We start from the raw sequence: 57005 nt of genomic DNA on the forward strand, positions 1-57005 counted from the left end.
GGAAACCCGGGATGGCCGACGTGAGCTGGTGGCGGGCGGTTACGTGCTGGGCCGCAATAGGGACGTGAGCCTGCGCATCGGCCGCTACGATCCGCGCCGGCCGCTGGTGATCGACCCGACGCTGGATGCCTCCGCCGTGCTGGGGGGGAGCGGTATAGAACGGCCCGATTTCAGCAGTTTCGCGCTGGCGCCTTCTGGTGATATCTGGACTACGGGGGTTGCCACGTCGGCAGATTTTCCGGTTGTCGGCGGGCAGCAGGCGATCCGCCGCGGATTCTCGGATGCCTTCCTGGCCCGCTTCGCGGCCAATGACCTGACGCTGGCCTTTTCCACCTATTTCGGCGGCAGCAATAGCGACAGCGGTTCCGGCCTGGCTCCATTACCCGACGGCGGCACCTTCCTTGTTGGCAGCGTCAGCTCAAGCGACCTGCCGGTCTCACCCGATGCCGCACAGGCCAATCCTGGAAGTTATGATGATGCCTTTGTCGCCCGCTTCGATGCAGCCGGCTTGCCAACCTACGTCACCTACCTGGGCGGCAATGACCTGGAGAATGGCCGCACGGCGGCGATCCGCGGCAACAGCCTGTTCGTGGCTGGTGAGACTTTTTCGACCAATTTTGCCATGACGCCGCTGGTGTCGGGCCTGCCCCCGCTCAATGTCAGCCGCACGGATAACACCAATCCCGACAGCTATGTGGCGAAGCTGAACATCGTCACTGGGGCTTTGGATTTCGCCCACTATATGGGCGGCAGCCAGAATGACGCGATCCTGTCCCTCGTGGTCGACAATACCGGCAGCCTGCTGGGCGCGGGCCTGACAGGGTCGCCCGACCTGCCGGTGCGACCGTCCGGCAGCCAGCCCCACCGCGGCGACAGCGATGCCTTCCTGTTCAAGCTTGGCAGCGACGATGCCAGCCTGGCCTATCTGCAATATATCGGCGGCAGCAGTTCGGATAATGCGTACAGCCTCACCGTCGACACCGCCAACCGCGCCCATGTCGCCGGGGGCACGGGGTCGACCGACCTGCCGCAGATCAACTCGATCTTCGGCGGCACACCATCCCCAAGCTATGGCTTCTATGCCGCCTTCTCACCGACCGGCCAGCGCGAGCAGGTCACTTATGTCGGCCCGCGCCCGACGTCGGTGCAAAGCATCGCGGTTGCACCAAACGACCGCATCTGGATCACCGGCCGTGGCAGCGAAGTGCCACCAGCCCCTATCATTTCGGAAAATGTGCCAAACGGCAGTTCGGATGCCTTGATCGCCGCGCTGGACGCGCAGGGCCCGTGGCGTTTCATCGGCGGCGGCAACTCCGAGATGGGATATTTCGTCGCCGCCCCTTCCGAAACGACACTGATCATCGCGGGACGAACGGCATCGGCCGATTTCCCCGCTACCAACAACTATCGCAACGGGATGGTGGGCAGCGAGGATATTTTCGTCGCGCGCCTGTCGCTGCCGCAGCCGGGACCCGATCTGCGCCTGGCCTTCACCGACAGCGCCGATCCGGTCGCGCCGGGGCAGAGCTTCAGCTACCAGATCACCGCGATCAACAACGGTGACGGTGTCGCCACCGGCGTCAGCGTCAGTGTCGACATCCCCGCTGGCTGTGCTCCAGCCTTTCCGCTGCCGGTCGGCTGGAGTTCCAGCGGCGCGACGCTCAGCCATGCCCTGAATGACCTGGCGCCGGGCATGGCATCAGCAGCCCTGACCCTACCGCTATCCTGCAGCCAGGGCGGTATGGTCATCGCCGAGGCGCGCGTGCAGGCCACGCAGGCCGATGCCGATCTCTCGAACAACACCGCCAGCCAGACCACGACCATCGGCACGGCCGACCTGCTGGTGCTGAAAACCGCATTGGCCAATCCGGTGCCGGCCGGGCAGGCCGCCGAATTCCTGATCGAGCTGCGCAATACTGGCCTGCTGCCGGCCAGCGGCGCGCGCCTGACCGATACCTTGCCGGCCGGATGCCAACCGCTGATGCCGCCCAACCCGCCCTGCAGCCTGAACGGCCAGACAGTGACCTGCATGCTTGGCAATCCCATCCCGGCCGGTGGCCTGTGGGCCGGGCTGCTGCGCGGCACCTGCATGCCGGGCGTTCATGCCAACACGGTGGAGGCCACGGCAGAGAATGAACCGGCCAATCTGCGCGGCGACAACAGCGCCACCGAGGTCTTCATCGTTGAAGCGCCACCCGCGCCGATGCCGGGCCTTACCGTGGCGCTCGACATCGATCCCGCTGAGATCCAGCTTGGCCACCGCTTCGGTTACAAGATCAACCTGCGCAACAGCGGCAATACGGCACTAAGCGATGTGCGGCTGCAGGCCGGCTTCCGCCTCGACAAGGTGGTGCGGAATATCCGGCTGGATAATGCCAGCGACGGCCAATGCCAGCCGCTGGCGATCACGCCCCTGGAGGCGCGACTGGACTGTCGTTTTACCGCCCTTCCGCTGGAACAGAGCCGCTCGGTGTTGCTATCGGCGGAGGCCTTCGGGCTCGGTACCGTGTTGGCCTCGGCCAGCGGTGAGGCCGCCGGCCTGCCGGCGCCAATGATGCAGACGGCAACCCGCCTGGTGCAGGCGCCGCCGGCCGATCTGGAGGTGGTGATCAATGTTCAGGGCGAGGCGGGGGTGAATGGCCGCCTGACGCATTACATCAACCTGCGCAATCGCGGCCCCGAGACGGCCCACAGCCTGCGCGCCACCATCACCCTGCCGCGCGATGCCGGCATCGACTATATGCCGAACACGCCGCAGGCCGGGCAATGCGTGGAAATTCCGCTGCTCTCGCCCACGCGCCGGCAGGTGGAATGCAATCTGGCCAGCCTCGCCGCCGGGCAGCAGATACCGATTGTGCTGGTGCTGCGGCCTGGCAGTGCGGGAGATTTCCGGGTGACGGCCGCGGTGGAGAGTGGCAGCATCCTCGATCCCCATGCCGGCAACAACCAGGCGACGCTGACCACGGCCATCGTGCCCTGAGACTTTGTGGTCTTACCGCCGGCCGAACAGTTTCTCGATATCGGCCAGCTTGAGTTCCACGTAGGTCGGGCGGCCGTGGTTGCATTGGCCGGAATGCGGCGTGGCCTCCATCTGGCGCAGCAGCGCGTTCATCTCGTCCAGCGTGAGCCGGCGGCCGGCGCGCACGCTGCCATGGCAGGCCATGGTGCCGCAGACCTCTTCCAGCTTTTCCTTCAGCGGCAGCACGGAATCGTATTCGGCGATGGCATCGGCCAGGTCGTGCACCAGGGCCTGCACGGCCACGTCGCCCAGCAGAGCCGGCACTTCACGCACCACCACGGCGCCGGCGCCGAAGCCTTCCAGCACGAGGCCGAGTTCGGCCAGTTCGTCGGCCCGTGTGCTGAGGCGCGTGGCCTCGGCTTCGCTGAGTTCCACCACCTCGGGCAGCAGCAGCACCTGGCGCGGCACGCGGCCGGCTTCCAGGTTCACCTTCATGCGCTCATAGACCAGGCGCTCATGGGCAGCATGTTGATCGACGATCACGATGCCGTCGGCCGTCTGCGCCACGATGTAGGTTTCATGCAACTGCCCGCGCGCCGCGCCCAGCGGATAGCTTTGCAGCGGAACAGGAGCAACACCCGCATCCTCGTTGCGCGCTGCCGGCGCGAGGCCTTCGCCTGTTGCGGTCGTTTCACCCGAGAAATCTCCCGAGAAATCTCCTTGGGGCGCGTTGTAGAGCGCCGCCGCCTCGGCCAGGCCGGGCACTGAACTGGGCCGCAGGTTGTCGTAGCCGCGCCAGCGCGACGGCCCGCCGAAAGTGGACTGAAAGGGCAATGGCATGGTGGGCGAAGCCTGTGGCTTCAGGGCACCCAGCGCCGACTGCGCCACGGTGGTGGAGGCGCGATGGCCGGCCTCGGCCAGGGCATGGCGCAACGCGCCGACGATCAGGCCACGCACCAGGCCGGAATCGCGGAAGCGTACCTCCGCCTTGGCCGGATGCACGTTCACATCCACCTGTTCGGCCGGCAGGTCGAGGAACAGGGCCACGACCGGATGGCGGTCGTGGCTGAGAAAATCGGCATAGGCGCCACGCAGCGCGCCGACGAACAGCTTATCGCGCACCGGGCGGCCGTTGACGAACAGATACTGGTGCTGGGCATTGCCGCGATTATAGGTCGGCAGGCCGGCATGGCCGGTGAGCCGGATGCCCTCGCGCTCGGCCCTGATCGGCACGGCATTGTCTGCGAAGTCGCGGCCGAGGATCTGTTCCAGCCGGCCGAGCTGCTGCAGGTCCTGCCCATCGTCCATCAGGCTGGCCGGCACTGCATCGGCACGGAAGCTGACCCGGCCATCCTGCTGCAGCGTGAAGGCGATGCCGGGATGCGCCATGGCCAGGCGGCGCATGATCTCCTGCACGGCCAAGTCCTCGGCGCGGTCGGATTTGAGGAATTTCAGCCGCGCCGGCACGGCATAGAACAGGTCGCGCACCTCGATCCGCGTGCCCTTGCCGGCTGCCGCCGGCTTCACGCTTCCGACCTTGCCGCCTTCCACCTCGATGGCCCAGGCGGAGTCGTCATTCTCCTGTCGGCTGACGATACTCATGCGGCTGACCGCGCCGATAGAAGGGAGCGCCTCGCCGCGAAAACCGAGCCAGCGGATATCGAGCAGGTCGTCGCTGGGTAGCTTGGAGGTAGCGTGGCGTTCGACGGCGACCGGCAGGTCGTCGCGCGCCATGCCCCTGCCGTCGTCGCTGACGCTGATCAGGCTACGCCCACCATTGGCGATGGCGACGTCGATGCGACGCGCGCCGGCATCGATGGCATTCTCCACCAGTTCCTTCACGGCTGAAGCCGGCCGCTCCACCACCTCGCCGGCGGCGATGCGGTTGACCAGCGTTTCGGGCAGACGACGGATAGCCATGATCCTGCGGCCCCGCTCAGCCGCCGAGGCCGGCAGGCTGGCCGACCACTACTACCAGATATTCGTCGCGAGCGAACAGGCGCTGAGCCACGCGGCGGATATCCTCCTGGCTCACGACATTGATCAGGCCGGGATAGGCTTCGATGTAATCGGGAGAAAGGCCCGTATTGCGCATCGCCACCAGCATGCCGGCAATGGCGGCATTGGAGGTGAGCCGCAGCGGGAAGGAACCGGTCATATAGGATTTCGCCGCCGCCAGTTCATCGTCGCTTACGCCTTCGCGGGCCAGACGGGCCAGTTCGGTGCGCACCAGCTTCAGGGCATCCGCCACCTGGGCATTGGAGGTGGCGAACGACCCGGCGAACAGCGCCGAGGCCTTGGAGGGAGAGAGCTGCGTACCGACGGAATAGACCAAGCCGCGCTTTTCGCGCACCTCCTCAAACAGGCGCGACGACATGCTGCCGCCGCCGAGAATCTGGTTCAGCACTGTGGCCGCGTACCAGTCAGGATCCTCGCGGGCGATACCAGGCGCACCGAACAGCACCATGCTCTGCGGATTGGGGAACGGAATCACCACCGGCTGGGCAGTCGTCTTCACTTGCACCGGTGGCGGCAGGGCGATGCGCGGTTCGCGCGGTAGCGCCCCGAAGCTGCTGTCGACCAGACGGGCCAAGTCGTCGGGCACGATATCACCCACCACGGCCAGCGAGAGGTTACTATGCGCCATCACGGCGCCGGCAAAATCGGCCAGTTCGGCACGGCCGATGCGCTCCAGGCTTTCGATGCTAGGCGCCGAGCGGCGGCCATACGGGTGGTCGCCATAGGCCAGCGCGGCGAAGCGCTCGCCGGCCAGCGTGTTCGGATTGGCGCGACCCCGTTCGTAAGCCACGCGGGCCTGTGCCTTCACGCGCGCTACCGGTTCGTCGTCGAAACGCGGCGCGGTCATCGCCAGCGTCAGCAGCTCAAAGGCACGGGCGCGATGCTGGCTAAGCGTACGCAGGCCAACCGAGATGTAATCGCGGTCGGCCGAGAAATCGAGCGCGATTGCCTTCTCGCGCAGGGCGTTCTGGAAGGCTTCAGCCTCCAGATCGCCGGCACCCTCGGTGAGCAGGCCCATGGCAAGGCCGGCGCGGCCCTCCAGCCCTGCCGGATCGCTGGAGCTGCCACCGCGCCAGGACGCCTGCACGGCCAGCATGGGTATGGAGGGTTCGCGCACCAGCCACACCTCAATACCAAGCGGCGTAGTGATACGTTCGATCTTCGGTGCGGCGAAAGCCGGCAGCGGCAGCGCAACAGCGCCCAGCAGCGCCAGGGCGCCGGCCATGGCGCCGATCAGGATATCGCGGCGACGCATCAGCTCTGTTCCTTAGGCAACAGGTGGCCGGTGACCGAGCGGCGCAGATCGAAGACATGTCGGGCGGCCGCCTTGACCTGTTCGGCGGTGACGGCGTCGACCAGGCGTGGCCAGACCTCGACATCCTCAACCGTCTGTCCCGAAGTCAACGCCGAACCGAAGATACGCGCGGCATTGGAAAGGCTGTCGCGTGCATAGACGGTTTCAGCCTGCATCACCGTCTTGGCCTGGCGCAGTTCGTCTGCCGTCACACCATCTGCCAGGATGGCAGCGATCATGCGATCCAGTCCTTCTTCCACCTCATCAAGTTTGCGGCCCTGCTTGGGTGAGGCGCCGAAGGAAAAAGTGGTGGGGTCAAGCGAGGTGGAGGAATACCAAGCGCCAGCCGAGGCGGCCGGGCCATCGCCCTTCACCAGCGCATTATGAAGCCGGCCGGTGGGTGCGTTGAGAATTTCGGCCAGCACCGAAAGCGGCACGGCATGCTGCTTTTCGCCGGCCGTGCGGCTCGGTGCGAGATAACTGCGACGCAGGCTGGGCTGGGCCACGCGCGCATCCGCCATACTGAGGCGGCGGGCGGCCAGCTGCGGCGGTTCCTGCGGCCGCACGCGCGGCGGCACTGGGCGCATCGGGATCATGCCGTAATGCTTCTCGGCCAGGCGCTTCAGCTCAGAAGGCGTCACGTCGCCGGCCACGACCAGGATGGCATTGTTGGGTGCATAATGGCTCCGGTAGAAACTCATCGCGTCGTCCAGCGTGAGCTTCGCCACTTCCTGGGGCCAACCGATCACCGGGCGGCCATAGGGATGCGACAGATACTGCGCGGCATCGAACTGTTCGCCGAACAGTGCGGCCGGGCTGTTCTCGACCCGACTGAGCCGCTCCTGCAGCACAACCTGCAGCTCGGGCACGGCATCCTCGGGCCGAGGCTGCAACTGGGTCATGCGTTCGGCTTCCATGCGCATGACCAGTTCCAGCCGGTCACGCGCGATGGTCTGGAAATAGCCAGTGTAATCCGAGGAGGTGAAGGCGTTGTCGCGGCCGCCCTCGCGGGCAACGATACGCGAGAATTCGCCCGGCCCCAGGCTGGGCGTGCCCTTGAACATCAGGTGTTCGAGATAATGCGCCACGCCGGTGACACCGGGCTGCTCGTCGGCGGCGCCGACCTTGTACCAGACCATGTGATGCACGACCGGGGCGCGATGATCCTCGATCAGCACGACCTGCATGCCGTTATCCAGCACGAACTGCGTCGGGCGGAATACCTGCGCATGGCTGTCTACCGCCGGTCCTGCCAGACATGTCGCGATGGCGAGCAGGACAGCGAAGATCAGATGATGCACGGGCCTACCTCCGTCAGAAGATGCCTTCCAGCGGGCCGCGTTCGCGGCGCTTGATGGTCGGCACATCGCCCGCTGTCGCAGGCCGGCCGGTGGCGGCATTCTCGCGCAGACGTTGGGCTTCCTTCGCCGCATCCACAGCAAGACCGGGTTCCTCAGGCCTCTGCCAGAAAATCAACCGGTCGACGAAGCGGCGGTCACGCTCGGCCAGCTGGGTAAATTCATCATTCACCTTGCGTCGGATATCCGGGTCGGCATTGGTGGCCTTAGCCTGCTGCAGCAGGGCGCTTTCGCCGGCGGAACGCTGTGCGGCCGTGGCGTTGGGATCGCGGCTGAGCGGGGTGAGTTGACCGGCCGCGCTGTCGGTACGCCCCGCAAGCGCAGCGGCGGCCCGATCGCGCGCAGGCACTTCCTGCGGGCGGGGCGCTCCGGGTTCGGGCGGGCGCAGACCGAATTCCGGTGGCAGCACCAGCGGCGCCTTGGTGACGACTGCGAATTCGTCGGGCGCCTTCTTATTCAGCCCGAGCGCCTCGCGGGTGGTGTCACAGCCGGCGAGGACGACAGGCAACGTCAGGATGGCGCATGCCACCCACAGGCGTCGGCCGGCAGTATTCGGTCGACTCATGGCGAAAATTTCCCCTGTTGCTTAAGGCGGCGAGATTTTACCCTCCCACGCCCCTCGCGCACAAGGGCGGGGGAAACAGTCATTCTGGCGGAGAACCGCGATTTCAGCTGTCAGCAGCCAGACGACCCGGCAGGCGAATCGTCGCCACTGCGCCATGTTGCGCACCATTGGCCAGGGTCAGGGTTCCGCCATGCAGTTCGATGAATTTGCGGCTGATCGCCAGACCCAGCCCGGTGCCCTCGCTGCGGCGGCGGATATTGGGGTCGCCCTGCCAGAAGGGTTCAAAGATACGCTCCAGATTCTCCGGCCGGATGCCGCTGCCGGTATCGCTGACGGTGATGCCGATCTCGCCATTCTCGTCCCGGCCGCCGGCCAGCGTGACCTCGCCCCCAGCGGGTGTGAACTTGATCGCATTGGATAGCAGGTTGAGCAAAACTTGCTTGATGGCGCGGGCGTCAATGCGCACCGGCGGGAATTCCTCCGGGAAGTCGTTGTTCAAGCCGATATCCGCCTCCTGCGCACGGCCCCGCACGATGGTGAGGCAGTCGCCGATCACGACTGGCAGCGACTGCTCCTCCAGCGTCAATTCGTAGCGTCCGGCCTCGATCTTCGACATGTCAAGGATGTCGTTGATGACATGCAGCAGATGCCGCGCGCTCATCACGATATCTTCGGCATAATCGAAATAGCGCTCGGAATTGGCACCCCACATGCGCAAGGTGATCACCTCGGCAAAACCGATGATGGCATTGAGCGGCGTGCGCAACTCATGACTCATATTGGCGAGGAATTCCGACTTGGCACGATTGGCGGCGATGGCGTGTTCGCGTTCGCGCGCGTAGGAAGACGCCAGCCGCTCTAGGTCCTCGGCCTGGCCGCGCAGCCGAGCATTGGCTTCGTCAAGTGCGCGTTCTGCCAACTTGCGCTCGCTGATGTCGAGCGCAATCGAGATGATGCCGTTGACGCGCCCGTCGGCATCCAGCAGCGGCACCTTGTTTTCCAGCATGGTGAATTGCGGGGAATCGGCCAGGTGATAAGTGCACTCCAAGTTCAGCACCGACTGGCCGCGCGCCGTCATGGTCGCTTCGTTCTCGACATTGAAGCGGATGAATTCCGCGCGATGCTCCGCTGCCAGACCCGGCAGTGCAAGCTGATCCAGGCGGCGACCAACAATCTCCTCCGAAGGCTGGCCGAAAGCCTCGATCACGCGACTGTTGACCAGCAGGTAACGGCCATCCACATCCTTCAGGCTGATCAGTGCGGGGATCGCGTCCAGCACACTGCGCAGCATTTCGCGGCTACGCTCCACTTCGGCCAGATGCTCACCGCTGGCGCCGAGAATGGCATTCACCCGCGCGGCCAGCAGGCCGAATTCATCCGCAGTATGACGCTCCGGCACGCTGATACGCGATTCCTCGGGCCGACGCGGATCGGCGCGCTCGATCTGGGCCACCAGCGACAGCAGTGGCCGCGTCAGCGTGTAGTAGAACAGCACAGCCAAAATCAGCGCGAGCGCGAAATTGCGTACGAATCCCGTACCGATCACCACCCAGGTGCGATTGAGGATGCTTTGCGCCAGTAGGGTGCCATCGACAGCCACCCGCATCTCGCCGACCAGATCGCGGTCGCGCGGGCCATAGAGCGGTCGGGTCAGCATCTCGTCGCCGGTGGGCAGGAGGCGCAGCAATCCGCCCGGTTCCGCCTGCTGCCGCTCGCGTTCCTGCAGCGCCATGCGGCGGCCATAATTGTCGTAAATCTCGGCGCGCCAGATTGGCTTGTATAGCAGCAGGCCACTAACCACGCGGGCGGCGAGTTGCTCGTCGAGAGCATAGGCCGCCTGCGATGCCGCATCGTTCAGCATGTCCATTACCTGCACCACCGTGGTCTGGCGCTGGTTCAGTTCGTTGCGGATATCGAAACCGAGTTGGAACAGGCTGGAAATGAAGCCGAGCAGCAGGGCGGCGATCACCGTGACCTTGACCTGCTTGGCCGAAAGCTGATTCCGGGAAAATTTACGGCGGACCGGAGTCTGCATCATGCGCAGGCCTTCGGGGTACCGCCCGCGGTAACCCCATTGCGCAGCATTCCCCGTCCGGTGTTCCCCCGCCGGTCATGCCGGCTTGGGCCTTTGCACGATGGAAGCATCCTGCCTCTCGTCCGCCCTACCCCGAAATGCTGCCATCATTCCCGGGACGATGCAACGAATGAGCGAGCCCCAATGCGACTGCAGGTAGCGTTTTTTGCCTGCTATCAATCAAATGGCGTCAACCGGCCGGAAGTCGTCAGGCGGAGGGCGGGCGTGGCCGGAACCCGTCCAGCAGCAGCAGGCCGACGCCGACAACTATGGCGCTATCGGCCACGTTGAAGGCCGGCCAATGCCAGCCGAAGGCGTGAAAATCGAGGAAATCGAATACCGCGCCGAAACGGTAACGATCAATGATGTTGCCGATGGCCCCGCCGATGATCATGCCCAGGGCCGTGCCAATCAGCCGCCCCTGGGCCCGCCACAGCCAGACCAGCAGCCAGAGCAGCACGGCAGCGGCCACGCCGATCAGGGTCCAGCTGCGCGTGGCGCTGTCTTCCTGGAACAAGCCGAAGCTGACACCGGTATTCCAAACCAGCACCAGATTGAAGAACGGCGTGATGACAATGCCCTGCGGATTCTGCTGCATCAGGTTGAGCAGCAGATACTTGCTGACCTGATCGGTCACCAGGATCAACGCCGCGACGATCAGGCCCAGGCGCAGGGTCATGCCGCCGTCCCCACTGCGGTGGCACAGCGGCGGCACAGGTCGTCATGGCCATGCACATGCCCCACATCGGGCAGCACCTGCCAGCAGCGCTCGCATTTGCGGCCTTCGGCCAGCTGCGGCACCACGGCCACGCCCTTGGCATCGTCGCTGCGATAGGCTTCGGCCGGTCCTTCGCCCTCGCGCAATGTGATACCCGAGGTGATGCATATCTCGGCGAAATCGAGATCGGCCAGGGCGGCCAGGTCCTCGCCGCCCACATACACCACCGGATGGGCCTGCAGGCCGGCGCCGATGCGCTTTTCGGCGCGCTCGATCTCCAGCGCGCCGGTCACGGCCCGGCGCACACGGCGTACACGCTCCCACTTAGCGCCCAGAGCGGGATCAAGCCACGCTTCGGGCAGAGCCGGCCAGACCTCGCGGTGCACGCTGCCGTCCTCGGAGGGATATCGCGTCAGCCAGGCTTCTTCCGCCGTGTAGCAGATGATCGGCGCCAACCATTTCACCAGGCAATTGAACAGGCGATCCAGCACGGTGCGGGCGGCGCGACGGCGGATGCTGTCCGGCGCGTCGCAATAGAGCGCATCCTTTCGGATATCGAAATAAAAGCCCGACAGATCGACGGCGCAGAAATTATAGAGCGCCACATACATGCGATGGAAATCGTATTCCTCGCAGCTTTCGCGCACCACCTGCCCCAATTCGGCCAGGCGATGCAGCACCCAGCGCTCCAACTCCGGCATCTCGGTGTGTGGCAGGCGCTCGGTCTCCTCGAAACCGGCCAAGTTACCCAGCAGGTAGCGCAGGGTGTTGCGCAGACGGCGATAGGCATCGACCTGGGCCTGGATGATCTTGGGACCCACGCTGAGATCGTCGTTGTAATTGGCCGAGGCCACCCACAGGCGTAGGATATCGGCGCCGGACTGCTTGATCACATCCTGCGGCTCGACCGAGTTGCCGAGCGATTTCGACATCTTCCGTCCCTTCTCGTCGAGCAGGAAGCCATGGGTCAGCACGGCATCGTAAGGCGCGCGGCCGCGGGTGCCGCAGCTTTCCAGCAGCGAGGAATGGAACCAGCCGCGATGCTGGTCGGAACCTTCCAGATACAGCGAGGCCGGCCATTTCAGGTCGGGCCGCTGTTCCAGCACGAAGGCATGGGTCGAGCCGGAATCGAACCAGACATCGAGGATGTCGGTCACCATCTTCCATTCGTCAGCCTTATACTTGCCGCCCAGGAAATCCTCGGGCTTGGCCGTGAACCAGGCATCCGCGCCGCCCTTCAGGCAGGCCTGCACGATGCGTTCGTTCACTTCCGGATCGCGCAGCAGTCCCCCGGTTTCCTTGTTCTCGAACACGGCGATCGGCACGCCCCAGGCGCGCTGGCGGCTGATCACCCAGTCGGGCCGCTGCTCGATCATGGAATACAGCCGGTTGCGGCCCTGCGGCGGATAGAAGGCCGTGGCGTCGATGGCCGCTAGCGCCTTCTTGCGCAGGTCGTTGGTGGTCATCGAGATGAACCATTGCGGCGTGTTGCGGAAGATCAGCGGCGCTTTCGAGCGCCAGGAATGCGGATACTGGTGGCGCAGGCGGCCGCGGCCGACCAGCGCGCCGGCTTCGGTCATCGCCGCGATCACGCGGGCATTGGCATCGCCTTCCTTGCCGGCATCGTCCAGCACGCGGGCCGGATTGTCGCCGCCGAAAACCGGCACATGACGGAAATAGCGGCCATCCGCATCCACCGTATGCGGCACCTCGATGCCGTTGGCCATGCCGAGATTGTAGTCGTCGGCGCCATGGCCCGGCGCGATATGCACAAAGCCGGTGCCGGCATCCATGGTGACGAAATCGCCATGCAGCACCGGCACGTCGAAGGCGAAGCCCTGCGCGCGCAGCGGATGGGCGCAGACGGTGCCGACAATGTCGGCGCCCTTCAGCGTGGCCACGGTGGTCACGGCTTCAAGCGTACAGGCCTTGGCCACCGTCTCGGCCAGGTCCCTGGCCACCACGATCTCATCGCCCGCCTTCGCCAGCGACTTCTCGCCCACCGTGTCCACGCGCAGGCGCACGTATTCTGCATCTTTCGACAGCGCGATGGCGCGGTTGCCCGGCAGGGTCCAGGGCGTGGTGGTCCAGATCACGATGCTGGCGCCGTCCAGCGCCTTCACCGAGGCCTTCACGACGGGGAACTTCACGAAGACGGTATGCGAGGTGTGCTCGTGGTATTCCACTTCCGCCTCGGCCAAAGCGGTGCGTTCGACGATGGACCACATCACCGGCTTGGAGCCCTTGAACAGGCCGCCATTCATCAGGAATTTGTGGATCTCGCGCACGATCTGGGCTTCGGCGCCGAAACTCATCGTGGTGTAGGGATTCTTCCAGTCACCGATCACGCCCAGCCGCTTGAATTCCTCGCGCTGCACGCCGATCCAGTGGTCGGCGAAGTCACGGCATTCCTTGCGGAACTCGTCGATCGGCACGTCGTCCTTGTTCTTGCCGGCGGCGCGATACTTCTCCTCGATCTTCCATTCGATCGGCAGGCCGTGGCAGTCCCAGCCCGGCACGTAGTTCGAGTCATAGCCCATCATCTGCCGCGAGCGGTTAATGGTGTCCTTCAGGATCTTGTTCAGTGCGTGGCCCAGATGCAGGTTGCCGTTGGCATAGGGCGGGCCGTCATGCAGCACGAATTTCTCGCGGCCCTTGCTGTCGGCACGCAGCTTTTCGTACAGGCCGATCTTTTCCCAGCGGGCCAGGATTTCCGGTTCCTTCGCCGGCAGGCCGGCCTTCATCGGGAAGTCGGTGGTGGGCAGGAAGACGGTCGAGCGATAGTCTTTGGTCATCGGTCTACTCGGGGGATGCGGCCGGACCTGCTCTGGCAGGGCGGGCGGCGCGGCATGTCAGGAAAAGTCGAGGAAATCCCGGGCCTTAGAAAAGGACCGGGCCGCTAATTCGGGCCGTGGGGCAGCCCCGGAATATGGCGAAATGCCCAAGCATGGCGATGATTTAGCATTTGCCCCCGGCTCTGTCGAGAATGGGGCCGAGAAGGCGGGTGCAGGCGCCGGAGATCAGGCTTGTGCGGCCAGCGCCCGCTTGGCCTCGGTCACATCCAAGGCGATCTGGCGCTTCAATGCCTCGGGGCCTTCGTATTTCAGTTCCGGCCGCAGGAAGGCGTGGAATTCGACCCGCATGGAACGGCCATAGAGGTCGCCTGAAAAATCGAACAGATAGACTTCCAGCTTCACATCCGTCTGGTCGAAGGTTGGCCGAATCCCTAAGCTGGCGACGCCGTCATACCACCGGCCATCGACCTCGCAGCGCACGGCATAAATGCCGAATTTCGGCACCTGGAAATCGCTGAGCGCCACATTGGCGGTGGGATAACCCAGCTCGCGGCCGCGCTTGTCGCCATGCTCGACGGTGCCGATGATTTCCCATGGCCGCGCCAGCAGACGATTGGCCCCGGCCAGGTCGCCAGCCTCCAGCAGCTTGCGCACACGCGAGGAGGAATAGGCCTCAGAGTCACCCTGCGCCGCAACGACCGTCACGCCGATGCCATGCCGTGCGCCCAACTCGTGCAGCAGATCGGTATTGCCCGACCGCGCCTTGCCGAAGGTGAAATCATAGCCCACCACCACATGGCTTAAGCCCAGATCGCGGGCCAGGATGTGGTCGACGAAGTCCTGCGGCGACTGGGCGGCGAGTTGCGCATCGAAGGGCAAGGCCAGCGTGGCGTTGACGCCCAGGCTTTCCAGGATGCGCGCCTTGGTCTCCAGCGCGTCGAGCCGGAAGGGCGGCGAGGATGGCACGAAGAAGCGGCGCGGATGCGGCTCGAAGGTCATCACCGCCACGGGCTTGCCGCCGCTGCTCTCTGCCTGCGCGCGCGCCGCCGCGATCAGGGCGCGGTGCCCCAGATGCACGCCGTCGAAATTGCCGATGGCAGCCACGGCGCCGCGCAGGGCGGGCGGGAAACTGGCGCTGGACCGCAGCAGCCGCATGATTGGCGTATCCGGATTACTTCGGGCGGCGGCTGACCATCAGGGCGGCTTCGCCCTCGATCACGACCGTATCACCGACGCGGCATTCGCAGGCGAATTTTACCCGGCGCTTGTCTGCCACGATCTCCGTGATGGTGACCGTCGCCACCACGGTATCGCCGATGCGCACCGGCGCCTTGAAACGCAGATCCTGCGAGATGTAAATGCAGCCTGGGCCGGGCAGCTTGGTGCCGAACACGGTGCTAAGCAAGGCTGCGCCAAGCATGCCATGGGCGATGCGGCCCTTGAACGGCGTGGCAGCGGCGAATTCCTCGTTCAGGTGTACCGGGTTGGTATCCCCCGACAGATCGGCAAAGGTCACGATGTCGGCCTCGCTCACCGTCTTGGTGAAGCTTTCCGACATGCCGACCGACAGGTCTTCCAGGTAATAGCCGTGCAAAGCCTGATAGGTCATGCTGGTCGGGTCCCTTGATTTGGCGAGCGGTTGACGGGGTTTGCGGGCGCGGCGACTATACGCGGCCCTGCCGTTGCCGGGCAACACCCCGCCCTTTCGACTTCCGTCCGGACGTTATGCCCGCCATCCAGCCCTTATCCGCCTTTACCGAAGGTCAACGCCGCGCCATCCGTTACGTGCTGACCGATATCGATGACACCCTGACCAGTCATGGCCGGCTGACGGCAGACGCCTATACGGCGCTGGAGCGCCTGCAGTCGGCCGGTTTCCGCGTCATCCCGATCACCGGGCGCCCAGCGGGCTGGTGCGACCTGATCGCACGTTTCTGGCCGGTGGACGGCATCGTGGGCGAGAACGGCGCGCTCTACATGCGCTACGACCGCGACGCCAAGATGATGCGCCGGCGCTTTTCCCAGACCGATGCCGAACGCCGTACTGCGCGGGCCAAACTGACGACACTGGCCGAGACGATCCTGCGCGAGGTACCGGGCTGCGCGCTGGCCTCCGACCAGCAATACCGCGAATGCGACCTGGCCGTGGATTTCTGCGAGGACGTGCCGCCCCTGCCGCGCGAAGCCGTGGATAAAATCGTCGCATTGTTCGAACAGGCCGGAGCGACCGCGAAAGTCAGCTCGATCCATGTGAACGGCTGGTTCGGCCACTGGGACAAGCTGAGCATGACGCGGGTGTTCTTCCGCGACATCTTCGGCGAAGACCTGGCGGCGATCCGCGACAGCGTGGTGTTTGCCGGCGACAGCCCGAACGACGCGCCGATGTTCGGTTATTTCCCGCACAGCGTCGGCGTCGCCAACGTGACGCCGTTCCTCGACCGTATTGCAACACCGCCAGCCTATGTCACGCCCGGCGAAGGTGGCCGCGGTTTTGTCGAACTGGCGGATGCGCTGATCGCGGCGCGCGCTTAAGCCGCCTTGGCAAGCTTGGGCACGCCAAACAGCATGCCCTGGCCAAACGGGAATTCGAGATCGGCCAGCTTCAGCAATTCCTGCTCGCTCTCCACCTTACCCAGCACCGGCACCAGGTTGTGGCGCTGGCAGATCTCGGGCAGGTCGGCCAGATCGATGGGCGATCTGGCAATCGCGCCGGCATCAGAGAACACGGCGGCATCGAATTTCACGAAGCGCACACCGTTCTTTGCCAGCAGGGCGAAATCGACATCGAAGCGATCGATGCCGTCCACCGAGAGGGCAAAGCCCAGCGCGGCCAGCCGGCTGAGCCGATACATACCCGCGCGGTCCAGCCTGGCGATGCCGGCATGGCTGAACTCCAGCACGATATTGGCGGCATGCTCGCGTTCGCGCTGCAGGAAATCGTAGAGCGGGTTGAAGGTCTCGATCCGCGCCAGCATGGCGGGCGAGAGATTGAGGAAGAAGCCGACATCCTTGGCACGCTGCTCCAGCTTGCGCACCAGCTGCACGCTGCGTAGCAGCATCAGCGCATCGAACTCGGCGCGCAGGCCGGCCGAGTCCAAGGCGTCGAGACATTCAGCGGCGCGATAGGTCTGCCCCTCGGCGTCGCGCGGGCGGGCCAGCAACTCGAAAAAGCGGATGCGGCGCTGCGGCAGGCTGACGATGGGCTGGATATGCAACTCCACACGGTTGTTGTTCAGGGCATCGCGCACGGCGTCCAGCAGGCTGCCGTCATCGGCTGGTTCGGGCGGGTCGTTCAGGATCAGGCGCGGTTCGCGCACCGATTCATTGGCGGCAGCAGACGCGGCCGGCATGATCATGGCCGGCGGCGGAATCTCGCCGCGCATCTGCATCAGTTCATCGGTCAGGCCGTCGATCTCGGCGATCAGGCGGGTCTGCAGGCGGCGGCGCATCCAGCGTTCTCGCAGGGCCCAGAACAACAAAAGCAGAGCTAGGGCAACGAGGGCGGCGTTCTGGCCGGCCATGGCCGGCACGAGGCGGGTCAGGCTGACGCCGGCGACCAGCGCGACCAGCGACAGGGCAGCGAAAGTAAGCAATCCGGGCAGGGTGGGCATGGCAGCCTCCATCGGCATCCCGCAGCGCAAGGCTCTGGTCGGGACGCACGGCAACGCTATAGTTAAGCAAACGCCACCTTAACGGAGGGTGAATCCATGGCTGTCCGCGCCAAAGTCCTGCCCGATCAAGGCCCTGTCGCCCGCCGCACCCTGCTGGCCCTGCTGGGCGGCGGCGCCCTGGCGGCCCTGCTGCCCCGCCTCGCCTTCGGACAGACCGGAAAAAATGCCATGACCGCCCATGATTTCAGCTTCACCGCCATCGACGGCCAGCCGCTGCCGATGAGCCAGTTCAAGGGCAAGGCCGTGCTGGTGGTCAACACCGCCTCGCAATGCGGCTACACCCCGCAATATGCCGATCTGCAGAAGCTGTGGGCCGGCTATCGCGAGCGCGGACTGGTGGTTTTGGGTGTGCCGTCCAACGACTTCAACCAGGAGCGCGGCTCGGCCAAGGAGATCAAGGAATTCTGCGAGGTGAATTTCGAGGTCGATTTCCCGCTGGCCGACAAGGCCAAGGTGACCGGCGCCGACGCCCATCCGCTGTATCGCTGGATCGCCGCGCAAAAGGGCGAGGATGCGCTGCCGAAATGGAATTTCCACAAGGTGCTGATCGGGCCGGACGGCATGGTGGCGGCCGTGTTCCCCACCCGGGTACGGCCGACCGCACCGGAAGTGGTGGCCGCAATCGAGACGGCGCTGAAGGCCCCGCGTACGTAGTGGGCGGAGTTAAGCGAAATCGCGCCAGCCGCTGAGCACGCGGCCCACCGCCGTCAGCCAGGCCATCGCGCCGAAAATCCAGGCCAGAACCGGGAACCAGCCGGGCAGCGCCAGGCAGAGCGCGAAGAACAGAATCGTCTCGGTGCCCTCAGTGAGACCGCCGAGATGGTAGAAGCTCTTGCGGCCGCGTTTCTCAGTCACCTGCCCGCGCTTGGCGGCGATGATGGCATAGGCGAGGAAGCTGGACGCCGTGGCCATGAAGGCGGCCAGCAGGAAGGCGGCCGGCAACGCGGCGCTGGCCGGATCGCGCCAGGCGAAGGCGAAGGCCAGCAGGGCATAGACGGAAAAATCCAGCACGATATCCAGCAGGCCGCCACGATCCGTCGGACCGTTAAGCCGCGCCAGCGCGCCATCCAGCCCGTCGGCCAGACGGTTGAGCAGGAACAGGCCAAGCGCGATCAGGCCGTGATCCAGTGCCAGCACGAGGGCGGCAGCCAGCCCAAGGACGAAGCCGCCCAGCGTGACGGCATCGGCATGCCAGCGCAGGCGGTGCGCCAGCCGTTGCAGCGGCGGATCGATCAGCGGCCGGAGGGTGGGATCGAGCATGGCCCATGATATAGTCCGCCGCCATGCAAGGAGTCGACCATGACGATTGACAGCCAGGAACAGCTCGAGCGCCTGATCCGCGTGGGCGGTGTGGTGGCCGCGGTCTGCCGCCTGATGGGCAGCCGGCTGGAACCGGGCATGACCACGAAGGAACTGGACGACATCGGCCGTGCCGCACTGGAACAGGAAGGCTGCCGCTCGGCGCCGCAGCTGATGTACGATTTTCCCGGCGCCACCTGCATCAGCATCAACCATGCCGTGGCTCACGGCATTCCCGACGACACCCGCATCCAGCCCGGCGACATGGTGAATATCGACGTCTCGGCCGAGCGCGAGGGCATGTTCGCCGATACTGGTGCCAGCTTCATCGTGCCACCGGTACGGCCCGAGCAGAAGCATCTGTGCCAGACCACGCGCAAGGCGCTGAACCGCGCCGTGCAGGCGGTGCGCACCGGGCAGAAGCTGAATGCCATCGGCCGCGCCATCGAGCAGACCGCGAACGATCACGGCTATACCGTGATCCGCAATCTGGGCAGCCATGGCGTAGGCCATTCCCTGCATGAAGAACCGGGTTTCATCCCCGGCTTCTACGATCCACGCGACAAGCGCGTGATGCAGGAAGGCATGGTCTTCACCATCGAACCCTTCCTGTCTACCGGTGCCGAGCATGCCGACGACCATGACGACGGCTGGACCCTGATCACCGAACCCGGCATCATGACGGCGCAATACGAGCATACGCTGGTGGTGACCAAGCGCGGGCCCATCGTGGTCACCCTCTGAGTCTTCTGCCTTGAACTACCGCCACGCCTTCCATGCCGGCAATGTCGGCGATGTGCTGAAGCACGTCGTGCTGCTGGAACTGCTGCACGCCCTGCATCGCAAACCCAATCCGGTGCATCTGCTGGATACCCATGCGGGCATCGGCATCTACGATCTGGCCTCGGATGAAGCCCAGCGCGGCGGCGAATACCGGCTGGGCGTGAGCGCCGTGCTGGCCGATCCGGCGGCCGGCCGCGTTCTGCCGCGTTACCTGGCCGCTTTGCAGGCGCTCAATCCCGAACTGGCGCGGGGTGGTGCGGGCCTGCGGCGTTATCCCGGTTCGCCCTGGCTGCTCAAGCAGAGTTTGCGCGAGGGCGACCGGCTGACGCTGTGCGAGTTGCATCCGCAGGATGCCGAGACACTCAAGGCAAATATCGGCCGCGACACGCGCGTGGCCATACATCATCGCGACGGCTTCGCCGCATTGAAGGCCTTGCTGCCACCGATGCCGCGTCGTGGGCTTGCGCTGATCGATCCGGCTTATGAGGCGAAGGACGAATTCACCGTTTTGAGCAAGGCGGTTCTGTCCGGGCTGCAGCGCTGGCCGGTCGGGCAATTCGCCATCTGGTATCCGATCAAAGAGCAGAAAACGGTGGATGGCTGGAAGGCCGATCTGGCGAAACAGGTGCAGGCCGAAACCATCGCCGTGGAACTGACCATCCGCGCCGCGACAGAGGCCCGGCAGATGAATGGCAGCGGCCTGCTGCTGATCAATCCGCCCTGGCAGATCGAACAGACGCTACGACCCATGCTGGATTTCCTGAAAAGCCGACTGGTGCGCGAAGCCGGCGGCGGGGCGCGGGTTCAGACCCTGGTGAAGGCCGGCTAGGGCCGCTCAGTGGATCGTGCCCGAGGGCGGCAGGTCGTCGTCATCGTCCTCGAAATCGTCGTCATCCTCGAGGTCGTCTTCCGGTTCCGGATCGTCGTTGCTGGCCATGCCCTGGGGCGGGGTGGCGACCGGACCGGCCTGGTGATGGCTCAGTTTCCAGCCCTTGCCCTCGCGCACGAAGATATTGGAGGCGATCAGATACTGGTCCTCCACGCGCTCGAAACACATCACCAGGGCCACATCGCCCCACAGCGTGACGCGCGGGCCAGTCATCTGCAGGGCCGGCTGCGACGGGTTGGCCATGATGCGGCGCCAGCCTTCCAGCACTTCGTCGCGCCCCATCAGCGGCGGCCAGCCGGGATGGATGCAGCAGACCGGCGCCGACTTGGCCCACAGCGCCGACATCGCATCGATATCGCGGCTGGCAAAGGCGCGATAGAAGGCGGCATTGGCATCCAGCAGGGCGGTTTCGTCGTCTGGCGGCAGGCTTGGCATGCCATCACTCTAGGGCGGGTCGGGCATTCTGTGTAGCCTCTTGCCCGGCGATATGCGGGATGCTTTATCTGTGCCATGTCCGATATAGTTTCTCCCCGTCCCGCTTTTTCCGTTCTGATGGTCTGCACCGGCAATATCTGCCGTTCGCCCACCGCCGACGGCCTGCTGCGCCACCGCCTGCGCGAGGCCGGGCTGCATGAGCGCGTGCTGGTCGATTCTGCCGGCACCCATGGCTATCACGTGGGCGATCCGCCGGACCGGCGCAGCGCCGCCAAGGCGCGATCCTACGGGGTGGATATCGGTATGCTGCGGGCCCGGAAGGTGGAACCGGCGGATTTCCAGCGCTTCGACCTGATCCTGGCCATGGACCAGGGCCATCACGATATCCTGCTGCAGCTTTGCCCACCGCCCCGTCGCGCCAAGGTGAAACTCTACCTCGACTATGCGCCGGATTTCGGCCGCGAGGTGCCCGACCCCTATTACGGCAGCGAGGATGGCTTCGAGACCGTATGGCGCATGTGCGATGCGGTCAGCGCCGCCCTGCTGGACGAAATCCGCCGCCGCATCGCCGGCTGAAGCCTTACCCCGCCTGTTTTCAGGCAGTCAGGCCGCAATAGGCCTCGATACGATAACCATCGGGGTCGATCACAAAGGCGGCGTAATAGTTGGGGTCGTAATCGGCACGCAGGCCGGGCTTGCCGTTGTCGCGGCCGCCCTGCTTCAGCGCGGCGGCATGGAAGGCATCCACGCTTTTGCGGCTGGGGGCATCGAAACAAAAGTGCAGGCCGGATTTCATGTCGGCCGGCACCGGACTGTCGCTCGGGCTGATCCACAGGGCCACGGCATCCTTGCCATAGCCGAGCGAGGACTCGCCTTCGCTGAGGCAGACGTAACCCAGCGGCTTCAGGGCCGCATCGTAAAACGCCTTGGTTTTCGCCAGGTTGCGCACACCAATCGAAACATGGTTGATCATCACTCGTCTCCCGTTATCGCCGCCTGTTGCCAGTGTGGTGGCGGCAGGCAGCGATCCTGCCGCCACCGGCCATTCCGGCGCTTGGGGAAAATTGCTATTCTACCGGTATGCCGGTTATTGACGCCCCGCCCCCGGATCGCCTGTCCGCGCGCCATATCGCCAGCGGCGATGGCTGGAGCGTGAGCGACTTCATCTGCCGGTTCGGCCCGCAGGACCCGACCTTCGAGGAACGCCATGGCGATGTGGCGATTTCCGCTGTGGTCGCCGGTTCGTTCCATTACCGCTGCGAGTCCGGCCGGGCCCTGCTGCATCCGGGGTCCTTCCTGCTGGGCAATGCCGGCGCCTGTTTCGAATGCGGCCACGACCATGGCAGTGGCGACCGCTGCATCGCGTTTCATTTCTCAAGCGAACTGTTCGAGGAAATTGCCGCCAGCGCGGCGGGTTCGCACCGCTATCGCTTCTCAGCCCCGATGCTGCCGGCGCGAACCGACCTGAATGCCCTGCTGGTGGAGATCGAAACCCTGGCGGCCGACGACAGCCGGATGGCGGCCGAGGATTTCTGCCTGCGGCTGGCGGAAACCGTGCTGGTGAAAACCGCCGAGGGCGGCCGCAACACCGCGCCCACCGCATCGGAACGGCGGCGGATCGGCAATGTCCTGCGCCATATCGAGACCCAGGCCGACCAGCCGCTGGACCTGGCCGAGCTGGCCGGGATTGCCTGCATGAGCAAATACCATTTCCTGCGCAGCTTCCGCCGCGTGGTGGGCAGCACGCCCTATCAGTATCTGCTCGGCCTGCGGCTGCGCCGGGCCGCCCTCAATCTGGCGACCACGACGGCATCCGTGGCAGAGGCGGCCTATGCAGCGGGCTTCGGGGATCTGTCCACGTTCAATCACCGTTTCCGGGCCAGCTTCGGCCGTAGCCCCAGCCAGTTCCGCCGTAGCCGGAGCAATTAAACAAACATCTACCGCGGGAATAATTCTTGAGTCCGTACGTTTCTGAATAGTAACTTTTACTCCTCGCCGCCGCAGCGTATCGCTGAGTGGTCATTGTCACGACACGGACCCGACAACGATGCGCCTTTTCTTCCTCATTCCAGCCATGATGTTTGCTCTCGTCGCACCGATGGCCGGTGCGCAGGCCGCAGACCCGGCCAAAGGCCAGCCCAGCCGGGCTGAAGTGATCGAAGCCTGCATGAAAGACATGATGGCCTCCAACAGGCCGGGCCAGAAGAACACCATGACGCCGATGCAGCGGCGCACGGCAGAAGAGCAGTGTCGTGCCCGCGCCGAGGCAGAAGAACATAGCCAGGCTGCAAAACGGAAATAACGGCCTTCCGTCTGCGGATCAGCGCGACGCGGAATGCTACCCGCGCTAGAGAAACCATCACTCACTTCTTTGAAAACGTTTGCTGCGGCCGGAGGGCGTCTCGCCTATAGTCCCGCGTCCCTGATGCGCGAGATTTAAGGATCGACGTTATGAATCCTTCTGCCGCCGTCGGCGTCGCCCTGCTGCTGTCCGCCCTTGCCGGGCCGGCTTTGGCCAGCGATGCCGCGAAAAAACCGAAAACCGTTGGCGAGCTGATCGAAGCCTGCATGCAGCAGCTGGAGCGCGGCCATACGGCTGGCCGCAGGATGACGCAGCAGCAGCGCATGATAGCCGAGGCGCAATGCCGCGCCCGTGCCGAAAGCGAAACCGTACAGAGAAACGGCTGACCTAAAGGACGGAGGGCTTCGGCCCGCCGGTGGCCCAGTCGAGCAACTGCACGGTATGCAGCACCGGCATGGCCTTGCCGCCTTCCGCTTCCAGCCCGCCGGCGATCTGCACCAGACAACCGATATTGCCCGCCGCCACCATCTGCGCGCCGGTGCCGGCGATATTCCTCGCCTTGCGGCTACGCAGCTGCATGGCCAGTTCGGGTTGCAGCAGGTTGTAGGTGCCGGCCGAGCCGCAGCACAGATGCGCCTCCGGCACTTCCCGCACATCGAAGCCGGCTTTGGCCAATAACTGTTTGGGCAGCGTGGTGATCTTCTGGCCATGCTGCAGAGAACAGGCGGAATGATAGGCCACGCTTAAGCCCCTCGCCTCGCCTTGCGGCTTCAGATCCAATTTCGCCAGCACTTCCGTCACGTCCTTGGCCAGCGCCGCGATGGTGGCGGCCCTGTCGGCCCAGGCCGGATCGCTGCGCAGCATGAAGCCGTAGTCCTTCACGGTGGTACCGCAGCCTGATGCGTTGATCACCACCGCATCCAGCCCCTCGCCTTCGTATTCGCGATGCCAGGCCGTGATATTGGCCTTCGCCTTGGCATGGGAATCATGCTCTTGCCCCATATGATGGGTCAGCGCGCCGCAGCAGCCCGCGCCATCGGCGATCACCACGTCGCAGCCATGGCGGGTGAGCAGCCGGATGGTGGCGGCGTTGATCTCGGGATCGAGCACCTTCTGGGCGCAGCCGGTCATCAGTGCCACGCGCATGCGGCGCTCGCCTTGCGCCGGGAACACCTGCGGCCGTTCGATGGCGGCGTCCATGGCCGGCAGCGATTTCGGCGCCATCGCCACCATGGCTTTCAGCCGGCCGGGCAGCAGGAAGCGGAACGGCCGCGCCAGCTTTGCCCCCATCAGGCTGAGGCGGAACAGTTTCGGGCTGGGCAGCAGCCGGGCCAGCAGGCCGCGCAGGAAACGGTCGGCCAGCGGACGTTTATAGGTCTTTTCGATATGGGCACGCGCATGGTCGACCAGGTGCATGTAATGCACACTGCTCGGACAGGTGGTCATGCACGAGAGGCAAGACAGGCAGCGGTCGACATGGCGCACGGTTTCTTCCGTGGCAGCCTGATCGCCTTCCAGCATCTGCTTGATCAGATAGATGCGGCCACGTGGGCTGTCGCGTTCATCGCCCAGCAGAACATAGGTCGGGCAGGTGGCCGTACAGAAGCCGCAATGCACGCATTTGCGCAGGATCTCGTTGGCGGCGGCGATGCCCGGATCGGCCAGTTGCGCGAGGGTGAAGGAGGTCTGCATCAGTGTCCCGCCATCATGCGGCCCGGATTGAGGATGTTCATCGGATCGAAGCTTTCCTTCACGCGGCGCGAGAGCGCGGCCAGCGCCTCGGGCTGCGGCTGGAACACGTCGACGGCCGCGCGCACAGCCTGCTCGGCCCGGATCAGCGTGGCATGGCCGCCGCCATGGGCCGCGATGGCGCCACGCACCAGTGCTGCATGGGCATCCGGCGCCGGCGGCAGGCAAAGCCAGACCAGCCCGCCGGCCCAGTCGTAGAAGAAGGCCGCATCGGGCTGGGCCGCGCGGATGGCGGCCGTCACTTTTGCGCCATCCATCGGCGCCACCGACAGGCGCCACAGCACACGTTCCTGCGGCAGGATGAAGGCGGCGGCATCACGGATCTCGCGCCACAGCCAGGCCGAATTCATCGAATGTAGTTCCTCCAGCGGGCCGAAGGATTGCAGCAGTGCACGCAGGGCCTCGCAGCGCGCCTTCACCGAGATATCGGTGCCTTCGACGCGGATGGCGGTGACGGCCATGCCGGCCTTGGCCACATAGGCGACGCCGGACGACGCCGCGATGGCTTCGGGCAGATGGGCCAGACCGGCCACCTCGTGCGGCGAACAGGCGGCGGCGGACATCGCCTGCGCGGCTTTCGCGTCGTCGAGGCCGAAGATAAGCACGGTGCGCGTCTTCTCGGGCGCGGGCAGCACCTTCAGCGTCACTTCCGCGAGCGCGGCCAGAGTGCCGTAGGACCCGCAGACCAGCTTGGGCAGATCGTAGCCGGTGACGTTTTTCACGACTTTCGCGCCGGCCTTGAAGATTTCGCCACGGCCGGAAACGGCCGTGAAGCCGAGCAGATGGTCGCGGATCGCGCCGGCCTTGAAGCGGCGCGGTCCGGCGAGGTTGCAGCCGATGGCACCGCCGATGGTGCCGCGTCCGGCCGCCCCACCCCAGAGCGGGCCGTAATCCGGCGGCTCAAAGGCCAGCATCTGGCTGGACGCAGCCAGCAGTTTTTCCACATCGCTTACCAGCGTGCCGGGGCGCAGGGTGAGCACCAGTTCGGCCGGCTCGTAGTCCAGAACGCCGCTCAGGCGACTTAAGTCGAGCGCATATTCACTCTGTGCGGGACGGCCAAGGCCGGCCTTGCTGCGATGGCCATGCAAACTGAGCGGCCTGCCTTCGGCAGCGGCCCAACGGATCGCATCGGCCACGTCGGTGATGCCGGAAGGGATGAAGGTTTCAGGCATGGCTCAGAACCGCGGGAGATCGGGGAAGGCTAGTTGGCCCTTGTGCACATGCATGCGGCCCAGTTCGGCGCAGCGATGCAGCACGGGGAACACCTTGCCCGGATTAAGGCGATGATTGGGGTCGAAGGCGCATTTCACCCGCATCTGCTGGGCAAGGTCGTCTTCGGAAAACATCGCTGGCATCAGGTCGCGTTTCTCGATGCCCACGCCATGCTCGCCGGTCAAAACGCCACCGACCTCGACGCAGAGCCGCAGGATATCGGCGCCGAATTCCTCGGCGCGTTCCAGTTCGCCGGGATTGTTGGCATCGTAGAGGATCAGCGGATGCAGGTTGCCGTCGCCGGCATGGAATACGTTGGCGACGCGCAGGCGATGTTTTTCCGACAGGCCCTGCATGCGGGTCAGCACCTCGGGCAGTTTCTTGCGCGGGATGGTGCCGTCCATGCAGAGGTAATCGGGCGAGATGCGGCCGACGGCGGGGAAAGCCGCCTTGCGCCCGGCCCAGAAATTCAGCCGCTCATCTTCATTCTGCGACACGCGCAGATAGACCGAGCCGCAGCTTTCCGCGATGGCCTTCACGCGGGCCAGCAGGTCGTCGACTTCCGCCGGCGGGCCATCCAGTTCGATGATCAGCAGGGCCTCCACGTCGCGCGGATAGCCGGCATGCACGAAGTCTTCCGCCGCGTGGATGGCGGGGCGATCCATCATCTCCATGCCGCCGGGGATGATGCCGCTGGCGATCACCTTCGCCACACAGTCGCCAGCCGCCTCGGAAGACGGGAAACCGGCCAGCAGGGCGCGCTGGGCAGCCGGCTTGGGCAGGATGCGCACGGTGACCTCGGTGATCACGCCGAGCAGGCCCTCAGAGCCGCAGATCAGGCCCATCAGGTCGTAGCCTTCGGCGCCCAGATGTTTGCCGCCCAGGCGCACGATGTCGCCGTTCATCAGCACCATCTCGACGCCGAGGATGTTGTTGGTGGTGAGACCGTATTTCAGGCAATGCACGCCGCCGGAATTCTCCGCCACGTTGCCGCCGATGGTGCAAGCGATCTGGCTGGAAGGATCGGGCGCATAGTAGAAGCCGCGATGCTCCACAGCGCGGGTGATGCCGAGGTTGGTGACGCCAGGCTGCACCACGGCGCAGCGGTTGTCCCAGTCGATGTCAAGCACGCGATTGAACTTGCCCAGTCCCAACAGCACGCCATCGGCCAGGGGCAGCGCGCCGCCCGAGAGCGACGTGCCGGCACCGCGCGGCACCACCTTCACGTTGCGCGCGTTGCAAAGTCTCAGAACCTCGGAAACCTGCCGCGTATCGCTGGGCAGCACGGCCACCAGCGGCAGCTGGCGATAGGCCGTGAGGCCGTCGCATTCGAAGGCGCGCAGGCTGGTCTCGTCGGCGATTACGCCTTCGCCCGGCACGATGCGGCGCAGATCGGCGATCAGTTCCAGGCGCTGGGCGATGATCTCGGGTTCGGGTGCGGGCATCAGCATGGCTTAGTCCTTCACGCTGTTCTCGTTCGGGGCGGCGCCGTGGCGGGTGGCGGCGGCAAAGATGTGGTCGCGGGCGGCGCGGGCGGCTTCCGCAGCATCGCCGGCCTCGATGGCAGCGAGCAGGCGGGCATGCTCGGCCTGGGCGGCACTGGCGCTGCCCTCGTCGCGCGCGGATGCAGCCCAGGTGAGCGCGCGCGTGGCGGAGAAATGCTGCGCCAGGAAGGCGGCAAACTGCGCCAGATAGGGGTTATGCGCCGCCGTGGCGATAGCGGCGTGAAAACTGTCGTCCGCTGCCGCGCCGTCTTCTCCGGCCTGTAGGGCCTGCTGCATCCGGGCGAAGGCCGTTTTCAGCGCGGCCAGATCATCGGCATCGCGCCGTTTTGCCGCCAGCTCGGCCATGCCGGCCTCGACCACGCTGCGCAGTTCAAAGATATGGGCCAGATCGGCCGAGGCGATGCGTCCGCCATCTTCCCGTTGGGCGATGCGGAAATTAGCCAGACCCGGCTTCGCCGCGACAAAGGCGCCAGCGCCCTGGCGGGTATCGACGAAGCCATCGGCTTTCAGCCGTGCGATGGCCTCGCGCACCACCGCCCGGCTGACGCCATATTGCTCGACCAGCCGCTTCTCGGTGGGCAGGCGGTCGCCCGGTCCAAACTCGCCGGCCCGAATCGCGGCGGCCAACCGGCCAGCCAGCATGTCGCCCAGCCCTGCGGCGCGCGGCAGGGTGGAGGTATCGTGGCTGGAGAGAGAGGAATCGGGCATCAGGATAATTTGTCAGCTTGTCTGACAAATTGCCGGAGCAGCGGGAAGAGTCAAGCCCGAAAAAGGAAACGGCCCGGCCGCTTGTGCGGTCGAGCCGTTAAACCCTTTAAAAGACTGGATGATCCGGGCCGCAGCCCGTGACTGTCCCAGCCCTATGCTTTTAACCCTGGCGCGCCTTGAAGCGGGGGTTGGTCTTGTTGATCACATAGACCCGGCCCTTGCGGCGAACCACGCGGCAATCCCGATGGCGGGTCTTGGCCGACTTGAGCGAATTCACGACCTTCATGATACCTGACCTCAGAAACCGTCTAGCGGTGCAAACAAAAACCGGGCGCAGCCTCGCCCGCCCGGCGAAAAGTGGGCGGACCATACCGGCCACCCCGGCCGGAGTCAACCGGAAAACCCGGTGAAAAGCCGGGCTTTAGCGGTCAGAATTCCTGCCAATCGTCGTCATCCCCGCCCTTGGCGGCCGGCGCCGCCACAGGGGCCTGAGCAACGGCTTTGGCCACAGGTTTGGCGGCCGGCCTGGCCTCTGCCGGTTTGGTCGCCGGTTTGGCCGGAGCCGCCTGCACCGGGGTCGGGCGGGTATGGGCCGCCGGGGCCGCGCTGACGGACCGCATCCCGCCGCCCTCGCCCAGCTTGAAGAAGCCGACCAGGTCCGCCAGCTGCTGAGCCTGCTGGTTGAGCGACTGCGCGGCGGCCGTGGTCTCTTCCACCAGAGCGGCGTTGCGCTGGGTCATCTCATCCATGCTGCCCACCGCCGTGTTGATCTGGTCAAGGCCGGTGGCCTGCTCGCGCGACGCCGCCGCGATCTCGGCCACAATGTCGCTCACCTTCTTGATCGATGTGACGATGTCGGTCAGCGACGATCCGGTCTGGTTCACCAAGCTGGCACCGGTCTTCACCTGGGCATTCGATTCCTGGATCAGCGCCTTGATGTCCTTGGACGCATTGGCCGAACGCTGCGCCAGCGCGCGCACCTCCTGCGCCACCACGGCAAAACCCTTGCCGGCCTCGCCGGCGCGGGCAGCTTCCACGCTGGCGTTCAGCGCCAGGAGGTTGGTCTGGAAGGCGATCTCGTCGATCAGACCAACGATGTCGGCGATCTTGCGAGCGCTCTCCTCGATCTGCGTCACGGCCGAAACCGCATCGGCCACCACGCTGCCGCCCTTCTCGGCCGTGTCGCGAGCGGCGACAGCCAGCTGGTTGGCGGCCTGGGCGTTGTCGGCATTCTGCTTCACCGTCGTGGTGATCTCATGCATCGAGGCGGCCGTCTCCTCAATGCTCGCCGCCTGGCTCTCCGTGCGCTGCGCCAGATCCTGGCTGCCGGTGGAGATTTCATCAGACGCCACCTTCACCGACTGCGCCGTGCTGGTCAGACGGCCGGCGAAATCACGCAGGCGATTGGCCATGCCATTGGCGCTGTCCTTCAACTGGCCGAACACGCCGCGGTAGTCGCCGCGCACCGATTTGGTCAGGTCGCCGCCGGCCATCGCACCCATGGTGTCGGCCATTTCGCCGGCCATGGTCTGCAGCGTTGCCGCCAGCCGATTCAGTTCCTGGCTGGTGGTGAGGAAGAAGCCTTCCTTGCCGCCTTCGTTGATGCGGCCCGACAGGTCGCCTTGCGCCACCTTGTTGACCAGGCCGGCGATTTCCTCGCCGGCAGCCCTTTCGCGGGCCTCGCGTTCGAGCCGCCGTTTTTCCGATTCCTCGCGCTGCTGCGTGATCTGGGCCTCGGCCTGTTCGCGGGCGATCATGTTGTCCTTGAACACCTGCACGGCCTGGGCCATCTCGCCGATCTCGTCGCGGCGCTCCTTGCCGGAAACATCGACAGAGATGTCGCCCTTGGCCAATGTATTCATCACCGACGTGATGCGGGTGATCGGACGGGTCAGCGTGGCGATTACCACATAAAGCGCCAGCAGCACCGAAACCGCGATGGCGGCAATCGTGATGGCGAGCAGCAACGGTCGCTGGGTGTTGTAATAATCCGTCAGGCCTGCGCTGACCGCAGCCACACGTTCGGCGTTGCGATTGTTGATCGCCTCGACCGCCTTGTTCAGAGCCTGACGGTTGCTGCGATTGGCATCGTTGTCGCCATATTCTCGCGCCTGCTTGGTATCCACATCGGTGCCAAGACGGGCCAGTTCGCGGCGAAACTGGATGAACTGGTTCACCAGGGCGATGAACTGCTTGGCCTCCTCGCCAGCCGCAGCCTGGGGACCGATCAGGGCAGTCCAGTCGCGGATGATGCCTTCCATCTGGGTGGTCCAGCGCTGGATACCATTGGCGAAGGGCTTGGCCGCAGCGGTCGTCTCCGACATGTAGACACCGCGCGAATCCATCACCACGGCATAAATCAGGGCGTTGAGTCGCTCGCCATACTGGGTCTGCTTGGCCAGAGAGGCCATCTCGTTGCTCTGCCGTTCATAGCGGTCGAGCGAGATGATACCCATAGCGCCGATGACCGCGGCTGCAACCGCCAGCAAGGCCACCACGGCGAGGACACGCGGGCCGATCTTGATCGTGGATGCGATGGACATTTCTTCCCTCACCAGATTCTTGGATTCTTGTCATTGCGTTAGGGCCTGCCCTGCTGGCTAACCCTACGGAACAGCAACAAGTTTCACACATCTAGGGGGTGTTCGGCAAAGGTAGATACACTACCACCAACCACAACCTGGATTATACTCGCAAAAGTTATAATTGCAAATTGGATTTATTATACAATCAGAAGGGCGCTGAGTTCAGAACTCTTCCCAATCGCTATCATCCGCAGGCTTGATTACTGGCTTGGCGGATGAGGCCTCAGGGCTGGCCAGTTTCGCTGCCGCCGGCTTCGCTGCTGGAGGTTTCCACACAACCGCCTTCGCGACAGGCCGGGCTGACGAAGATTGGGCAACCGCTGGCGCGGCCTGATCGCCGGTGCGGAAGAAGCCAACCAGCGCAGCGAGTTCCGCTGCCTGTTCGGCAAGCGCCTGGGCTGAAGCCGAAGTCTGCTCCACCAGGGCGCCGTTACGCTGGGTCATCTCGTCCATCTGGCCCACGGCGGTATTGACCTGGTCCAGGCCGGTGGCCTGCTCGCGGCTGGCGGCCGCGATCTCGGCCACGATGTCGGAAACCTTCTTGATCGAGGCCACGATCTCGGTCAGCGACTGGCCGGTGCGGCCCACAAGGTCGGCCCCGGTCTTCACCTGGGCATTCGATTCCTGGATCAGCGCCTTGATGTCCTTGCTGGCATTGGCCGAACGCTGGGCCAGCGCACGCACCTCCTGCGCCACGACGGCGAAGCCTTTGCCCGCCTCGCCGGCCCGCGCCGCTTCCACCGAGGCGTTCAGCGCCAGCAGATTGGTCTGGAAGGCGATCTCGTCGATCAGGCCGACGATGTCGGAGATCTTCTGCGCGCTCTCCTCGATCCGGCTCACCGCCGAGACGGCATCGCCCACCACGCTGCCGCCCTTTTCGGCGGTGTCGCGGGCGGCCGTGGCCAGCTGGTTGGCGGCCTGGGCGTTGTCGGCATTCTGCTTCACCGTCGTGGTGATCTCGTGCATCGACGCCGCAGTTTCCTCGATCGAAGCGGCCTGGCTCTCCGTGCGCTGCGCAAGGTCCTGGCTGCCAGACGAGATTTCTGCCGAAGCGGTTTTCACGGCTTCCGCATTTTCGGCCAGACGACGAGCAAAATCGCGCAGCCGTTCCGCCATCTGGTTGGCGCCGTTTTTCAGCTGACCGAACACACCATGATAGTCGCCACGCACACGCTTGGTCAGATCGCCTTCCGCCAGTGCATCGGTGACATCGGCCAATTCGTTGGTCACGGCATGGGTGCGCTGGATCATGTCGTTCACCGACTGGCCAACGCGCTGCATGACGCCGCTGAGGCCGCCGAGTTCAACCCGGCGAGACAGATCGCCATCGGCGGCAGCAGCCACCACCTGACCAATCGACTGCTCGAAGCGTTGCTCAGCGGCAGCCTGTTCGGCAGCAAAGCGCTTGCGCTCCTCCTCCTGCTGGCGTTCCAGCCCGAGTTTGTCTTCGGCATTGCGCTTGAAGACGGCAACGGCGCGTGCCATCTCACCGACTTCGTCATGTCGCTCCTGATAAGGCAGCGCCACGGCAAGATTGCCGCCGGAGAGTCGGTTCATGGTCTGGGTGATGGCATCGATGGGCCGCGAGATGTTGCGGCCGATTACCCATGCCATCAGGACGCCAATGGCCAGCGCCGCCAGACCGGCAATGCCGGCTATCAGCTGCGCGCGGTTGATCGCGATTGTATAATCGCTGCTGTCCATGGCAATGACCACGGAACCGAACGGCTTGCCCGAATAGTCACGCACAGCCCCGATCAGCGCCGTGCGAGGGCCTGCTGTCGTTTTTATCCGCTGCACTACAGTCTCGCCTTTCAAGGCGGTGACCAGATGCTCTGGCCGAGTCAGCGACTCGTTCTCGAAAGTGCCAGCGAACCGCTTCATGCCGTCTTTGTCCTGCACGAACAGGGCGACATCGACGCCGTAGCGCTGCTTGAAACTATCGAAGAAAAACTGGCCGAAAGACATGCCGAGCTCGAACGAGCCGATATGCTTGCCTTCATGGAGTACAGGCACCATGCCGCGCACACCCAAACCTTCGACGCCGAATTCCAGGCCCTGGGTCGGTTTCTGCGTCGAATTGGTCGCCACTACCGTATGACGGAAGGAGGATAGGTCGTCGCCGAAACGGTCTGGGCGATGCACGCGCAGGAACGACGTTGCCGGCGGCGTGTGAAACTGCATCTGCACCGCGCCATGATCTTTTTTCAGCGCCTGGAATGCCGGCACGAACATCTTGGCCAGACGGTCGCGGTCACCGCCGGCCATCGCAGCCTGCGCATCGGGAATATTGGCTACCAAAGCGCTCAATGCCGTGGCCTTGGCGGCCTCCGCTGCTACGGCGGCGGTAATGTTCTCGTAATAACTTTGGAGTTCGCGCCGCTCGGCCCGGTCGACTAGGCCATCCATGACCAGGAGAGAGGGTGATATCGTTGCAACAATGGCCAGAACGGCCACGACAGCGGCACAGGCGATCAGGCGCCCCTGCAGACGCAAGTTCTTGATCATTGCTTCCTCTAACCTTGATTGTATCCCGGGCTGGCCTCCCCCCTAGGCGGCCTTGCCGGACCAATCAGGCAGCGGCAGGCAGCGCGGGGACGCCCTTGCTGAAGAGGCGGTTGACGTCGATCAGGGCCACCATGCGGTCTTCATGGGTGGCGAGCGCACTGAGGAAGCCATGCTCCTCGTCGGCCGCGGTGGCCGGAACAGGCTGCAACGCACTGGCATCAAGCGCCAGAATGTCGGACACAGTGTCGACCAGCAGGCCGCAGGATTCCGAACCAATCTCGACCACGATCACCACATTGGCGCTGGTCGGGTTGGTGACACCACCACCGAGGCGGACGCGCAGATCGAAAATCGGTACTACGGCGCCACGCAGGTTGATCACGCCCCGCACGAAAGGCGGCGTGTTGGGCAGCGGCGTGACTTCAGTCCAGGCGCGGATTTCGCGCACGCTCAATAGGTCGAGACCATAATTCTGCTCGCCGATGGTGAAGGTCAGCACTTCCTGGTTGCCGCGCAGGACCGATGCATTCTGATCGGCGATGGCCGGCATGCCAGCGGTGGGGCTGGCGGCGGGAACGGTGGCGGGCGTGGACATGGCGCTCACACTTTCTGCTGTGGTCGGTCGACTAGAATTCAAATCTGGAACAATGCGGTAAACGAAACCTTGCGGTTCCGCCTCCCCCCTGACCGCCGTCCTGGGTAACAAGGACGGCGCGGACCCGGTGGGGGTGGGTTTCGAGTTTTGGCAGGGGCCCCTTCGGTGGTCGAACCGGCAGCGGGCGTGACATACCGCACTGCTTCAGGGGTACCGCGTTACAATCATTGGCAAACTTCTAATTGATCTGCAAACAGAATCCCACTGCAAAAAACTGGGCGTTATCAAGAATTAACGATGCGAAATCCTACCGACCACAACCGATAGCGGTAGGCTCAGAAGACCAGCTCTATGAGTTGTGGCCCTTGCACTTCCAGCGCCGCTAGGAAGGCTCTCGCGAAATCGTTCATCTCGTCCACCCGCACGGCCGGCACGCCATGGCCCTTGGCCAGCGCCACCCAATCGGGATCTGGCCGGTCGAGGGTGAGCATGTCGATGGCACGCGGCCCCGGATTGGCAGCGCCGACATTGGCCAACTCGTTGCGAAGGATGGCATAGGAGCGATTGGCGAACACCACCATGGTCACATCGAGCTGTTCTCGCGCCATGGTCCATAGGGCCTGCAGGGTGTAGAAGGCGCTGCCGTCACCGGTGAGCGCGACGATCTTGCGATCGGGTGTTGCAACCGCCGCACCGACTGCGACCGGCAGGCTGTAGCCGATCGAACCACCCATGTTGTTGAGCCAGTCATGCGGTGAAGATGACTGCGACGCCGCGAAGATGCCGCGGCCCGACGTGATAGACTCATCCACCACCACGGCATTGTCGGGGATCAGCGCCGCCATGGCGGCGGCGATCTTGTCCGGCGTCGGCGCGCCATCAGGCAAAGCTGGTTTCGGCGGCACGATGGCGGCAGACACGTTTTTGGGCGCGTTCACCAAATCGGCCAGACGTTCCAGCGCGTCGATCAGGTCGGCTTCCACGTCACAGACCGCAGTGATGTTGCAACCTTCCTGGGTCAGGATGCTGGGCTTGCCGGGATAGGCAAAGAAGGCCACCGGGCGGCGGGCGCCAATCAGCACCAACTCGCGCACATCCTTCAGATAGGCTACGGCCTGATCCACCACGAAGGGAATGCGGCCGACATGCGGCAGGCCGCCGCCGCGTTCCATGCGTGCGCTGTAACCGGAATTGGAGAGCTTGCAGCCGGTGGCGGCGGCAATGCGCGCCGCCAGTTCGAGGCCATGCCGGCGCAGGGCAATGCCCCCCAGAATCAACATGCCATGCGCCCCGGCCTTTTTCAGCGCGACCGCAGCCGCACGCAGGTCGGACTCCTCGGCTTTGGCACGCGGCGGTACGGCCAGCGGCACGGCAACGTCGATGGCTTCGTTCCAGGCAGTGTCAGCGGGCAGAATCAGGCTGGCGATCTGGCCCCCGTTGCCCATGGCCGCAGCAACCGCCTCGGCGCCCAGGGCAGCAACATCCGCGGCAGAATTGGCCCGGCCGATCCAGTGCGATACCGGCCGCGCGATGCCTTCGATATCGGCGGTCAGCGGCGCATCGTATTGCAGGTGATAGGTGGCATGCTCGCCGATCACATTGACGATACCGGAACTAGCCTTGCGTGCGTTATGCAGGTTGGCCACGCCATTGGCGAGACCAGGACCCAGATGCAGCAAAGTGGCAGCCGGCTTGTCGGCCATGCGCCAGTAGCCGTCCGCCGCACCGGTGACCACGCCCTCGAACAGACCCAGCACGCAGCGCACGCCCGGCACGCGGTCCAGTGCTGCCACAAAATGCATCTCGGATGTGCCGGGATTGGCGAAGCAGGTATCGACGCCGGACGCCACCAGCGTCCGCACCAGGCTTTCCGCACCATTCATCTGATCAAATCCTTCCCGTCTATACAGAGCGAGGATCAAACCAGATCATCAGCACGAAGAGCAAGGCTCGATTCCCGTCAGCCTGTCAAAAGCCACCAAACCGCGTTCGGAATCGTCATCAAGTCCGGAAGAAACTGACCAGTTCAGCCAGACGCTGCGCTTCACCCGCAAGCGACTGTGCCGAGGCCGTGGTTTCCTCCACCAGCGCGCCATTGCGTTGGGTCATCTCGTCCATCTGGCCCACGGCAGTATTCACCTGTTCCAGGCCGCTGGCCTGTTCGCGCGAGGCTGCCGCGATCTCGGCCACGATGTCTGAGACCTTCTTGATCGCCGTGACGATCTCGGACAGTGAAGACCCGGTCTGGTTCACCAAGCTGGCTCCGGTCTTCACCTGCGCGTTCGATTCGGTGATGAGCGCTTTGATGTCCTTAGAGGCATTGGCGCTGCGCTGGGCGAGCGCCCGCACTTCCTGCGCCACCACGGCAAAACCCTTGCCCGCCTCGCCAGCCCGCGCCGCTTCCACCGAGGCGTTCAGCGCCAGCAGGTTGGTCTGGAAGGCGATCTCGTCGATCAGGCCGACGATATCGGAGATTTTCTGTGCGCTGGTTTCGATCTGCGTCACGGCCGAGACGGCATCGGCCACAACGCTGCCGCCCTTCTCCGCCGTGTCACGGGCAGCGACGGCCAGCTGGTTGGCGGCCTGGGCGTTATCGGCATTCTGCTTCACCGTCGTGGTGATCTCGTGCATCGACGCCGCCGTTTCTTCGATTGAAGCGGCCTGGCTTTCCGTGCGCTGCGCAAGATCCTGGCTGCCGGTCGAGATTTCGCTGGAGGCATCGCGCACGGTACGTGCCGTGTCGTTCAACTGGCCTGCGATGCCCGTCAGTTTCTCGGCCGTGCCATTGGCATCGTTCTGAATGCGGGCAAACACGCCAGAGAAATCGCCCTGGATACGGCGTGACAGATCGCCCTCGGCCATGCCTGCAAGCATGGCACTGATCTGCTGCAGCGAACGATCCGTGACATCCAGCAAACGATTGATGCCATCGGCGATGCGCCGGATGGCTCCATTCATATTGGTAGCCTCGATGCGATTGCCCAAATCTCCTCCAACTGCCGCGTCGATGACGCGGGCAACGGAGCGGTCAAGCTCGGCCTCCTGACGCTGGCGCTCTGCTTCGGCGCGTTCGCGCTCAGCCAGTTGCTGGGCCTGCGTCTCGCTGCGTTCGCGCTGCAGGGTCTGGTTCTGCGCGATCTGCGCCTTGAATACATCGAGACTGCGGGCGATATCGCCCACCTCATCGCGGCGCCCCAGATACGCGATTGCCACGTCCTGCTTGCCCGCAACCAGATCGGCGATGGTGCCGGTGATCCGGCGCAAGGGCCGGCTGACCAGAATCTGGGTGCCCAACACCAGCGCCACCAGCAAGGCGAACAGCAGGCCGCCACCCATATACAGGCCACGCTGGGTATCACGCTGATTTGTGGCGTTCAATTGATCGAGACTCAGCGCCACACTCAGGGCGCCAACATATTCCTTGTCCCGACCGGCCGTGACTGGAACGGCAATGATGTAATGATCCATGCCGCCGGAATAAGCCTGAATCTGGCCGGCCTTCAGACCCTGCTCAATGGCGGGCGTGAAATCTGCCTCCAGCCCCTTATATGGCGCAAACTTCTTGCTCTCGAAGTTGACGACCGGCTTGCGCTGGGCATCGAAAGCAATGGCGTTGGCAAGAGCGCTGCCGTCGAACTCGGCAAGGCCTTCCAGAACCGGCGTAATGCTTTCAGGTTTGCTCCAGCGCAGCCCGCCAGAAATCTGCTGAGCCGCCAGGGTGGCGATCTGCAGGTTGTTGCCGCGGAAATCCTGAATCGAAGTCTCTCGCCGCAGCTGCAACTGCACGGCGACCGTGGCGCCGACGGCAATACATAGGATGATGGCGATCAGGAGGCCGAGTTTTTGCGACAGCGACAGGCGCAAGCCCGTCCTGGCCGGTCCCGCCATGGGCGGGACCGCTTGAGACGATACGTTCTGCATGGTCTGCTCCTGTGGATGGGCGAGACGGATAGCGCCGTCACATATCCATCAGCATTTCGACATCGAGACCGACCGTCACAGCGCCGATAACGGCACCGCCGGCAGGGTCGACAACGGAGATACTGACCTGCGTCTGGAACTTCTGGGTCGATTCATCTTGTTCGATCTTGTCGACAAAAACCGCCGTCGGGCCGACGGAATAGGTCTTTTGCCATTTGGCCTCATCGCCCTGCCAGTAATCCGACGTCACGTCGCTCTGGCCGACATTCAGCCCCTTGTTGTCCATGACGAAGATTTCCGTGACCAGTCCCTTGGACTCGGCTTCCTTTTTCTTCAGGTAGGCCGATAGCGGATTGCCCATGACTTCGTTGATCAGTGGCTTTGCCGCCGCCTTGGTTTCTGCGCGCCACTGTTTATCGAGCGCGTCGATCTTGGCCGCATCGAAAGCGGCATGTTTGGCATTCTGGGCTTTTACCGCCTCGATGACGACGGGATCCTTCATCCAGCCCCGCAAGGTCTGTTCGGCCCAGGCCTGCGCCTTTGCCACATGCTTGTCCTGCGCCAGGGCTGGCATCGCGCTGGCGATAATGGTGGCCGTCAACATCACAGCAGCAATACGAATAAATGCGCGAGTCTTCATGACCATCTCCCTTTTCGAATAATTATTCAGCGATGTGTTTTTATTCGTATGGTCATTGTGCGCGGCTGGCACGTTAAGAAAGAGTAATGCCATCGTTTTTCTGGAATCGATGCGGCCATATCGTGCCGAACTCCACCAATGGGAGTAGATGCACTGCGATAACAGCAGACCTTAGGCTGCAGTGAGTGCGCCGCAGCCTCGTATTTTCAATTTAATCAGGAGTCGAACTAAACGGTGGCGATCGGCGAAGATGGCGAGCCGACCGCACCGGTGAGCCGCAGCGGCGGCGCAGTGAGCAGGAAGCGGCTACGCTTATGCTGCTTCAGATAGGCCGCCAGTTCGGAGAGATACCAGAGTTCACCCAGCGGAATGCCCTGCTTGAACAGGCAGTGTTCATGCAGCGGCAGCATGGCATGGCTGCCATCAACAGCTTTCGCGGGCAGCCCTTCAACGGCGTAATTGTCGGCAATCAGGCAACTCACGCCACTGTCGGTGATCCAGTTCAGCAGCGCCTTGTCGCGCCCGTCCAGCACGGCGCAGGAATTCTCCAGCCGGTGCAGATCGGGCTTGCGGCCCATACTTAAGATAACGTCACCGAAGCCGGTGTAGAAGCAGAGCATGTCACCCTGCTCCACTTCCACCTTCTGCGCCTGCATGGCTGCCATCAGCCGGTCGTAACCGATCCATTCCCGACGTTCGCCGCATTCGTCATGCAGATTCACCAGCACGCCGCGGCCCTGCAGTCCGTGCCGGGCAAAGTTGTGGATGCCTAATGCCTCGGTGCCTTTGGATGGAAATCGTTCCAGCCGCGGCTCGCCCACATTGCGATCCTCGACATCCGGCACGTCACTCCCGCCGCGCCAGCCGTTGTAAAAGACGCGCTCGGGCACGCCGTCGCCATCGGCATCGAACATCGAGCCGATATGGGCAAAACTGTCCCATTGCGTGGAATACTGCAGATACAACAGGGCCGCATCGTCGCTGGACACATCGGTGACGCGTGGATCGTACAGCGAGAGCGGCAAAGCCATGTTCGGCCTGCCCTCACGCACCACGGCAAAAAGTTGCGGCGGGAAGCGGCGCGGATTGAGCAGGTTGCCACCCGGATATTCCAGCGGCAACGACAGGCAGAAGGTTCTGCCCTCGCGCACTTCGGCGATGCCCTGCTTCACCTTCTCGGGCGTGATCCAGTTGACGCGGCCGATCCGGTCGTCCGGCCCGAAGTCGCCCCAGTTCGACCCTTCGGGCCGGTTCTTCCAGCGTGCCATTGATCCTCGTCTGAATTTTACGCGGCGCGTTCCTGCATGGCTGCGACGGAATAGTGTTTCCAGCGCGCCTCGACGGCATCGTGCAGTTCCCTGCGCAGACCTGCAGCGAACACCGTTTCCGCCACCAGGAAGGTCGGGCCGATCAGGGCCTGCAGCAGATTGTCGGCCAAAGCCGGGCGGCGCCCCTCGAAGGCATGGCCGACCAGCTGGAACACCCAGCCGCCGACAAAGAAAACCGCAAAGGTGATCCAGCCGACCGTGCTACCCATCGCCGCAACCTGCTCGGCCAGCAGCATCAGCACGAAACCGACCAGCACCATCAGGCCACCGACTGTGCGGTCGAGCCAGAGATAGAAGATGCCGGTGGCGAACCACAGCGCGGTGGCCAGCGTGATCGTGGCCTGGCCGCCCCAGAGTTCGGCCAGCACCACCCAGTGCAGTGGGATAAAGATGGCAAACACGATGGACGGGATGCCGATGAAATGGGTGGCCCGGTTTCGCGGATCGCGGTGATAGGCCGAATACATCGCCATCTGCTCGACGAAGAACGGGTTCATGGCGGTTTCCTCCGGATTTTTATCGCCCTGCGAGTCGCGACCGAGTCGCCGCCCGCAGGCATCTTGTGGATAAGCCTAAGCGCCCCTAAGGCATTGTCAATTGTGGAGTTTTCCCGCTGCCGTTGCGTCAGCGGGAAAGGGTTTGACTCTGTTGCACCGCAGCCTATTCTCGCGGCGTCGCATTCAGTCCGGCGGGAGAGACGCGAAACCCGAGCTTTAACGGGGGCCCGCGCGCCGAAGGAGCAACCGCCCCGGAAACTCTCAGGCCGAAGGACCGACCGGACTGGCGACACTCTGGAAAGCGGATCGGGGGTCCAATCCCGATCCCACCGAAGGAGTAAGCCGTTTCAGACCAACGGCGAATCTCTCAGGTCCCGGGACAGAGGGGGCGAACGGCGAAACCACCCGCCGCTTCGACTCTGACTCTGTTCGCAAGGTGACCTGCTTGGGCGATACGGCCGAAATTCTCAAAACCACGCCATTGAACGCGCTCCACAAGGAGCTTGGCGCCCGCATGGTTCCCTTCGCCGGCTACGAGATGCCGGTGCAGTACCCGGCCGGCATCCTGACCGAACACAAGCATACCCGCGCAGCGGCCGGCCTGTTCGATGTCTCGCATATGGGCCAGGTGAAGATCACCGGCGCCGATCCGGCCAAAGCGCTGGAGGCACTCGTGCCCGGCGACATCGTCGCGCTGGATGTCGGCAAGATGCGCTACACCGTCCTCACCAACGATGCCGGCGGCATCATGGACGATTTGATGGTGAATAAGCGCGACCGCGACCTGTTCGTGATCGTCAACGCTGCCTGCAAGGAGCAGGACATCGCCCATATGCGCAGCCACCTGAAGGGCTGCGAGGTGGAATATCTGGAAGATCGCGCCATGCTGGCGCTGCAGGGCCCAGCGGCGGTGGACGTGCTGTCGCGCCTCAACTCAGTGATGCCGGCGATGAGCTTCGGCATGGGCGCCACACTGGCGCTTGGCAAATACGAGGCTTTCGTCACCCGCTCGGGCTATACCGGCGAGGACGGTTTCGAGATTTCGCTGCCCGCCGATCAGGCCGAGGAATTCGCGCGCTGGCTGATCGCGCAGCCGGAGGTGAAGCCCATCGGGCTGGGCGCGCGCGATTCCCTGCGTCTGGAGGCTGGCCTGTGCCTCTACGGCCATGACATCGACACCACCACGACGCCCATCGAAGCCGGGCTGGCCTGGACGATCTCAAAGCGGCGCCGCGAAGACGGCGGTTACCCTGGCGCCGCCGTCGTTCAGAAGCAATTGAAGGATGGCGTCGCGCGCAAACGTGTCGGCATCCAGCCCGAAGGCCGCGCGCCGGCCCGCGAGGGTACCGAAATCCTGAACGACAAGGGCGAGAAGATCGGCGTGATCACCTCGGGCGGTTTCGGCCCCAGCGTCGATGCGCCGGTCGCCATGGGTTATGTCGCCACCGATTACGCCAAGGCCGGTACGCCGCTGAGCCTGATGGTGCGCGGCAAGCCGCTGCCCGCCAAGATCTGCACCCTTCCCTTCATCACCAAACGCTACGCCAAGTAAGGAGACGATCCATGACCACCCGTTACACCAAGGACCATGAATGGATCCGTCTCGATGGCGACGTCGCCACCGTCGGCATTTCCGATTACGCCCAGAGCCAGCTCGGCGACGTCGTGTTCGTCGACCTGCCCGCGCCGGGCAAGAAGGTCGAGGCCGGCGCCGAAGTGGCGGTGGTGGAATCCGTTAAGGCGGCGAGCGAAGTCTATGCCCCGGCCGGCGGCGAAGTGGTGGAAAGCAACCAGGCGATTGCCGACGACCCGGCGCTGGTGAACCGCGCGGCGCAGACCGATGGCTGGTTCGTCAAGCTGAAGCTGTCCGACAAGGCCGAACTGGACGCCCTGATGGACCAGGCCGCCTACGACGCCTATCTGAAAACCCTCTGACGCAAGGAGCGCGAGATGCGCTATCTCGGTCTGACCGAAGCCGATCGCAGCGAAATGCTGGGTGTGATCGGCGTACCCAATATCGATGCGCTGTTCAAGGATGTGCCGGCCGGTGCGCTGAACCCGGCCATCGACCTGCCGCCGCACCAGGGGGAATTGGAAGTCGAGCGTGCTTTCGCGGCGCTGGCGAAGAAGAATGTCTCGCCGATGGATGTGCCGTTCTTCCTGGGCGCCGGGGCCTATCGCCATCATGTGCCGGCCGCCGTCGACCACCTGATCCAGCGTTCGGAGTTCCTCACCTCTTACACGCCGTATCAGCCCGAGATCAGCCAGGGCACGCTGCAATACCTGTTCGAATTCCAGACCCAGGTGAGCATGATCACCGGCATGGATGTGGCGAATGCGTCGATGTATGACGGCGCCACGGCGGCCGGCGAAGCCGTGCTGATGGCCCAGCGCATCACCAAGAAGGCCAAGGCCGTGCTGTCGGGCGGACTGCATCCGCATTACCGCGACGTGGTCGGCACCCTGATGGATCAGACCGACCAGCCGCATGTGGCCGCCCCCACCGATCTGGCCGGCAATGAAGACCTGAGCGGCCTGATCGACGACCAGACCGCCTGCGTCGTGGTGCAGAACCCGACCGTGTTCGGTCATCTGCGCGACCTGTCCTCGCTGGCCAAGGCCTGCCAGGCCAAGGGCGCTCTGCTGGTCGTGGTGGTGACGGAAGTCACTTCGCTGGGTCTTGTCACGCCGCCAGGCGCCATGGGCGCCGATATCGTGGTGGCGGAAGGCCAGGCTCTGGGCGTGCCGCTGAGTTTCGGCGGGCCGTATGTCGGCCTATTCGCCACGCGCGAGAAATATGTGCGCCAGATGCCGGGCCGGCTGTGCGGCGAGACGGTGGACCAGGATGGCCGGCGCGGCTTCGTGCTGACGCTGTCGGCCCGCGAGCAGCATATCCGCCGCGAGAAGGCCACCTCCAACATCTGTACCAATTCCGGACTCTGCGCGCTGGCTTTCACCATCCACCTGAGCCTGCTGGGCGAGGCTGGCTTCACCCGGCTGGCCGAGATCAATCATGGCAAGGCCGCGCAACTGGCCGAGAAGCTTGCGGCGATCAAGGGCGTGAGCATCGTGCCGCAGGCCTTCTACAACGAATTCGCCGTCACTCTGCCCAGGCCGGCAACCGATGTGGTGGAAAAACTGGTGGCGAGGAACATCCTCGGCGGCGTGCCGGCGGCGCGGCTCTTCCCGGGCGAAAAGGCCATGGAGAACGTGCTGCTGATTGCCGCCACCGAAACCAATAGCGAAGGCGACATGGACAAGCTTGTCGCCGCCCTGAAGGAGGTGCTGTGATGCTGAACCGCCAGGGACGCCCCACCACACCGAACCAGGCCGCCGACAGCGCAGCGGTGGGCACCATCACCGGCAACCGCGGCCTGCAGATGGAAGAGGCCCTGATCTTCGAGCAGGGCGTCGAGGGTCGCAGCGGCGTGGACCTGCCCGCGCCGCCGAAAGTGGCCGACCGCCTCGGTGGCCTGAAGCGCTCCGGGAAAATCGGCCTGCCGGGCCTGAGCGAGCCGCAGGTGATCCGCCATTTCGTGCGGCTGAGCCAGAAGAACTACTCCATCGATGCCGGGCTGTATCCGTTGGGCTCCTGCACGATGAAGCATAATCCGCGCCTGAACGAGAAGATGGCGCGCCTGCCCGGCCTGGGCGACCTGCATCCGCTGCAGCCCGTGTCCACCGTGCAGGGCGCGCTGGAACTGATCGACCAGCTTGCCGGCTGGCTGAAAAAGCTGACCGGCATGCCGGCCGTGGCGATGTCGCCCGCCGCCGGCGCCCATGGCGAACTGTGTGGCCTGATGGCGATCCGCGCGGCACTGAAGGCGTGCGGCGATGTGCGCAAACGGATTCTTGCGCCAGAATCTGCGCACGGTACGAACCCGGCCACGGCGGCGTTGTGCGGCTACACGGTCGATCCGATCCCGGCCACCGCCGATGGCCGCGTCGACCTCGATGCCCTGCAGGCCAAGCTGGGCCCGGACGTGGCGGCGATCATGCTGACCAATCCGAATACCTGCGGCCTGTTCGAGCGCGACATCCGCAAGGTGGCCGACATGGTGCATGCCGCCGGTGCCTTCTTCTATTGCGATGGTGCCAACTTCAACGCCATCGTCGGCAAGGTGCGACCGGGCGACCTCGGCATCGACGCCATGCATATCAACCTGCACAAGACCTTCTCCACCCCCCATGGCGGCGGCGGTCCGGGTTCGGGCCCTGTCGTGCTCTCCGAGGCACTGAAGGATTTCGTGCCGGTGCCCTACGTGGTGCATGGCAAGGATGGCTTCGGCCTCATCGAGAGCGGCGACGCCAAGAGCTTCGGCCGCATGAAGGCGTTCCACGGCCAGATGGGCATGTTCATCCGCGCCCTGGCCTACATGATGAGCCATGGCGCCGACGGTCTGAAGCGGGTGGCGGAAGACAGCGTGCTGTCGGCCAATTACGTGATGGCCTCGCTGAAGGACGTGATGACACCCAGCTTCGAGGGTCCGTGCATGCACGAGGCTTTGTTCGACGACCGCTTCCTGAAGGATACCGGCGTCACCACGCTGGATTTCGCCAAGGCGATGATCGACGAGGGCTATCACCCGATGACGGTGTATTTCCCCCTCGTGGTGCATGGCGCCATGCTGATCGAGCCGACGGAGAGCGAGAGCAAGGACAGCGTGGATACCTTCGTCGGCACCCTGCGTGGCCTGGCCGAGAAGGCCAAGCAGGGCGACCAGGCCGACTGGTTCCGCGGCGCGCCCTACATGACGCCGCGCCGCCGCCTGGACGAAACCCGCGCCGCCCGCGCCCCGGTGCTGCGTTGGAAACCCGGCACCAACGGCGCGCCGGCAGACAAGGCGGCGGCGGAATAAGCCGCCGGCCTATCGTGGAAGACAAAGCCGCCCGGCCAGCGATGGCCGGGCGGTTCTTTCAACTTGTTTAATTCTCTAATTCTTAGATACCTAGCTAATTAAAGCTTAGAAAAGTATTCTTTATCAATAACGACTTCTTCCACAGTTTTTGTTTGAACGTGGACTCCTATTCCTAACTCTTTCAGCTTCTCCACAAGCGACTCTCCGTCAATCAAGTCAATGGGCGTCGCTCCATCTCTTTGCGCCTCTGCTTGCGCATCCCTAGAAAAAGTTCCAGTGGTAATTATCAATCCCTTATCGGCTCTCCCCACTAAGGCACCGCGAAAATCGCGAACTACGGACGGAGAAACCGTACCTTTATATCGTTTACATTGGAAAAGAACATGGAACGACAGAATACCACCTAGCCGCACAACACCTTTACCATCAATCCCACCGTCCCCCGGCCTACCTGTCACCTCGACAGAAGTAAAACCGGATTCGCGAAGTAGACGCTTACATAAACGTTCGAAGGCATCCGGCGGAACCTTCTTTATTAATTCCAGAAGTTCGTCTTCCCATGTATCTAGTGCATCTTCTTTGGGACTATCGGCGTCCTCAACGCTGCCTATAAGACTCTTCATCCCACGAACAGTGCGCTTCACTTCTTCTTTATCGATTTCCTTTGTTTGCAGGCCTTTTGTTGTAAGCGACCAAACGCCTCTTTTAGAGTTTTCGATTAAGCCATACCACTTGAGGTAATTACGCGCCCAAGCCAATCGATAACTCACCTTAGTTCGGCTTCCTCGGTGAATTTCGGCGACTTCCTTTTCGGAGAGACGTAATTCTTTAGCAACAGCACTTTCCTGCTCCGCCACTGTTGCTGAGCCTCCAAGCTCATGCAGCGCCTTAAGCAACGGCGAAAAGAACCCATCGAATTTGGGAACAGCCATAAAAAAATCCCCCAGAAGCTTATCAAGCCCTACCCTTGATTAAGCATTGATATTAACGAGAAACTTCCGTACCCGCCTAGTCTACGCTGGAAGTCGAATATACATACAGTCGTATTCATTTACATAACTAGTAAAATGGTTGCATTGTCACCGCCCCGCGTTATACTCCCCGCCATGAGCATGGATATCGATACTGCCGCACGCCTGTTCGCCGAGCTGGGCAACCGCACCCGGCTGGATGTTCTGCTGCTGCTGATCAAGGCAGGGCCGGAGGGTCTGAGTATCGGCGATATCCAGGCCGAGCTGGACATTCCACTGTCCACCCTGTCGTTTCACCTGCGTGGCCTGAATGGCGCCGGGCTGATCGAGCAGGAGAAGCAGGGCCGCAGCGTGATCTGTCGGCCGAATTTCACGGCGATGAACGAGGCCATGCAGTTCCTGAAACGCGAATGCTGCGTAGGTGTGGCGCCGAAAGCCCGCCGCGGCCAGGCCGCATAGCCCTCACCTGCGAAAAATTTTTGCCCATAAATAACCACTTTACTGGAAATATGGAGATGATGATGACCGAAGCCACCCATTCCGCCCTGCCCCCGCAGCCATCCTGGCGGCGGCTGATCGCCAAGCCCGACTGGCTATTGCTGGCGATCATCGCCATTCCCCTGGTGCTGGCCGTGCTGACTCCGCAACAGGCGCTAGCCAGCCTCCGCTTCACCGGAGCGGCCTTGTCCAGCATCGCGCCGTTCCTGCTGATGGCCGTGCTGGCGGCATCCTGGATCAAGGCAAGCGGCGCCGACCGGCTGGTGGCGCATGCCTTCACCGGCCGCGAAAGCCGCATGGTGCTGCTGGCCGCACTGTTCGGCGCGCTGTCGCCCTTCTGCTCCTGCGGCGTGATCCCGCTGATCAGCGGTCTGCTCGGCGCGGGCGTACCGCTGGCGCCGGTGATGGCCTTCTGGATCGCCTCGCCGATCATGGACCCCAACATGTTCCTGCTTACCGCCGGCGGACTGGGACTTGAGTTTGCCGTGGCCAAGACCTTTGCCGCCATCGGCATGGGGCTGTTTGCCGGCTTCATCACCATGGCGCTGATGAGGGCGGGTGGCTTAAGCGAAAGCCTGCGTCGTCCGCCGCGTTCGGCCGCCGCGCGGCGCTGGATGAATGAAACACTAAACGGCACCGCGCAGCCGAAGCCGGTCTGGCGGTTCTGGCACGAGCCGGCCCGCGCGCAGGTCTTCGTCACCGATGCGGCCGATAATGGCTGGAAGCTGCTGCGCTGGATGACCCTGGCCTTCCTGCTGGAAAGCCTGATGGTGGCCTATCTCCCGGGCGAGGCCATTGCCGGCTGGCTGGGTGCGGCGAACTGGACGGCGATGCCGCTGGCCGTGATCACCGGCGTGCCCGCCTATCTGAACGGCTATGCCGCCATCCCCCTGGTCTCGGGCCTGATCGACCTGGGCATGAGCCCGGCCGTTGGGCTGGCCTTCATGACCGCCGGCGGTGTCAGCTCGATCCCCGCCATGATGGCCGTCTGGGGCCTGGTACGGCGGCAGGTCTTCGCCCTGTATCTGGCACTGGGCGGCGGCGGTGCACTGCTGGCCGGTTATGCCTATGCCCTCTGGTTGTCGCTGAGCTGAAGCAGTCCGCCGATCAAGCCGCCCGGTCAGCGCCGTTTCATCGGCGCCAGCCGGGCGGCAGTGTCTTATAGGCATGGGATCGCTGCGATCCGCTATGCCATTGCGCCAGCCGCGAGATGACTACGGCCGCAACGGCAATTGTCACGCTGCCGAGCAGCCAGATGATCACGATCAGCGCGCCGCCAGCGGAATCAGCCAATGCAGCGGCCCAAGACAGCCAACCGGCCAGCTCGTCACCAACCGTGAGTTGGCCGGCATTACCGGCCACGAACTCGGCCAGCCAGCCGAGCATGGCATTGCCCAGCCAGGCCAGCACCGACCATGCGAAGAATGCGACCGCCGCGATGATCCAGATGGCGCGCTGCATGATCACTGCCCCTCCCTGCCGCGTGTTGCATCGATCATGCCTTCGGCATGGTCGAGATGTTCGCGCAACAGTTCGATATTCCTGATATTGGCCCGATAGAAGATGTCGCCGAACCAGCCCACCACCGGAATCGCGCTGATCACGAGATCAACCCCGACATTGCCGGCCATGCGCAGGATGGTTCCGGCTGGGACGCCAAGCCGGCGAGCCTCCCAGACAAGATAGCCAGCCATCGCCTTGGCGCTTAGCGTGCCGATACCGGGGATGACATTCAGCGCCGCATCCAGGCCGACGCGGATATCGGTGCCGGGAATGCGGACCGCACTGTCGAGCAGTCGCGCCAGCGCCTCCAGACGCCGGCGCGCCTCAATATTGCGCCCAGAGACATAGCCATATGCGTTGTGATGGAACTGAGCGAACGCCTCAGACATTCAAGACCTCCCAAGATCAGAGCGCCGGTTCACAAAACTACGGCGCTCATCAGGTGGAAGAGTCCGACATCGCAGCCACCGGCTGCCAGAGGGGCCCGGACCCAGTGTCACAGAGATGGGAGCGCCCGGGCGGATTTCAAGAGATGTCCGGCTCCCCCGCTAACCGAGCGATTTCGCTCTGACCAGACTTTCCTTCACCTGCCGCCGCAGCCAGACATGGGCGGCGTCGGCCTGGCGGCGTTCATGCCAGAACTGGGCAATGGCAAAAGGGGCGATGCGGAAAGGCAGTTCGGCCCGTTTCAACGACCTGTCCCGGCAGAGATACCCAGCCAGCAAGGCCGGCAGGGTAAGCGCAAGATCGGTATTCTGCAGAATACCGGGTACGGCCATAAAGGTGGAAACACGCGCGGCGATGCGGCGTTCGTGCCCCTGCTGTTTCAGCGCGGCATCGACCGCCCCGACGCCCTGGCCACTGAGGGTGACGAAAAGATGCGGCAGCTTCAGATAGGCTGCCATGCTGAGCCTTGCCTTCAACGCCGGATGTGCCCGGCGCAGCAAGACCACGAAATGGTCGCGCATCAGTTCCTGCCGGTAGAAACCGGCCGGCGCTTCGCGGAACACGCCCAATGCCAGGTCGAGCCGGCCGGATTCCAGGCCCTCCAGGGCCTGGGCGTCGTTGGGCCGGATGTTGATGTCCATCTTCGGCGCAGCGGCGCGCAGGCGGGCGAACAGGTCGGGCAGCACCACCTGTGCCGCGTAATCGTTCGCGGCGATATGGAAGGCGCCGGTCGCGGCAAGCGGATCGAATTTCTGCGGCGCCACCAGCCGCGCCGCATCCTCCAGCAGACGGCCGAGTGCGGGCTGCAGCGTCAGGGCACGCGGCGTTGGCAGTAGGCCCTGACGGCCGCGCACCAGCAGCGGATCGCTGAACAGCAGGCGCAGGCGTGCCAGCACGCGGCTCATCGCCGGCTGGCTGAGATTGAGGCGTTTCGCCGCGCGCGACACGCTGCGCTCCTCGATCAGGGCGCGCAGCCCCACCAGCAACTGGAAATCGATTCCACGTAAATCCGCTTCATGCATGGTGATTATCAATATCATGCATTGGACGCATGACAAGGCGGCGGCGTATGGGGAGAGTCGTTCGTAAACCGGAGACCCGCCATGAATCCGAAACAGACCACAGCCGCCACCCTTGCTGCAGCGCTGCTGAGCATCAGCCCCGCGCAGGCCGGCGATTTCGCCGGCGACCGCATCGAACAGAATCGACGCCTGATCGAACGCTATTTCGAGGAGGTTTGGAACCAGGGAAAGCTGGACGTGCTGGATGAACTGATGCATCCCGCATACGTCAACCACAGTCCCGGCTTGCCCGATCCGCTACCCGGTCCGGCCGGACTGAAGCCCATTGTAGCCGCCATGCGCATCGGCCTGCCCGACATGCATTACACCATCGAGGACATGGTGATCGCGCCCGACAAGGTGGCCGTGCGGGTCACCCTGCGCGCCACCCATACCGGCGACCTGTTCGGCATGGCGCCGACCGGCAAGCGGATCGAGGTGGACCAGATGCAGATCGAGCACATCGAAGGCGGCAAAATCGTCGAGCACTGGCGCCGTACCGACGACATGGGGCTGCTGCGCCAGCTCGGACAGATCAAATAGCCACCCGGCAAGCGGGGAATTGAACCCGCCCGGTCAGCAGCGGCCGGGCGGGTTCCACCCACGGTTTCTCTTTAAACAGACATATACCTATAAGAGTATTCATTAGAGACTCATAGACTGATGGTTGATACGATCCCTGCACGTGAGGACATACCCTCACGCCACCAGCTAGGGGAAATCCATGGTCAACGAAGCGCCGGTCCAGCTGCTGGGCCAGTTAACCTTCAACTACCCGACTGTTCCCTCCCTGCCGCAGATGACCGTCATCCCATCCGGCATGAACACGCGCGGCATCATTCTGCGCAACGCCATCATCGTCGCCATTTCCAGCGGCGGCGGATCGACCCCGCCGATGCTGTTTGCCGATGTGAACCTGCAGCAGAGCAGCGCGCCGCCGCCGCCGCCCCTCGGCCCCTCGGCCACGATGCGGGCGATCCTGATCGCCAATCCGGTCAGCGGCCCGGCGGGCGTGACCGCGACGAACGCGCAACTGCTGTGGCCGCTGTATCTCGAACCCGGCCTGGGCCTGGGCTTCAACACCGGCAGTGCCATATCAGGCATCAGCCTGTATGGGACTTTCGACTACGTCTCCTGAAGAGAGACGCATCCTCCCCGCCTCCCGTCCCCTCAGCCCGGCGTAATCCGCCGGGCTTTTTTTGCCGAGTCAGGCCTTTCCTTCGGCGCGCTTCAGCAAAGTCATCAGAAGATAGGCCAGCAAAGTGAAGCCCAGGCCAGGCAGCAGCATGTTGGTCAGCACGAAAGCCCAGTCGATGCCGCAGGTGGTGGGAATGCCGCTACCGCGACTCATATCGATGGGGATATGGCCTTGGGCAGCCGGCACCGGACGGCACAAGCCCATGGGTTCATAGCCATGGGTGCGGAACAGCAGGATGCCGAACAGCACCACAGGCAGCGACAGGCCGAAAAGCAGGCTGGCGATAACGCGACCAGCCACCGTCTGCGGCCGGATCCAGCGCGAGAAGCGAAACACGGGATACTCCCTCGTCCGTAATCGCCCCTTCGATAGCAGCAAGATCGACCGGATGCCAGCCCGGGCGCGTCCTTCAGGCCATAACAGATTTGGCCCGCCGCAGGGTTTCCTCGGGGCCCGCCCCGGCATCGACTGTTTTCCAGTCGACCGGCGGCGACAGATGCTGCAACTGCCAATGCACGACGTCTTCGGTGGCGTCGGAAGCATCGTTGCGCCGCGCTGCCACCCGCGCGGTCAGAATCTCGGGCGCCGCCGTGAGCCACAGCCCGTCGCAGCGGCAACCCATTTCGCGCGCCAGGGCGGCAGCGGCCTCCCGTTCGTCCGGTTTTCCATAAACCGCATCGAGAATCACGCTCGCGCCGCCCTGCAGCAAGACACGGGCACGCTCCAGCAAGCTGGTATAGACGCGACGGCTGCTGTCTGGCGTGTAACTGTCTTTCGGCAGGCGCTGCAAAACCGGCACGTTGTGCAGGTTTTTGCGAATGGTGTCGCTGCGCAGGATCACCGCGCCGCAGAGACCGCCGAAATCCGGCGCCAGCGCGCGGGCCAGTGTGGTCTTGCCGGTGCCGGACAACCCACCGACCAGGATCAGGCGCGGTGGCGGTGGCTTCAGCGCCTGCCACGCCAGCGCCAGATACCGCGTGGCTTCTGGCCTGCCGGCTTCGGTGAGTGCCGCGATATGGCAGCGGATCGCGGCCCGCAGCGCCACATAGAGCGGCAACAGGGCCATGCCCGCATCGTCGGGCATAGCCTCCAGCCAGGTATTCAGCGCCAGGCTGGCCAGGTCGCCGCGCCGCTGCTGCACAAGATCCATCAGCAGGAAAGCCAGATCATACAGTGTGTCGATGGCGGCGAGGTCGTCGTCGAATTCCAGGCAGTCGAAAAGCACGGGCTGGCCGTCGATCACCGCGATGTTGCGCAGATGCAGGTCGCCATGGCCATGACGCATGCGGCCGTCGGCGCGCCGCTGCAGCAGGGCCGGCCGTCGGCGCTCGATTTCGGCCTGCAACGCGGCACGGAAACCGGCCAATTCATCCGCCGGCAACGCACCGGCCGGCAGATTGGCGAAGGCGGCATCGTTCAGTGCGATGGTCTGTGCAACCATGGCCGTGGCCTCGCGGTCCACGCGTCCGGCGTGCGCATGGAAGGCCGCGATGTCGGCGGCCAGCGCCACGATCATTGCCGGCGTTACGGCGCCATCGGCCAGCAGGTGGTCCAGCGTTTTGTGCGCATCGAAGCGCCGCATCTCGACCAGCCATTCGATGGGCGCGCCTTGTGGATCCAATGACAAACGGCCGGCCGGATCGCGATAGACCGCACGGGAGGCGAGGTAAAGCTGCGGCGCGGTACGCCGGTTCAGCATCACTTCGCGTTCGCAGGCGATGCGCCGTTTCTCCAGGGTGGAGAAATCGACATAAGGCAGAGCCACGGCTTTTTTCAGCTTCCAGGCCCGGTCGCCCGTCAGGAAGACGCGCGAGACATGCGTCTCGATCACATCGTCAGGTGCCGGTGCGAACAGCTTGGTTATATCGGCGGGATTGGGATCGGTCATGGCTTATTCTAACCCCGCCGGCATGGCGAAGGTTTGACCAAGCGCAATCGCCGCCGTGCTTTTACGCCGCTTCGGAATAGGTCCGGTCGACCAGGGCGACGATGGCCCGCATGATGGCGGTGAGGTCGTAATCCTTTGGCGTGAACACACCGGCGATTCCAGAGGCTTTCAAGCGGGCTTCGTCCTCGGGCGGGATGATGCCACCCACCACCACCGGTACGTCGCCGATGCCCTCGGCGCGCATGCGCTGGATGACGTCAGTGGCGAGTTCGACATGGCTGCCCGAGAGGATCGACAGCCCGACCAGATGCACGCCTTCCTCCAGCGCCGCCGCGACGATCTGCTCGGGTGTGAGGCGGATGCCCTCGTAAACCACCTCCATGCCGCAGTCGCGCGCCTTGACCGCGATCTGCTCGGCGCCGTTGGAATGGCCGTCCAGGCCCGGCTTGCCGACCAGCAGCTTGAGCGGCCGGCCCAGGCGCTTGGCCACGGCCTTCACCTCCGCGCGCAGTTCGTCCATGCCGTCATTGGCGAGCGCCCCACTGGCGGCCGCCACGCCGGTCGGCGCGCGATATTCGCCGAACACCTTGCGCAGGGCGGCGGCCCACTCGCCAGTGGTGACGCCGGCCTTGGCCGCCTTGATACTGGGTTCCATGATGTTGCGACCGTCGCGCGCAGCGGCTTCCAGTTCGGCCAGTGCGGCATTCACTGCCTTCTGATCGCGGCTGGCGCGCCAGGCCTTCAGGCGCTCGATCTGCTCTGATTCGGCAGCCGGATCGACCGTCATGATGGCGCCGCCTTCGGATGCTACCAGCGGCGACGGCGCGCTTTCGGTGAATTTGTTGACCCCGACCACCGTAATCTCGCCGGTTTCGATGCCGCGCACACGCGCGGTATTGCTTTCCACCAGCGCCTGTTTGAGATAGCCGGTCTCCACAGCCTGGATCGCGCCGCCCATATCCTCGATGCGCTTCAGTTCGGCGCGCGCGGCGGCCTTCAGTTCCTCGACCTTGGCATTCACCGCGGGATTGCCGTCGAACAGATCGCCGTATTCCAGCAGATCGGTTTCATAGGCCACGATCTGCTGCAGACGCAGCGACCATTGCTGGTCCCAGGGGCGCGGCAGGCCCAGGGCCTCGTTCCAGGCCGGCAGCTGCACGGCCCGCGCCCGCGCCTTCTTGGACAGAACCACCGCCAGCATCTCGAGCAGGATGCGATACACGTTGTTCTCCGGCTGCGGTTCGGTCAGGCCAAGAGAATTGACCTGCACGCCATAGCGGAACAGCAAAGCCTTCGGATCGGTGACGCCATAGCGTTCCCTGCCGATTTCTTCCCACAGGTCGACGAAGGCGCGCATCTTGCAGATCTCGGTCACAAAGCGGATGCCGGCATTGACGAAGAAGCTGATGCGGCCGAAGGCCTGGGCGAAATCGGCTTCGGGCACCTGGCCGGAATCGCGCACCGCATCCAGTACGGCAATGGCGGTCGCCAGCGCATAGGCCAGTTCCTGCACCGGTGTGGCGCCGGCTTCCTGCAGGTGATAGCTGCAGACATTCGTCGGATTCCACTTCGGCAACTCACGATAGGTAAAGGCGATCACGTCTGTGATCAGCCGCATCGAGGCCGCCGGCGGGAAGATATAGGTGCCGCGCGAGAGGTATTCCTTGATGATGTCATTCTGCACGGTGCCGTTCAGGTCGGACCGTTTCGCGCCCTGCTCCTCGGCCACGGCGATATAAAGCGCCAGCAGCCAGGCCGCAGGGGCATTGATCGTCATCGAGGTATTCATTTGCGCCAGCGGAATCTGGTCGAACAGCACCCGCATGTCGCCCAGATGGCAGATCGGCACCCCTACCTTGCCCACTTCGCCGCGGGCCAGCACATGATCGCTGTCGTAGCCGGTCTGGGTCGGCAGATCGAAGGCCACCGACAGGCCGGTCTGGCCCCGGCCAAGATTGGTCCGGTACAGCGTATTCGAGGCCTTGGCCGAGCTATGGCCGGAATAGGTGCGGAACAGCCAGGGCTTCTCCGGACCCGCCTTTTCGCGCTTGCGAAGAGAGGTCGCTGTGGTAACGTCACTGGGGCGAGTCGCGGACATAATTTTATTCCGTGTCAAGTTGACCTTAGGTTATTTCATTACCTATTGCGTCGCACAACGGAAATATCATAACCTCTGCTGCATTGCAAAACGATCTTGCCATTTTTTCGCCATCGCAAAAAGATAGCAACCGTTTTGTAACGACACCGTCTCATGGCGCCCGGCAAGGCTAATCCCGGCTGGCAGGGCCCAACAAGAGAAGAAATCAAAGCTCGGCAAGAGCGTTGTACAGGGACAGCGAAAGGCAAAGGAGTTTCGCCATGTCGAATGCGGGTGGATCTGTGGTGACGCTGCAGACAGCAAATGCGGGGCAAGCCCAGAAGGCGCAATCCGGCAGTTACAAGGATCTTTACGAGGTGGGGGAAATCCCGCCGCTGGGCCATGTGCCCAAGCAGATGTATGGCTGGGCGATCCGTCGCGAGCGCCATGGGCCGCCCGAGGAGTCGATGCAGCTCGAAGTGCTGCCGACGCCCGAGATCGATGCCGACGAAGTGCTGATCCTCGTGATGGCCGCCGGCGTGAACTACAACGGCGTCTGGGCCGGCCTGGGCGTGCCGATCTCTCCCTTCGACGTGCACAAGGCCCCCTATCACATCGCCGGCTCCGATGCCTCGGGTATCGTCTACGCCGTCGGCCGACGCGTGAAGCGCTGGAAGGTCGGCGATGAGGTGATCGTCCACTGCAACCAGGACGACGGCGACGACGAGGAGTGCAACGGCGGCGACCCGATGAATTCGCCGACCCAGCGCATCTGGGGCTACGAGACCCCAGACGGCAGCTTCGCGCAGTTCGCCCGCGTGCAGTCGCGCCAGTTGATGCCGCGGCCGAAGCACCTGACCTGGGAAGAGAGCGCCTGCTACACACTGACGCTCGCCACCGCCTATCGCATGCTGTTCGGTCACCGTCCGCATATCCTGCGGCCGGGCCAGAATGTGCTGGTCTGGGGCGCCGCCGGCGGCCTCGGCTCGATGGCGATCCAGTTGATCGCCATCTCCGGCGCCAATGCCATCGGCGTGATCTCGGATGAATCGAAGCGCGATTTCGTCATGAGCCTGGGCGCCAAGGGCGTGATCAACCGCAACGACTTCGATTGCTGGGGCCAGCTTCCGCCGGTCATGGATACCGAGAAATACGGCGCCTACATGAAGAAGTGCCGTGAGTTCGGCAAGGCGATCTGGGATATCACCGGCAAGGGCAACGACGTCGATTTCGTGTTCGAGCATCCCGGCGAGCAGACTTTCCCGGTTTCGTGCTTCGTGGTGAAGCGCGGCGGCATGGTTGTGTTCTGTGCCGGCACCACCGGTTTCAACATCACCTTCGACGCACGTTTTGTATGGATGCGGCAGAAGCGCATCCAGGGCAGCCACTTCGCCAACCTGCTGCAGGCCAGCCAGGCCAACCAGCTGGTGATCGAACGCCGCCTCGATCCCTGCATGTCGGAAGTGTTCAGCTGGGCCGACATCCCGCGCGCCCATACCAAGATGTGGAAGAACCAGCACAAGCCCGGCAACATGGCCGTGCTGGTGAGCGCAAAGGTGCCTGGCCTGCGCACCGTTGAAGATGCGATCGAAGCGGGGAATTCCTAACCCTTCTCGACGCTGACCAGCCGGCAGGGGCGACCCTGCCGGCTGCACCTTTTCAAAGTCCTCTTTCCGATGAGCGCAACGATGTCTGCTGCCGCCAAGCCCGCTCCTGCCACCCAGTCTCTCCTGATCGGGGACCTGCTACCCACCTGTGCTGCTGCCCTGAAGGCGGCGGAACAACTGGCGGCCCATGCCACGGCGGCAGTGGCGCAGCTGGTGCGCGGCGCGGATGGCCGTATCGACGGCGCGCGCCTGGAGGAGGAACAGTTCGCCGCCCATGGCCTGGCCTGGCTGGCGACCTATGTGGCGACCCTCAAGGAAAGCCTGCACTGGGCCGAGCGCCTGCAGGAAGAGGGCAAGCTGCGCGAGCTGGAACAACTGATCCTGCAGGCCGGTTTTGGCGAATACCTGGCCCAGATGCAGGGCGGCATCCCGATGAGCCAGGTGGAAGTCTGCCGCCCAGCCGACCTCGGCATCACCTCCGATGCCC

Annotated in this window: 52 protein-coding genes and 1 riboswitch (2 of these 53 cut by a window edge); of the genes, 19 read left to right on the forward strand and 33 right to left on the reverse strand. The window is 64.1% G+C overall.

Translation table 11 applies throughout. The features are described 5' to 3' along the window. Positions 1-2980 carry the 3' portion of a hypothetical protein gene (locus ACK4FJ_RS02790; RefSeq protein ID WP_409763691.1) on the forward strand. 551 nt of this gene lie to the left of the window's left edge, so only the last 2980 of its 3531 coding nucleotides appear in the window; its start codon lies beyond the left edge, outside the window; the stop codon is at positions 2978-2980. A gap of 12 nt (positions 2981-2992) precedes the next feature. Here the strand turns inward: ACK4FJ_RS02790 and mutL are convergent, their stop codons facing one another. The 9 genes from mutL to ACK4FJ_RS02835 all read right to left on the reverse strand — a co-directional run bounded on the left by mutL (position 2993) and on the right by ACK4FJ_RS02835 (position 15391). After that, positions 2993-4879, reverse strand: coding sequence for a DNA mismatch repair endonuclease MutL (gene mutL, locus ACK4FJ_RS02795; RefSeq protein WP_409763694.1), 1887 nt, complete (start codon positions 4877-4879; stop codon positions 2993-2995). Positions 4880-4895: 16 nt separating this feature from the next. After that, positions 4896-6233 carry a M16 family metallopeptidase gene (locus ACK4FJ_RS02800; RefSeq protein WP_409763697.1) on the reverse strand — a complete coding sequence of 446 codons (1338 nt, stop codon included), beginning with the start codon at positions 6231-6233 and terminating at the stop codon, positions 4896-4898. Beyond that, positions 6233-7573 carry a M16 family metallopeptidase gene (locus ACK4FJ_RS02805; protein ID WP_409763700.1) on the reverse strand — a complete coding sequence of 447 codons (1341 nt, stop codon included), beginning with the start codon at positions 7571-7573 and terminating at the stop codon, positions 6233-6235. Before ACK4FJ_RS02805 ends, ACK4FJ_RS02800 begins: the two co-directional genes overlap by 1 nt. A 13-nt stretch (positions 7574-7586) precedes the next feature. Continuing rightward, entirely contained in the window at positions 7587-8195 is a 609-nt protein-coding gene (locus ACK4FJ_RS02810; RefSeq protein WP_409763703.1) for a DUF3035 domain-containing protein, read from the reverse strand. A gap of 103 nt (positions 8196-8298) precedes the next feature. After that, positions 8299-10233 (reverse strand): ATP-binding protein, encoded by a 1935-nt coding sequence (locus ACK4FJ_RS02815; RefSeq protein ID WP_409763706.1) that lies wholly within the window; start codon positions 10231-10233, stop codon positions 8299-8301. Positions 10234-10477: 244 nt separating this feature from the next. Continuing rightward, entirely contained in the window at positions 10478-10948 is a 471-nt protein-coding gene (gene lspA / locus ACK4FJ_RS02820; RefSeq protein WP_409763709.1) for a signal peptidase II, read from the reverse strand. Next, positions 10945-13782 carry an isoleucine--tRNA ligase gene (gene ileS, locus ACK4FJ_RS02825; protein WP_409763712.1) on the reverse strand — a complete coding sequence of 946 codons (2838 nt, stop codon included), beginning with the start codon at positions 13780-13782 and terminating at the stop codon, positions 10945-10947. The genes lspA and ileS overlap by 4 nt, the downstream gene beginning before the upstream one ends. 225 nt (positions 13783-14007) lie before the next feature. Continuing rightward, the gene (locus ACK4FJ_RS02830; protein WP_409763715.1) at positions 14008-14937 is read right to left on the reverse strand and encodes a bifunctional riboflavin kinase/FAD synthetase; all 930 of its coding nucleotides are present in this window, start codon (positions 14935-14937) and stop codon (positions 14008-14010) included. Between the two features lie 16 nt (positions 14938-14953). Beyond that, positions 14954-15391, reverse strand: a complete 438-nt coding sequence (locus tag ACK4FJ_RS02835) for a MaoC family dehydratase (protein ID WP_409763718.1) — start codon at positions 15389-15391, stop codon at positions 14954-14956. A gap of 116 nt (positions 15392-15507) precedes the next feature. Here ACK4FJ_RS02835 and ACK4FJ_RS02840 point away from each other — a divergent pair, with 116 nt between their 5' ends. Further along, positions 15508-16314 (forward strand): HAD-IIB family hydrolase, encoded by an 807-nt coding sequence (locus ACK4FJ_RS02840; RefSeq protein WP_409763721.1) that lies wholly within the window; start codon positions 15508-15510, stop codon positions 16312-16314. Here ACK4FJ_RS02840 and ACK4FJ_RS02845 read toward each other — a convergent pair. Next, entirely contained in the window at positions 16311-17393 is a 1083-nt protein-coding gene (locus ACK4FJ_RS02845; protein ID WP_409763724.1) for an EAL domain-containing protein, read from the reverse strand. The two genes, ACK4FJ_RS02840 and ACK4FJ_RS02845, sit on opposite strands and share 4 nt — an antisense overlap. Before the next feature lie 96 nt (positions 17394-17489). Here ACK4FJ_RS02845 and ACK4FJ_RS02850 point away from each other — a divergent pair, with 96 nt between their 5' ends. Further along, positions 17490-18107: a glutathione peroxidase gene (locus ACK4FJ_RS02850; RefSeq protein ID WP_409763727.1), complete on the forward strand. Its 618-nt coding sequence runs from the start codon at positions 17490-17492 to the stop codon at positions 18105-18107. A 9-nt stretch (positions 18108-18116) separates the two neighbouring features. Here the strand turns inward: ACK4FJ_RS02850 and ACK4FJ_RS02855 are convergent, their stop codons facing one another. Then, positions 18117-18713: a CDP-alcohol phosphatidyltransferase family protein gene (locus ACK4FJ_RS02855; RefSeq protein ID WP_409763730.1), complete on the reverse strand. Its 597-nt coding sequence runs from the start codon at positions 18711-18713 to the stop codon at positions 18117-18119. 39 nt (positions 18714-18752) lie between these two features. Here ACK4FJ_RS02855 and map point away from each other — a divergent pair, with 39 nt between their 5' ends. Together map and ACK4FJ_RS02865 are read left to right on the forward strand one after the other, a co-directional pair. Further along, positions 18753-19496 carry a type I methionyl aminopeptidase gene (gene map / locus ACK4FJ_RS02860; protein ID WP_409763733.1) on the forward strand — a complete coding sequence of 248 codons (744 nt, stop codon included), beginning with the start codon at positions 18753-18755 and terminating at the stop codon, positions 19494-19496. A gap of 10 nt (positions 19497-19506) precedes the next feature. After that, positions 19507-20364 carry a 23S rRNA (adenine(2030)-N(6))-methyltransferase RlmJ gene (locus ACK4FJ_RS02865; RefSeq protein ID WP_409763736.1) on the forward strand — a complete coding sequence of 286 codons (858 nt, stop codon included), beginning with the start codon at positions 19507-19509 and terminating at the stop codon, positions 20362-20364. 6 nt (positions 20365-20370) lie between these two features. Here ACK4FJ_RS02865 and ACK4FJ_RS02870 read toward each other — a convergent pair whose 3' ends face one another. After that, on the reverse strand, positions 20371-20859 hold the full coding sequence (locus tag ACK4FJ_RS02870; protein ID WP_409763739.1) for a nuclear transport factor 2 family protein: 489 nt from the start codon (positions 20857-20859) through the stop codon (positions 20371-20373). A gap of 75 nt (positions 20860-20934) precedes the next feature. Between ACK4FJ_RS02870 and ACK4FJ_RS02875 the strand changes: the two genes are divergently transcribed. Continuing rightward, positions 20935-21435: a low molecular weight protein-tyrosine-phosphatase gene (locus ACK4FJ_RS02875; RefSeq protein WP_409763742.1), complete on the forward strand. Its 501-nt coding sequence runs from the start codon at positions 20935-20937 to the stop codon at positions 21433-21435. A 19-nt stretch (positions 21436-21454) separates the two neighbouring features. On the opposite strand, the gene ACK4FJ_RS02880 is transcribed toward ACK4FJ_RS02875, so the two are convergent. Further along, the gene (locus ACK4FJ_RS02880; protein ID WP_409763745.1) at positions 21455-21832 is read right to left on the reverse strand and encodes a VOC family protein; all 378 of its coding nucleotides are present in this window, start codon (positions 21830-21832) and stop codon (positions 21455-21457) included. Positions 21833-21939: 107 nt separating this feature from the next. Here ACK4FJ_RS02880 and ACK4FJ_RS02885 point away from each other — a divergent pair, with 107 nt between their 5' ends. The 3 genes from ACK4FJ_RS02885 to ACK4FJ_RS02895 all read left to right on the forward strand — a co-directional run bounded on the left by ACK4FJ_RS02885 (position 21940) and on the right by ACK4FJ_RS02895 (position 23547). Beyond that, positions 21940-22788 (forward strand): helix-turn-helix domain-containing protein, encoded by an 849-nt coding sequence (locus tag ACK4FJ_RS02885; RefSeq protein WP_409763748.1) that lies wholly within the window; start codon positions 21940-21942, stop codon positions 22786-22788. 118 nt (positions 22789-22906) lie between these two features. Continuing rightward, positions 22907-23161, forward strand: a complete 255-nt coding sequence (locus tag ACK4FJ_RS02890) for a hypothetical protein (RefSeq protein ID WP_409763751.1) — start codon at positions 22907-22909, stop codon at positions 23159-23161. Positions 23162-23310: 149 nt separating this feature from the next. Continuing rightward, complete coding sequence (locus tag ACK4FJ_RS02895) at positions 23311-23547, forward strand: hypothetical protein (protein ID WP_409763754.1); 237 nt, start codon at positions 23311-23313, stop codon at positions 23545-23547. 1 nt (position 23548) lies between these two features. On the opposite strand, the gene glcF is transcribed toward ACK4FJ_RS02895, so the two are convergent. The 13 genes from glcF to ACK4FJ_RS02960 form a co-directional block, all read right to left on the reverse strand. After that, positions 23549-24853, reverse strand: coding sequence for a glycolate oxidase subunit GlcF (glcF, locus tag ACK4FJ_RS02900; RefSeq protein ID WP_409763757.1), 1305 nt, complete (start codon positions 24851-24853; stop codon positions 23549-23551). Beyond that, positions 24853-26082: a glycolate oxidase subunit GlcE gene (glcE, locus tag ACK4FJ_RS02905; protein ID WP_409763760.1), complete on the reverse strand. Its 1230-nt coding sequence runs from the start codon at positions 26080-26082 to the stop codon at positions 24853-24855. Before glcE ends, glcF begins: the two co-directional genes overlap by 1 nt. A 3-nt stretch (positions 26083-26085) precedes the next feature. Further along, the gene (locus ACK4FJ_RS02910) at positions 26086-27573 is read right to left on the reverse strand and encodes an FAD-linked oxidase C-terminal domain-containing protein (RefSeq protein ID WP_409763763.1); all 1488 of its coding nucleotides are present in this window, start codon (positions 27571-27573) and stop codon (positions 26086-26088) included. A 3-nt stretch (positions 27574-27576) separates the two neighbouring features. Next, the gene (locus tag ACK4FJ_RS02915) at positions 27577-28335 is read right to left on the reverse strand and encodes a FadR/GntR family transcriptional regulator (RefSeq protein ID WP_409763766.1); all 759 of its coding nucleotides are present in this window, start codon (positions 28333-28335) and stop codon (positions 27577-27579) included. Between the two features lie 160 nt (positions 28336-28495). After that, positions 28496-28621 carry a type B 50S ribosomal protein L36 gene (gene ykgO, locus ACK4FJ_RS02920; RefSeq protein WP_300301874.1) on the reverse strand — a complete coding sequence of 42 codons (126 nt, stop codon included), beginning with the start codon at positions 28619-28621 and terminating at the stop codon, positions 28496-28498. Positions 28622-28763: 142 nt separating this feature from the next. Then, entirely contained in the window at positions 28764-30878 is a 2115-nt protein-coding gene (locus tag ACK4FJ_RS02925) for a methyl-accepting chemotaxis protein (protein ID WP_409763769.1), read from the reverse strand. A gap of 204 nt (positions 30879-31082) precedes the next feature. Further along, on the reverse strand, positions 31083-33428 hold the full coding sequence (locus ACK4FJ_RS02930; RefSeq protein WP_409763772.1) for a methyl-accepting chemotaxis protein: 2346 nt from the start codon (positions 33426-33428) through the stop codon (positions 31083-31085). A 64-nt stretch (positions 33429-33492) separates the two neighbouring features. Next, the gene (locus ACK4FJ_RS02935; protein ID WP_409763775.1) at positions 33493-34023 is read right to left on the reverse strand and encodes a chemotaxis protein CheW; all 531 of its coding nucleotides are present in this window, start codon (positions 34021-34023) and stop codon (positions 33493-33495) included. 335 nt (positions 34024-34358) lie between these two features. Further along, complete coding sequence (locus ACK4FJ_RS02940) at positions 34359-35906, reverse strand: acetolactate synthase large subunit (protein ID WP_409763778.1); 1548 nt, start codon at positions 35904-35906, stop codon at positions 34359-34361. 118 nt (positions 35907-36024) lie between these two features. Continuing rightward, positions 36025-37911 carry a methyl-accepting chemotaxis protein gene (locus ACK4FJ_RS02945; RefSeq protein ID WP_409763781.1) on the reverse strand — a complete coding sequence of 629 codons (1887 nt, stop codon included), beginning with the start codon at positions 37909-37911 and terminating at the stop codon, positions 36025-36027. Between the two features lie 70 nt (positions 37912-37981). Further along, positions 37982-38677 (reverse strand): hypothetical protein, encoded by a 696-nt coding sequence (locus ACK4FJ_RS02950; RefSeq protein ID WP_409763784.1) that lies wholly within the window; start codon positions 38675-38677, stop codon positions 37982-37984. Positions 38678-38811: 134 nt separating this feature from the next. Further along, positions 38812-39852: a cyclase family protein gene (locus tag ACK4FJ_RS02955; protein WP_409763787.1), complete on the reverse strand. Its 1041-nt coding sequence runs from the start codon at positions 39850-39852 to the stop codon at positions 38812-38814. Positions 39853-39869: 17 nt separating this feature from the next. Next, the gene (locus ACK4FJ_RS02960; protein ID WP_409763790.1) at positions 39870-40409 is read right to left on the reverse strand and encodes a DUF962 domain-containing protein; all 540 of its coding nucleotides are present in this window, start codon (positions 40407-40409) and stop codon (positions 39870-39872) included. A gap of 284 nt (positions 40410-40693) precedes the next feature. Then, positions 40694-40802, forward strand: a riboswitch (glycine riboswitch). 52 nt (positions 40803-40854) lie between these two features. Between ACK4FJ_RS02960 and gcvT the strand changes: the two genes are divergently transcribed. Genes gcvT through gcvPB form a run of 4 tightly spaced genes read left to right on the forward strand, consistent with a single transcriptional unit; the run spans position 40855 to position 45268 of the window. Then, complete coding sequence (gcvT, locus tag ACK4FJ_RS02965; protein ID WP_409764865.1) at positions 40855-41961, forward strand: glycine cleavage system aminomethyltransferase GcvT; 1107 nt, start codon at positions 40855-40857, stop codon at positions 41959-41961. 11 nt (positions 41962-41972) lie between these two features. Continuing rightward, positions 41973-42344, forward strand: coding sequence for a glycine cleavage system protein GcvH (gene gcvH, locus ACK4FJ_RS02970; RefSeq protein WP_409763793.1), 372 nt, complete (start codon positions 41973-41975; stop codon positions 42342-42344). A 15-nt stretch (positions 42345-42359) separates the two neighbouring features. Continuing rightward, positions 42360-43700: an aminomethyl-transferring glycine dehydrogenase subunit GcvPA gene (gene gcvPA / locus ACK4FJ_RS02975; RefSeq protein ID WP_409763796.1), complete on the forward strand. Its 1341-nt coding sequence runs from the start codon at positions 42360-42362 to the stop codon at positions 43698-43700. Further along, positions 43700-45268, forward strand: coding sequence for an aminomethyl-transferring glycine dehydrogenase subunit GcvPB (gene gcvPB / locus ACK4FJ_RS02980; protein WP_409763799.1), 1569 nt, complete (start codon positions 43700-43702; stop codon positions 45266-45268). The genes gcvPA and gcvPB overlap by 1 nt, the downstream gene beginning before the upstream one ends. A gap of 98 nt (positions 45269-45366) precedes the next feature. Here gcvPB and ACK4FJ_RS02985 read toward each other — a convergent pair whose 3' ends face one another. Then, positions 45367-46200 (reverse strand): restriction endonuclease, encoded by an 834-nt coding sequence (locus ACK4FJ_RS02985; protein ID WP_409763802.1) that lies wholly within the window; start codon positions 46198-46200, stop codon positions 45367-45369. A 174-nt stretch (positions 46201-46374) separates the two neighbouring features. Here ACK4FJ_RS02985 and ACK4FJ_RS02990 point away from each other — a divergent pair, with 174 nt between their 5' ends. Both ACK4FJ_RS02990 and ACK4FJ_RS02995 read left to right on the forward strand, forming a co-directional pair. Then, a complete protein-coding gene (locus tag ACK4FJ_RS02990) occupies positions 46375-46698 on the forward strand; it encodes an ArsR/SmtB family transcription factor (protein ID WP_409763805.1) in 324 nt (107 codons plus the stop codon). Positions 46699-46754: 56 nt separating this feature from the next. Then, entirely contained in the window at positions 46755-47831 is a 1077-nt protein-coding gene (locus ACK4FJ_RS02995) for a permease (RefSeq protein WP_409763808.1), read from the forward strand. Positions 47832-47868: 37 nt separating this feature from the next. Here ACK4FJ_RS02995 and ACK4FJ_RS03000 read toward each other — a convergent pair whose 3' ends face one another. From ACK4FJ_RS03000 to ACK4FJ_RS03010, 3 genes are all read right to left on the reverse strand, one after another. Further along, positions 47869-48198 (reverse strand): hypothetical protein, encoded by a 330-nt coding sequence (locus ACK4FJ_RS03000; protein WP_409763811.1) that lies wholly within the window; start codon positions 48196-48198, stop codon positions 47869-47871. 2 nt (positions 48199-48200) lie between these two features. Beyond that, the gene (locus ACK4FJ_RS03005) at positions 48201-48629 is read right to left on the reverse strand and encodes a DUF4112 domain-containing protein (RefSeq protein ID WP_409763814.1); all 429 of its coding nucleotides are present in this window, start codon (positions 48627-48629) and stop codon (positions 48201-48203) included. Between the two features lie 159 nt (positions 48630-48788). Beyond that, positions 48789-49709 (reverse strand): LysR family transcriptional regulator, encoded by a 921-nt coding sequence (locus ACK4FJ_RS03010; RefSeq protein WP_409763817.1) that lies wholly within the window; start codon positions 49707-49709, stop codon positions 48789-48791. Between the two features lie 81 nt (positions 49710-49790). Here ACK4FJ_RS03010 and ACK4FJ_RS03015 point away from each other — a divergent pair, with 81 nt between their 5' ends. Then, positions 49791-50291: an ester cyclase gene (locus ACK4FJ_RS03015; protein ID WP_409763820.1), complete on the forward strand. Its 501-nt coding sequence runs from the start codon at positions 49791-49793 to the stop codon at positions 50289-50291. Positions 50292-50472: 181 nt separating this feature from the next. Beyond that, positions 50473-50886 (forward strand): hypothetical protein, encoded by a 414-nt coding sequence (locus ACK4FJ_RS03020; protein WP_409763823.1) that lies wholly within the window; start codon positions 50473-50475, stop codon positions 50884-50886. A 69-nt stretch (positions 50887-50955) separates the two neighbouring features. Here ACK4FJ_RS03020 and ACK4FJ_RS03025 read toward each other — a convergent pair whose 3' ends face one another. From ACK4FJ_RS03025 to ACK4FJ_RS03035, 3 genes are all read right to left on the reverse strand, one after another. After that, positions 50956-51282 (reverse strand): hypothetical protein, encoded by a 327-nt coding sequence (locus ACK4FJ_RS03025; protein WP_409763826.1) that lies wholly within the window; start codon positions 51280-51282, stop codon positions 50956-50958. 73 nt (positions 51283-51355) lie between these two features. Further along, positions 51356-52834: an AAA family ATPase gene (locus ACK4FJ_RS03030; RefSeq protein ID WP_409763829.1), complete on the reverse strand. Its 1479-nt coding sequence runs from the start codon at positions 52832-52834 to the stop codon at positions 51356-51358. A gap of 61 nt (positions 52835-52895) precedes the next feature. Then, the gene (locus ACK4FJ_RS03035; protein ID WP_409763832.1) at positions 52896-54932 is read right to left on the reverse strand and encodes a methylmalonyl-CoA mutase family protein; all 2037 of its coding nucleotides are present in this window, start codon (positions 54930-54932) and stop codon (positions 52896-52898) included. A 260-nt stretch (positions 54933-55192) separates the two neighbouring features. Here ACK4FJ_RS03035 and ccrA point away from each other — a divergent pair, with 260 nt between their 5' ends. Continuing rightward, on the forward strand, positions 55193-56518 hold the full coding sequence (gene ccrA / locus ACK4FJ_RS03040; protein WP_409763835.1) for a crotonyl-CoA carboxylase/reductase: 1326 nt from the start codon (positions 55193-55195) through the stop codon (positions 56516-56518). A gap of 81 nt (positions 56519-56599) precedes the next feature. Then, positions 56600-57005 carry the 5' end (the start) of an acyl-CoA dehydrogenase family protein gene (locus ACK4FJ_RS03045; protein ID WP_409763838.1) on the forward strand. It continues 1295 nt past the right edge of the window, so the window shows 406 of its 1701 coding nt (coding positions 1-406); it begins with the start codon at positions 56600-56602; its stop codon lies beyond the right edge, outside the window.

The sequence above is a fragment of the Ferrovibrio sp. genome, from assembly GCF_046297595.1.
Lineage (GTDB): Bacteria > Pseudomonadota > Alphaproteobacteria > Ferrovibrionales > Ferrovibrionaceae > Ferrovibrio.

Coding starts and splice junctions, on each gene's coding strand:
- mutL (WP_409763694.1), bottom strand. CDS start 4,879: ATGGCTATCCGTCGTCTGCCCGAAACGCTGGTCAACCGCATCGCCGCC.
- ACK4FJ_RS02800 (WP_409763697.1), bottom strand. CDS start 6,233: ATGCGTCGCCGCGATATCCTGATCGGCGCCATGGCCGGCGCCCTGGCG.
- ACK4FJ_RS02810 (WP_409763703.1), bottom strand. CDS start 8,195: ATGAGTCGACCGAATACTGCCGGCCGACGCCTGTGGGTGGCATGCGCC.
- ACK4FJ_RS02815 (WP_409763706.1), bottom strand. CDS start 10,233: ATGATGCAGACTCCGGTCCGCCGTAAATTTTCCCGGAATCAGCTTTCG.
- lspA (WP_409763709.1), bottom strand. CDS start 10,948: ATGACCCTGCGCCTGGGCCTGATCGTCGCGGCGTTGATCCTGGTGACC.
- ileS (WP_409763712.1), bottom strand. CDS start 13,782: ATGACCAAAGACTATCGCTCGACCGTCTTCCTGCCCACCACCGACTTC.
- ACK4FJ_RS02830 (WP_409763715.1), bottom strand. CDS start 14,937: ATGCGGCTGCTGCGGTCCAGCGCCAGTTTCCCGCCCGCCCTGCGCGGC.
- ACK4FJ_RS02835 (WP_409763718.1), bottom strand. CDS start 15,391: ATGACCTATCAGGCTTTGCACGGCTATTACCTGGAAGACCTGTCGGTC.
- ACK4FJ_RS02840 (WP_409763721.1), top strand. CDS start 15,508: ATGCCCGCCATCCAGCCCTTATCCGCCTTTACCGAAGGTCAACGCCGC.
- ACK4FJ_RS02845 (WP_409763724.1), bottom strand. CDS start 17,393: ATGCCCACCCTGCCCGGATTGCTTACTTTCGCTGCCCTGTCGCTGGTC.
- ACK4FJ_RS02850 (WP_409763727.1), top strand. CDS start 17,490: ATGGCTGTCCGCGCCAAAGTCCTGCCCGATCAAGGCCCTGTCGCCCGC.
- ACK4FJ_RS02855 (WP_409763730.1), bottom strand. CDS start 18,713: ATGCTCGATCCCACCCTCCGGCCGCTGATCGATCCGCCGCTGCAACGG.
- map (WP_409763733.1), top strand. CDS start 18,753: ATGACGATTGACAGCCAGGAACAGCTCGAGCGCCTGATCCGCGTGGGC.
- ACK4FJ_RS02870 (WP_409763739.1), bottom strand. CDS start 20,859: ATGCCAAGCCTGCCGCCAGACGACGAAACCGCCCTGCTGGATGCCAAT.
- ACK4FJ_RS02875 (WP_409763742.1), top strand. CDS start 20,935: ATGTCCGATATAGTTTCTCCCCGTCCCGCTTTTTCCGTTCTGATGGTC.
- ACK4FJ_RS02880 (WP_409763745.1), bottom strand. CDS start 21,832: ATGATCAACCATGTTTCGATTGGTGTGCGCAACCTGGCGAAAACCAAG.
- ACK4FJ_RS02885 (WP_409763748.1), top strand. CDS start 21,940: ATGCCGGTTATTGACGCCCCGCCCCCGGATCGCCTGTCCGCGCGCCAT.
- ACK4FJ_RS02890 (WP_409763751.1), top strand. CDS start 22,907: ATGCGCCTTTTCTTCCTCATTCCAGCCATGATGTTTGCTCTCGTCGCA.
- ACK4FJ_RS02895 (WP_409763754.1), top strand. CDS start 23,311: ATGAATCCTTCTGCCGCCGTCGGCGTCGCCCTGCTGCTGTCCGCCCTT.
- glcF (WP_409763757.1), bottom strand. CDS start 24,853: ATGCAGACCTCCTTCACCCTCGCGCAACTGGCCGATCCGGGCATCGCC.
- glcE (WP_409763760.1), bottom strand. CDS start 26,082: ATGCCTGAAACCTTCATCCCTTCCGGCATCACCGACGTGGCCGATGCG.
- ACK4FJ_RS02910 (WP_409763763.1), bottom strand. CDS start 27,573: ATGCTGATGCCCGCACCCGAACCCGAGATCATCGCCCAGCGCCTGGAA.
- ACK4FJ_RS02915 (WP_409763766.1), bottom strand. CDS start 28,335: ATGCCCGATTCCTCTCTCTCCAGCCACGATACCTCCACCCTGCCGCGC.
- ykgO (WP_300301874.1), bottom strand. CDS start 28,621: ATGAAGGTCGTGAATTCGCTCAAGTCGGCCAAGACCCGCCATCGGGAT.
- ACK4FJ_RS02925 (WP_409763769.1), bottom strand. CDS start 30,878: ATGTCCATCGCATCCACGATCAAGATCGGCCCGCGTGTCCTCGCCGTG.
- ACK4FJ_RS02930 (WP_409763772.1), bottom strand. CDS start 33,428: ATGATCAAGAACTTGCGTCTGCAGGGGCGCCTGATCGCCTGTGCCGCT.
- ACK4FJ_RS02935 (WP_409763775.1), bottom strand. CDS start 34,023: ATGTCCACGCCCGCCACCGTTCCCGCCGCCAGCCCCACCGCTGGCATG.
- ACK4FJ_RS02940 (WP_409763778.1), bottom strand. CDS start 35,906: ATGAATGGTGCGGAAAGCCTGGTGCGGACGCTGGTGGCGTCCGGCGTC.
- ACK4FJ_RS02945 (WP_409763781.1), bottom strand. CDS start 37,911: ATGGCGGGACCGGCCAGGACGGGCTTGCGCCTGTCGCTGTCGCAAAAA.
- ACK4FJ_RS02950 (WP_409763784.1), bottom strand. CDS start 38,677: ATGGCATTACTCTTTCTTAACGTGCCAGCCGCGCACAATGACCATACG.
- ACK4FJ_RS02955 (WP_409763787.1), bottom strand. CDS start 39,852: ATGGCACGCTGGAAGAACCGGCCCGAAGGGTCGAACTGGGGCGACTTC.
- ACK4FJ_RS02960 (WP_409763790.1), bottom strand. CDS start 40,409: ATGAACCCGTTCTTCGTCGAGCAGATGGCGATGTATTCGGCCTATCAC.
- gcvH (WP_409763793.1), top strand. CDS start 41,973: ATGACCACCCGTTACACCAAGGACCATGAATGGATCCGTCTCGATGGC.
- gcvPA (WP_409763796.1), top strand. CDS start 42,360: ATGCGCTATCTCGGTCTGACCGAAGCCGATCGCAGCGAAATGCTGGGT.
- gcvPB (WP_409763799.1), top strand. CDS start 43,700: ATGCTGAACCGCCAGGGACGCCCCACCACACCGAACCAGGCCGCCGAC.
- ACK4FJ_RS02985 (WP_409763802.1), bottom strand. CDS start 46,200: ATGGCTGTTCCCAAATTCGATGGGTTCTTTTCGCCGTTGCTTAAGGCG.
- ACK4FJ_RS02990 (WP_409763805.1), top strand. CDS start 46,375: ATGAGCATGGATATCGATACTGCCGCACGCCTGTTCGCCGAGCTGGGC.
- ACK4FJ_RS02995 (WP_409763808.1), top strand. CDS start 46,755: ATGATGATGACCGAAGCCACCCATTCCGCCCTGCCCCCGCAGCCATCC.
- ACK4FJ_RS03000 (WP_409763811.1), bottom strand. CDS start 48,198: ATGCAGCGCGCCATCTGGATCATCGCGGCGGTCGCATTCTTCGCATGG.
- ACK4FJ_RS03005 (WP_409763814.1), bottom strand. CDS start 48,629: ATGTCTGAGGCGTTCGCTCAGTTCCATCACAACGCATATGGCTATGTC.
- ACK4FJ_RS03010 (WP_409763817.1), bottom strand. CDS start 49,709: ATGCATGAAGCGGATTTACGTGGAATCGATTTCCAGTTGCTGGTGGGG.
- ACK4FJ_RS03015 (WP_409763820.1), top strand. CDS start 49,791: ATGAATCCGAAACAGACCACAGCCGCCACCCTTGCTGCAGCGCTGCTG.
- ACK4FJ_RS03020 (WP_409763823.1), top strand. CDS start 50,473: ATGGTCAACGAAGCGCCGGTCCAGCTGCTGGGCCAGTTAACCTTCAAC.
- ACK4FJ_RS03030 (WP_409763829.1), bottom strand. CDS start 52,834: ATGACCGATCCCAATCCCGCCGATATAACCAAGCTGTTCGCACCGGCA.
- ACK4FJ_RS03035 (WP_409763832.1), bottom strand. CDS start 54,932: ATGTCCGCGACTCGCCCCAGTGACGTTACCACAGCGACCTCTCTTCGC.
- ccrA (WP_409763835.1), top strand. CDS start 55,193: ATGTCGAATGCGGGTGGATCTGTGGTGACGCTGCAGACAGCAAATGCG.